At 37.4% G+C, this 57,671-nt stretch carries 54 protein-coding genes and 2 riboswitches (2 of these 56 cut by a window edge); of the genes, 45 read left to right on the top strand and 9 right to left on the bottom strand.

Features of this window, described 5'->3' with window-relative positions:
- On the top strand, positions 1-1,331 hold the 3' portion of the coding sequence (locus WBM60_RS06025; RefSeq protein ID WP_424260696.1) for a sodium-translocating pyrophosphatase. The gene continues 1,048 nt to the left of window position 1, outside the view; only the last 1,331 of its 2,379 coding nucleotides appear in the window; its start codon lies beyond the left edge, outside the window; its stop codon occupies positions 1,329-1,331.
- A 72-nt stretch (positions 1,332-1,403) separates the two neighbouring features.
- Here WBM60_RS06025 and WBM60_RS06020 read toward each other — a convergent pair whose 3' ends face one another.
- Complete coding sequence (locus tag WBM60_RS06020) at positions 1,404-2,018, bottom strand: deoxynucleoside kinase (RefSeq protein ID WP_299164154.1); 615 nt, start codon at positions 2,016-2,018, stop codon at positions 1,404-1,406.
- A 343-nt stretch (positions 2,019-2,361) separates the two neighbouring features.
- Between WBM60_RS06020 and metK the strand changes: the two genes are divergently transcribed.
- The 15 genes from metK to WBM60_RS05945 all read left to right on the top strand — a co-directional run bounded on the left by metK (position 2,362) and on the right by WBM60_RS05945 (position 22,530).
- A complete protein-coding gene (gene metK, locus WBM60_RS06015) occupies positions 2,362-3,618 on the top strand; it encodes a methionine adenosyltransferase (RefSeq protein ID WP_424282857.1) in 1,257 nt (418 codons plus the stop codon).
- 76 nt (positions 3,619-3,694) lie between these two features.
- Positions 3,695-3,806: riboswitch (SAM riboswitch) on the top strand.
- Positions 3,807-3,987: 181 nt separating this feature from the next.
- Positions 3,988-5,280 carry an O-acetylhomoserine aminocarboxypropyltransferase/cysteine synthase family protein gene (locus WBM60_RS06010; RefSeq protein ID WP_424260701.1) on the top strand — a complete coding sequence of 431 codons (1,293 nt, stop codon included), beginning with the start codon at positions 3,988-3,990 and terminating at the stop codon, positions 5,278-5,280.
- Positions 5,281-5,367: 87 nt separating this feature from the next.
- Positions 5,368-8,772 carry a bifunctional aspartate kinase/homoserine dehydrogenase I gene (thrA, locus tag WBM60_RS06005; protein ID WP_424276182.1) on the top strand — a complete coding sequence of 1,135 codons (3,405 nt, stop codon included), beginning with the start codon at positions 5,368-5,370 and terminating at the stop codon, positions 8,770-8,772.
- 33 nt (positions 8,773-8,805) lie between these two features.
- Positions 8,806-9,978: a trans-sulfuration enzyme family protein gene (locus WBM60_RS06000; RefSeq protein WP_424282856.1), complete on the top strand. Its 1,173-nt coding sequence runs from the start codon at positions 8,806-8,808 to the stop codon at positions 9,976-9,978.
- A gap of 37 nt (positions 9,979-10,015) precedes the next feature.
- Positions 10,016-10,429: an RrF2 family transcriptional regulator gene (locus WBM60_RS05995; protein WP_424261021.1), complete on the top strand. Its 414-nt coding sequence runs from the start codon at positions 10,016-10,018 to the stop codon at positions 10,427-10,429.
- A 176-nt stretch (positions 10,430-10,605) separates the two neighbouring features.
- Positions 10,606-10,869, top strand: a complete 264-nt coding sequence (locus WBM60_RS05990) for a DUF2061 domain-containing protein (protein ID WP_424276181.1) — start codon at positions 10,606-10,608, stop codon at positions 10,867-10,869.
- A 27-nt stretch (positions 10,870-10,896) separates the two neighbouring features.
- Complete coding sequence (locus tag WBM60_RS05985; protein ID WP_424276180.1) at positions 10,897-11,520, top strand: phosphoadenosine phosphosulfate reductase family protein; 624 nt, start codon at positions 10,897-10,899, stop codon at positions 11,518-11,520.
- Between the two features lie 111 nt (positions 11,521-11,631).
- Complete coding sequence (locus WBM60_RS05980; RefSeq protein WP_424279638.1) at positions 11,632-13,722, top strand: nitrite reductase; 2,091 nt, start codon at positions 11,632-11,634, stop codon at positions 13,720-13,722.
- Positions 13,715-14,479: a uroporphyrinogen-III C-methyltransferase gene (gene cobA / locus WBM60_RS05975; protein WP_424259066.1), complete on the top strand. Its 765-nt coding sequence runs from the start codon at positions 13,715-13,717 to the stop codon at positions 14,477-14,479. The genes WBM60_RS05980 and cobA overlap by 8 nt, the downstream gene beginning before the upstream one ends.
- A complete protein-coding gene (locus tag WBM60_RS05970) occupies positions 14,479-15,063 on the top strand; it encodes a precorrin-2 dehydrogenase/sirohydrochlorin ferrochelatase family protein (RefSeq protein WP_424259067.1) in 585 nt (194 codons plus the stop codon). Before cobA ends, WBM60_RS05970 begins: the two co-directional genes overlap by 1 nt.
- Positions 15,064-15,324: 261 nt before the next feature.
- A riboswitch (SAM riboswitch) is annotated at positions 15,325-15,446 on the top strand.
- Positions 15,447-15,611: 165 nt separating this feature from the next.
- On the top strand, positions 15,612-16,631 hold the full coding sequence (locus WBM60_RS05965; RefSeq protein ID WP_424259068.1) for a homocysteine S-methyltransferase family protein: 1,020 nt from the start codon (positions 15,612-15,614) through the stop codon (positions 16,629-16,631).
- A gap of 3 nt (positions 16,632-16,634) precedes the next feature.
- Entirely contained in the window at positions 16,635-19,403 is a 2,769-nt protein-coding gene (gene metH, locus WBM60_RS05960) for a methionine synthase (RefSeq protein ID WP_424276178.1), read from the top strand.
- Positions 19,404-19,507: 104 nt separating this feature from the next.
- On the top strand, positions 19,508-20,461 hold the full coding sequence (gene metF, locus WBM60_RS05955; protein WP_424263850.1) for a methylenetetrahydrofolate reductase [NAD(P)H]: 954 nt from the start codon (positions 19,508-19,510) through the stop codon (positions 20,459-20,461).
- A gap of 165 nt (positions 20,462-20,626) precedes the next feature.
- Positions 20,627-21,727 (top strand): acyloxyacyl hydrolase, encoded by a 1,101-nt coding sequence (locus WBM60_RS05950; protein ID WP_424276177.1) that lies wholly within the window; start codon positions 20,627-20,629, stop codon positions 21,725-21,727.
- A 29-nt stretch (positions 21,728-21,756) separates the two neighbouring features.
- Positions 21,757-22,530: a head GIN domain-containing protein gene (locus WBM60_RS05945; protein ID WP_424263854.1), complete on the top strand. Its 774-nt coding sequence runs from the start codon at positions 21,757-21,759 to the stop codon at positions 22,528-22,530.
- 5 nt (positions 22,531-22,535) lie between these two features.
- Here the strand turns inward: WBM60_RS05945 and gldA are convergent, their stop codons facing one another.
- Positions 22,536-23,432 carry a gliding motility-associated ABC transporter ATP-binding subunit GldA gene (gene gldA / locus WBM60_RS05940; RefSeq protein ID WP_424263856.1) on the bottom strand — a complete coding sequence of 299 codons (897 nt, stop codon included), beginning with the start codon at positions 23,430-23,432 and terminating at the stop codon, positions 22,536-22,538.
- Between the two features lie 399 nt (positions 23,433-23,831).
- Here gldA and WBM60_RS05935 point away from each other — a divergent pair, with 399 nt between their 5' ends.
- The 5 genes from WBM60_RS05935 to WBM60_RS05915 all read left to right on the top strand — a co-directional run bounded on the left by WBM60_RS05935 (position 23,832) and on the right by WBM60_RS05915 (position 28,634).
- Positions 23,832-24,659, top strand: coding sequence for a prephenate dehydratase (locus tag WBM60_RS05935; protein WP_424276355.1), 828 nt, complete (start codon positions 23,832-23,834; stop codon positions 24,657-24,659).
- On the top strand, positions 24,656-25,801 hold the full coding sequence (locus WBM60_RS05930; protein WP_424282855.1) for a pyridoxal phosphate-dependent aminotransferase: 1,146 nt from the start codon (positions 24,656-24,658) through the stop codon (positions 25,799-25,801). Before WBM60_RS05935 ends, WBM60_RS05930 begins: the two co-directional genes overlap by 4 nt.
- 90 nt (positions 25,802-25,891) lie before the next feature.
- Positions 25,892-26,758: a prephenate dehydrogenase gene (locus WBM60_RS05925; RefSeq protein WP_424263862.1), complete on the top strand. Its 867-nt coding sequence runs from the start codon at positions 25,892-25,894 to the stop codon at positions 26,756-26,758.
- A gap of 2 nt (positions 26,759-26,760) precedes the next feature.
- On the top strand, positions 26,761-27,858 hold the full coding sequence (locus WBM60_RS05920; RefSeq protein ID WP_424276357.1) for a chorismate mutase: 1,098 nt from the start codon (positions 26,761-26,763) through the stop codon (positions 27,856-27,858).
- 101 nt (positions 27,859-27,959) lie between these two features.
- Positions 27,960-28,634, top strand: coding sequence for a head GIN domain-containing protein (locus tag WBM60_RS05915; protein WP_424263866.1), 675 nt, complete (start codon positions 27,960-27,962; stop codon positions 28,632-28,634).
- A 289-nt stretch (positions 28,635-28,923) separates the two neighbouring features.
- Here the strand turns inward: WBM60_RS05915 and WBM60_RS05910 are convergent, their stop codons facing one another.
- Positions 28,924-29,106, bottom strand: coding sequence for a hypothetical protein (locus WBM60_RS05910; protein WP_424282854.1), 183 nt, complete (start codon positions 29,104-29,106; stop codon positions 28,924-28,926).
- A 123-nt stretch (positions 29,107-29,229) separates the two neighbouring features.
- Between WBM60_RS05910 and rsgA the strand changes: the two genes are divergently transcribed.
- The 10 genes from rsgA (at position 29,230) to WBM60_RS05860 (ending at position 38,181) form a co-directional block, all read left to right on the top strand.
- Complete coding sequence (rsgA, locus tag WBM60_RS05905; RefSeq protein WP_424263870.1) at positions 29,230-30,180, top strand: ribosome small subunit-dependent GTPase A; 951 nt, start codon at positions 29,230-29,232, stop codon at positions 30,178-30,180.
- On the top strand, positions 30,177-30,632 hold the full coding sequence (gene dtd, locus WBM60_RS05900; RefSeq protein WP_424282853.1) for a D-aminoacyl-tRNA deacylase: 456 nt from the start codon (positions 30,177-30,179) through the stop codon (positions 30,630-30,632). Before rsgA ends, dtd begins: the two co-directional genes overlap by 4 nt.
- Entirely contained in the window at positions 30,629-30,955 is a 327-nt protein-coding gene (locus WBM60_RS05895; RefSeq protein WP_299164118.1) for a nucleotide pyrophosphohydrolase, read from the top strand. The genes dtd and WBM60_RS05895 overlap by 4 nt, the downstream gene beginning before the upstream one ends.
- A gap of 36 nt (positions 30,956-30,991) precedes the next feature.
- Entirely contained in the window at positions 30,992-32,221 is a 1,230-nt protein-coding gene (locus WBM60_RS05890) for a 3-phosphoshikimate 1-carboxyvinyltransferase (RefSeq protein ID WP_424277696.1), read from the top strand.
- 86 nt (positions 32,222-32,307) lie between these two features.
- Positions 32,308-33,357, top strand: coding sequence for a tRNA preQ1(34) S-adenosylmethionine ribosyltransferase-isomerase QueA (gene queA, locus WBM60_RS05885; protein ID WP_424263877.1), 1,050 nt, complete (start codon positions 32,308-32,310; stop codon positions 33,355-33,357).
- Between the two features lie 78 nt (positions 33,358-33,435).
- Positions 33,436-34,479, top strand: coding sequence for a 23S rRNA (adenine(2503)-C(2))-methyltransferase RlmN (rlmN, locus tag WBM60_RS05880; RefSeq protein WP_424263879.1), 1,044 nt, complete (start codon positions 33,436-33,438; stop codon positions 34,477-34,479).
- 160 nt (positions 34,480-34,639) lie between these two features.
- The gene (locus tag WBM60_RS05875; protein WP_299164111.1) at positions 34,640-35,617 is read left to right on the top strand and encodes a polyprenyl synthetase family protein; all 978 of its coding nucleotides are present in this window, start codon (positions 34,640-34,642) and stop codon (positions 35,615-35,617) included.
- A gap of 115 nt (positions 35,618-35,732) precedes the next feature.
- Complete coding sequence (locus WBM60_RS05870) at positions 35,733-36,296, top strand: RNA polymerase sigma factor (RefSeq protein ID WP_424282867.1); 564 nt, start codon at positions 35,733-35,735, stop codon at positions 36,294-36,296.
- Entirely contained in the window at positions 36,283-37,026 is a 744-nt protein-coding gene (locus tag WBM60_RS05865) for a hypothetical protein (RefSeq protein WP_424263882.1), read from the top strand. Before WBM60_RS05870 ends, WBM60_RS05865 begins: the two co-directional genes overlap by 14 nt.
- 87 nt (positions 37,027-37,113) lie before the next feature.
- Positions 37,114-38,181, top strand: coding sequence for a hypothetical protein (locus tag WBM60_RS05860; RefSeq protein WP_424278072.1), 1,068 nt, complete (start codon positions 37,114-37,116; stop codon positions 38,179-38,181).
- Between the two features lie 89 nt (positions 38,182-38,270).
- On the opposite strand, the gene WBM60_RS05855 is transcribed toward WBM60_RS05860, so the two are convergent.
- Positions 38,271-38,465 carry a zinc-ribbon domain-containing protein gene (locus WBM60_RS05855; RefSeq protein WP_424276383.1) on the bottom strand — a complete coding sequence of 65 codons (195 nt, stop codon included), beginning with the start codon at positions 38,463-38,465 and terminating at the stop codon, positions 38,271-38,273.
- A 166-nt stretch (positions 38,466-38,631) separates the two neighbouring features.
- Here WBM60_RS05855 and dnaG point away from each other — a divergent pair, with 166 nt between their 5' ends.
- On the top strand, positions 38,632-40,611 hold the full coding sequence (dnaG, locus tag WBM60_RS05850; protein ID WP_424263888.1) for a DNA primase: 1,980 nt from the start codon (positions 38,632-38,634) through the stop codon (positions 40,609-40,611).
- Positions 40,612-40,704: 93 nt separating this feature from the next.
- On the opposite strand, the gene WBM60_RS05845 is transcribed toward dnaG, so the two are convergent.
- On the bottom strand, positions 40,705-41,334 hold the full coding sequence (locus WBM60_RS05845; protein WP_299164104.1) for a response regulator: 630 nt from the start codon (positions 41,332-41,334) through the stop codon (positions 40,705-40,707).
- Between the two features lie 166 nt (positions 41,335-41,500).
- Entirely contained in the window at positions 41,501-42,289 is a 789-nt protein-coding gene (gene nadE, locus WBM60_RS05840; protein WP_424263891.1) for an NAD(+) synthase, read from the bottom strand.
- A gap of 91 nt (positions 42,290-42,380) precedes the next feature.
- On the opposite strand from nadE, the gene gldB reads away from it, so the two are divergent.
- On the top strand, positions 42,381-43,343 hold the full coding sequence (gldB, locus tag WBM60_RS05835; protein WP_424276381.1) for a gliding motility lipoprotein GldB: 963 nt from the start codon (positions 42,381-42,383) through the stop codon (positions 43,341-43,343).
- 3 nt (positions 43,344-43,346) lie between these two features.
- The gene (gene gldC / locus WBM60_RS05830) at positions 43,347-43,685 is read left to right on the top strand and encodes a gliding motility protein GldC (protein ID WP_424263895.1); all 339 of its coding nucleotides are present in this window, start codon (positions 43,347-43,349) and stop codon (positions 43,683-43,685) included.
- Here gldC and WBM60_RS05825 read toward each other — a convergent pair.
- Entirely contained in the window at positions 43,682-45,298 is a 1,617-nt protein-coding gene (locus WBM60_RS05825) for a metallophosphoesterase family protein (protein ID WP_424282852.1), read from the bottom strand. The genes gldC and WBM60_RS05825 overlap by 4 nt on opposite strands.
- A 108-nt stretch (positions 45,299-45,406) precedes the next feature.
- Here WBM60_RS05825 and WBM60_RS05820 point away from each other — a divergent pair, with 108 nt between their 5' ends.
- Complete coding sequence (locus WBM60_RS05820) at positions 45,407-45,796, top strand: GTPase (RefSeq protein WP_424263899.1); 390 nt, start codon at positions 45,407-45,409, stop codon at positions 45,794-45,796.
- 11 nt (positions 45,797-45,807) lie between these two features.
- Here WBM60_RS05820 and yihA read toward each other — a convergent pair whose 3' ends face one another.
- Both yihA and WBM60_RS05810 read right to left on the bottom strand, forming a co-directional pair.
- Positions 45,808-46,419 carry a ribosome biogenesis GTP-binding protein YihA/YsxC gene (yihA, locus tag WBM60_RS05815; RefSeq protein ID WP_424263901.1) on the bottom strand — a complete coding sequence of 204 codons (612 nt, stop codon included), beginning with the start codon at positions 46,417-46,419 and terminating at the stop codon, positions 45,808-45,810.
- A gap of 13 nt (positions 46,420-46,432) precedes the next feature.
- Entirely contained in the window at positions 46,433-47,197 is a 765-nt protein-coding gene (locus tag WBM60_RS05810; RefSeq protein ID WP_424263903.1) for an alpha/beta fold hydrolase, read from the bottom strand.
- Positions 47,198-47,465: 268 nt separating this feature from the next.
- Between WBM60_RS05810 and mraZ the strand changes: the two genes are divergently transcribed.
- The 10 genes in view from mraZ to murC are tightly spaced (at most 36 nt apart) and all read left to right on the top strand, a layout consistent with a single transcriptional unit that may run on beyond the window.
- Positions 47,466-47,930 carry a division/cell wall cluster transcriptional repressor MraZ gene (gene mraZ, locus WBM60_RS05805; protein WP_424263905.1) on the top strand — a complete coding sequence of 155 codons (465 nt, stop codon included), beginning with the start codon at positions 47,466-47,468 and terminating at the stop codon, positions 47,928-47,930.
- Positions 47,908-48,813: a 16S rRNA (cytosine(1402)-N(4))-methyltransferase RsmH gene (gene rsmH, locus WBM60_RS05800; protein WP_424263907.1), complete on the top strand. Its 906-nt coding sequence runs from the start codon at positions 47,908-47,910 to the stop codon at positions 48,811-48,813. Before mraZ ends, rsmH begins: the two co-directional genes overlap by 23 nt.
- Before the next feature lie 36 nt (positions 48,814-48,849).
- The gene (locus tag WBM60_RS05795; protein WP_424263909.1) at positions 48,850-49,170 is read left to right on the top strand and encodes an FtsL-like putative cell division protein; all 321 of its coding nucleotides are present in this window, start codon (positions 48,850-48,852) and stop codon (positions 49,168-49,170) included.
- Positions 49,171-51,177, top strand: coding sequence for a penicillin-binding protein (locus tag WBM60_RS05790; RefSeq protein WP_424276378.1), 2,007 nt, complete (start codon positions 49,171-49,173; stop codon positions 51,175-51,177). It begins immediately after the preceding gene.
- The gene (locus WBM60_RS05785) at positions 51,174-52,637 is read left to right on the top strand and encodes a UDP-N-acetylmuramoyl-L-alanyl-D-glutamate--2,6-diaminopimelate ligase (RefSeq protein WP_424276377.1); all 1,464 of its coding nucleotides are present in this window, start codon (positions 51,174-51,176) and stop codon (positions 52,635-52,637) included. Before WBM60_RS05790 ends, WBM60_RS05785 begins: the two co-directional genes overlap by 4 nt.
- Before the next feature lie 20 nt (positions 52,638-52,657).
- On the top strand, positions 52,658-53,878 hold the full coding sequence (mraY, locus tag WBM60_RS05780; protein ID WP_299164081.1) for a phospho-N-acetylmuramoyl-pentapeptide-transferase: 1,221 nt from the start codon (positions 52,658-52,660) through the stop codon (positions 53,876-53,878).
- Positions 53,878-55,212, top strand: a complete 1,335-nt coding sequence (gene murD, locus WBM60_RS05775; protein ID WP_424259305.1) for a UDP-N-acetylmuramoyl-L-alanine--D-glutamate ligase — start codon at positions 53,878-53,880, stop codon at positions 55,210-55,212. The genes mraY and murD overlap by 1 nt, the downstream gene beginning before the upstream one ends.
- A gap of 2 nt (positions 55,213-55,214) precedes the next feature.
- Positions 55,215-56,414: an FtsW/RodA/SpoVE family cell cycle protein gene (locus WBM60_RS05770; protein WP_424259304.1), complete on the top strand. Its 1,200-nt coding sequence runs from the start codon at positions 55,215-55,217 to the stop codon at positions 56,412-56,414.
- A complete protein-coding gene (gene murG / locus WBM60_RS05765; protein WP_424259303.1) occupies positions 56,401-57,492 on the top strand; it encodes an undecaprenyldiphospho-muramoylpentapeptide beta-N-acetylglucosaminyltransferase in 1,092 nt (363 codons plus the stop codon). The genes WBM60_RS05770 and murG overlap by 14 nt, the downstream gene beginning before the upstream one ends.
- Before the next feature lies 1 nt (position 57,493).
- Positions 57,494-57,671, top strand: the 5' end (the start) of a protein-coding gene (murC, locus tag WBM60_RS05760) for a UDP-N-acetylmuramate--L-alanine ligase (RefSeq protein WP_424282851.1). 1,175 nt of this gene lie beyond the right edge of the window; 178 of the gene's 1,353 nt are visible here — the first part of the coding sequence; it begins with the start codon at positions 57,494-57,496; its stop codon lies beyond the right edge, outside the window.

Genomic DNA, 57,671 nt, shown 5'->3' with positions numbered 1-57,671 from the left:
GGGTTGGTAAAATTACAGAGTATTATACAGGTACCGGGACAAAACCGGTAAAATCAATAGTGCGGCAGTCCGATACGGGAGCCGCTACTAATATTATAGCGGGCCTGGGGGTCGGAATGATGTCTACAGCTATACCAATTTTATTGATAGCCGCAGCTATTTTAGTTTCGCATCATTTTGCAGGTTTATATGGAATTGCGATTGCCGCGGTCGGAATGTTAGCAAATACAGGAATTCAATTAGCAGTTGATGCTTATGGTCCTATTTCTGACAATGCCGGTGGTATCGCCGAGATGGCAGAATTGCCTCCGGAAGTTCGTGAACGTACTGATAAATTAGATGCTGTAGGGAATACTACAGCAGCTATTGGAAAAGGTTTTGCTATTGCTTCTGCGGCATTGACTGCTTTGGCATTGTTTGCAGCCTTTATGAAAGTGGCTAATGTTACTGCAATAGACGTTTCAAGACCTGAGATTATGGCTGGTTTATTGGTGGGAGGGATGCTTCCATTTGTATTCTCCGCTTTATCTATGAATGCTGTAGGTCGTGCAGCCATGGCAATGATAGAAGAAGTTCGAAGACAATTTAGAGACATTCCGGAATTACATGCTGCATTGGAAGTGATGCGCAAGTATGATTCAGATATGTCTAAGGCAAGTGTCGAGGATAGAAAAATATTTGATGCCGCCGATGGGTTAGCTGAATACGACAAATGTGTTGATATTTCAACAAAAGCTTCCATCAAGGAAATGGTATTGCCAGGATTATTGGCTATCGCAGTACCTGTGGCAGTTGGGTTTATTGGAGGGGCTGAAATGCTCGGAGGTCTTTTGGCAGGAGTAACTACTTGTGGTGTGCTTATGGCGATATTTCAATCTAATGCCGGTGGTGCATGGGATAATGCCAAAAAAATGATCGAAGCTGATGGCGGTAAAGGCACAGATGCTCATAAAGCGGCAGTAGTAGGAGATACCGTTGGAGATCCTTTTAAGGATACTTCAGGTCCTTCATTGAACATCCTTTTAAAACTTATGTCTGTAGTAGCTTTGGTGATAGCACCGAGTATTGCGATTTCTTCAGATACTTTAACCGCATATGCTGAGCAAAAAGTAATTACAGAGGTCCAAAAGGAAGTACATGTTGAAATGAATAAAAATGATGACGGTCTTGTAAAGGCAGTTGTTACAATAACTAGTATGGAAAACGGCGTGGATAATACCCGTGAGCTTATTTTTGAAGGAAGCGAGGAAGAAGTAAAAGCACAGATAGAGGCATTACCTGAAACCGATAAGAAAGCGAAAATCCGCATAGAAAAGGTGGAAAAGAAGTGACCGAGGAATAGGGAACTCTTTAAAGTAAAAAAAACCCCAAGCTCAGCTTGGGGTTTTTTTTATTTAATATCTCTAAAAAAGTCCGTGTATTTCAGCATCTATTTTATTAATAACCTCACCGAGATGTTCCGGATTATCAACAAAATCTAATTGATCTACATCAATTACCAATAAGTTGCCTTTTTCATAACCATGGGCCCATGCTTCATATCGTTCGTTCAACCGACTTAGATAATCAATAGATATGGAATTTTCGTAATCCCTGCCTCGTTTGTGAATCTGGTTCACCAAATTAGGGATAGAACTTCTAAGGTAGATTAATAGATCGGGTGGTTGTACCAGGCTTTCCATAAGTTCAAAAAGGCTGGAATAGTTGCTAAAATCCCTGTTGGTCATTAAGCCCATAGCATGTAAATTAGGCGCAAATATGTGGGCATCTTCGTAAATGGTCCTGTCCTGGATTATATTTTTACCCGTTTCCCGGATCTTAAGTATTTGTCTGTATCTGCTATTTAAAAAATAAATCTGCAGGTTAAAACTCCACCGTTCCATCTGATTGTAAAAATCATCCAAATACGGATTGTCAACTACGTCTTCAAAATGTGCCTCCCATCTGTAATGTTTTGCTAAAAGCCTGGTGAGGGTAGTTTTTCCGGCTCCTATATTTCCAGCAACGGCAATATGCATATAGTGTTTAAATTAATGGTTGGTGTCTTAAATTTAAGAGCAACACAATATACAAAGTATAAGCTTGATGAAAAAAAATAGTTGTTGAAATACCGGAGATAATTATATTTTATCATAATTTTTATTTCAACAGAAATTATGTACTTTTGTAACCATTAAATAAGAGGAGGGATTTGACTGATTGCAACCTCTTACACTGAACCCAATTTTAGTTTAGTTTTAAATTATTATTCAGGTTCTGCAAAAGAAAAAATGCTAAAGCAGTTTCTACAGATCAAGTTGTGTTGTAAACTTCTTTTCAAGCATCCGTCAAATCAGTTTTAATTTTTAAAAAGTAAAATTTATGGGCTATTTGTTTACTTCGGAATCTGTAAGTGAAGGACATCCGGATAAGATTGCAGATCAGATTAGTGATGCTTTATTAGATAACTTTTTGGCCTTTGACCCAGAAAGTAAGGTCGCTTGTGAAACCTTAGTAACTACAGGTCAGGTCATATTAGCTGGTGAAGTAAAGAGTCATACTTATGTAGACTTACAACAAATTGCTAGAGATGTTATTAATATAATTGGATATACCAATGGCGAATATCAGTTCAGTGGAGATTCATGTGGAGTCATCTCATTGATACACGAACAGTCTAAGGATATAAATCAGGGAGTAGATCGCGAAAAAAAGGAAGAACAGGGCGCCGGTGACCAGGGTATGATGTTTGGTTATGCGACTAACGAAAGTGAAAATTATATGCCAATGGCATTGGATATTTCACATCTAATACTTAAGGAACTATCCCTGTTAAGAAAAGAACATAAGGAGCTAACTTATTTAAGACCTGATGCAAAAGCGCAGGTTACTATTGAGTATTCGGATGATAATATCCCTGTTAGAATTGATACAATTGTAATATCAACCCAGCACGATGAGTTTGACAAGGATGATGAGATAATGTTATCAAAAATAAAAAAAGACCTTGTTACTGTTTTAATGCCAAGAGTTATAGCAAAGTTGCCGCAGCGCACCCAGAGCTTGTTTAACGATAAGATTACCTACCATATCAATCCTACCGGTAAATTTGTGATTGGTGGGCCTCATGGGGATACCGGTTTGACCGGAAGAAAAATTATTGTTGATACTTATGGAGGTAAAGGAGCTCACGGGGGAGGTGCTTTCAGTGGAAAGGATCCCAGTAAAGTAGACCGAAGCGCCGCTTATGCGGCGAGACATGCAGCAAAAAATTTGGTTGCAGCAGGTGTTGCCGATGAAATACTGGTACAGGTAAGTTATGCTATTGGATTGGCTGAGCCAACTTCCATTTTTGTAGATACTTACGGAACCTCAAAAGTGGCTTTGAGCGATGGTGAAATAGCCCAGAAAGTTTCAGAACTATTTAAAATGAGGCCTTTTGAAATAGAAGAACGACTTAAATTAAGAAATCCCATTTACCTGGAAACGGCCGCCTATGGACACTTTGGGAAGGAACCAAGAATGGTCTCAAAAGTATTTGAATCCCCGTATAACGGTAGGGTTGAAAAAACAGTGGAGTTATTCACATGGGAAAAATTAAATATGGTAGATAAGGTAAAATTGGCCTTCAATTTGTAATTTTTTGTACAAATAATAGGAATTTCAGTTTTTCCATACCTATATTTGCTTTTACTAAGTTCAATCACTTGTTGAAAAGTTATCAAGAAAGGTGGAGGGAATAGACCCTTTGAAGCCTTAGCAACCCTTTGTGTCCAAAGCGAAGAAGGTGCTAAATTCTATCACATAAAAATTGTGACAGATAACAAAAAAGAATTACCTGAGGTAATTTCTCTTTCTTAATAACATTTTAATATTTCCCATTTGCTCAGTGTAGCTCTTAGGCTTTGATTGTGCTGAATTTTATATTTAAGGACGATATAAAGATCGTTTTGTTAACAATTTGTATTAAGAACCAGTATTCATTTTGGATACATAGAAACAAACATCATGAGTGAACACAAATTTTCTACCAATGCATTGCATGCAGGACATGACACAACTTTAACTAGCGGTACTCGGGCAGTGCCAATTTATCAAAGTACTGCCTATGTTTTTAACGATTCTGAACACGCGGCTAATTTATTTTCTTTAGCGGAGTTTGGCAATATTTACAGCCGGATTAATAATCCTACGAATGATATTTTAGAACAACGGCTTGCTGCACTGGAAGGAGGCATTGCCTCGGTGGTTACTTCATCGGGAACAGGAGCTATTAATACGGCTCTTTTAGTTCTGTTGAAGTCAGGAGATCATATTGTGGCTTCCAATAGCCTATATGGGGGGACTTATAATTTGCTGAGTGTTACCCTTCCCCGGCTCGGGATTACCACAACATTTGTTGACCCTTCAGATCCCTCAAATTTTGGGAAAGCCGTAAAGGAGAATACGCGTGCAATTTTCGTAGAGTCACTGGGGAACCCAAAGCTGGATGTTCTCGACTTAAAAGCTATTTCAGCAGCAGCAAAGGCTGCCAAAATTCCTTTTATTGTTGATAACACAGTGGCAACACCTGCCTTGTTAAATCCGATTGAGCATGGAGCGAATATTGTAATTCATTCTCTTACCAAATATATTAATGGTAATGGTACAGCACTTGGTGGTGCGGTAATAGATGCCGGAACCTTTGATTGGGCAAACGGGAAATTTCCTGAATTTACAGAACCTTCGGCAGGATATCATGGTTTAGTATATCACGATGCTTTAGGGCCCGCTGCATTTATTGCCAAGGTGCGGATAGAAGGCTTAAGGGATCACGGTGCTTGCCTGAGTCCATTTAATGCCTTTCAAATAATCCAAGGGCTTGAAACCCTTGAGATACGTATGAAAAAACATAGTGAAAATGCCCTTGAATTGGCCGAATGGCTGGAAGGTAGGGATGAAGTAACATGGGTAAATTACCCAGGCCTAAAAAGCAGTAAATATTTTGCTGAGGCAGAGGCATATTTGCCAAAAGGAAAAAGTGGATTAATAACATTTGGTGTTAAAGGGGGATTTGATTCAGCAAAGAAAATAGCCGACGGAACCCAAATCTTTTCCCTTTTGGCCAATATAGGAGATACTAAATCTTTAATAATTCACCCGGCTAGTACTACCCATCAACAATTAGATGATGCTGCACAGGAAGCAACGGGAGTCACTAAGGATTTAATACGTTTATCTGTAGGATTGGAAAATCTGGATGATCTTAAAGCCGATCTGAAACAGGCTTTTGCAACAATTGATAAATCTGTTCTGGCATAGTTATCAAAACAATACTGATATAAGCTGAGTCGATAATTTAGCTCTAATTAGAAGCACATCTGCTCAGCTTTAATTGACATCACTTGCATGAAAGACCTGAATACAACACTTAAAAAAATAGAAATCCCTCAGTATAAAACGTATAGCGGCGTTGTGCAAGATATGGAGTTATCCTATCAATTGTTTGGCAAAAAGTTGCACTCTGCACCCATTGTAGTAGTAAATCATGCCCTTACGGGAAATTCAAATGTTGCCGGGCAAGAAGGGTGGTGGGCTTCATTAATTGGAGATGGTAAATGTATTGACACAAACAAATATACCGTGCTGGCTTTCAACATCCCCGGTAACGGTTATGATGGATTTGTGGTTGACAATTATAAAGATTTTGTGGCTGGTGATATTGCCAGAATATTTCTTCAAGGATTGAAGGAGCTCAATATAGATCGTATTTATGCGCTTATTGGTGGTTCATTAGGAGGCGGAATTGCCTGGGAAATGGCAGCGCTAAATCCATTGCTAACGGAACATTTGATCCCTGTGGCTGCTGATTGGAAGTCAACGGATTGGCTCATTGCGAATTGTCAGATTCAGGAACAATTTCTTGTAAATTCCAGGCAGCCTGTCCACGATGCCAGAATGCATGCTATGTTGTGTTACAGAACTCCCCAGTCTTTTAAAGCAAGGTTTCAAAGAAGCACGAATGAAGAACTACAGGTTTTTAATGTGGAAAGCTGGCTAACGCATCATGGAAAAAAATTGAATGAAAGGTTTCAACTTTCAGCTTACAAATTAGCCAACCAATTATTAAAAACGATTGATATCACAAGAGAAGGAGAAGATGCATTTATCAATCTTCAAAACAGTAAAACCAATATTCATATTATAGGGGTAGATTCTGACCTTTTTTTTACAGCAAATGAGAATAAGGATACCTTTAAACAGCTGGCTCAGGCTAAAAGTAATGTAACTTATGGTGAAATTCAATCGTTGCATGGTCATGATGCATTTTTGATTGAATTTGAACAAATGCAGCAATTGCTCAAAGGAGTTTTTGATGCTAATGGAAAATCTGCGAAAATAAAAATTTTGAAGTTTGGCGGGAAGTCACTATCCAATGGAGAAGGCTTGGGAAGGGTATTGGAAATTATAACCAATAAAGTCAAAAATGGAGAAAATATTGCAGTGGTTTTATCAGCTCGTGAAAAGGCCACAGATCAATTGGAAGCTATATTAAATAAAGCCGCAAAGGGATTAGATTATCGGGAAGATTTTGAAAATTTTGAAAGATATCAGAAACATACTTTTAAAAATATAAATCTTTCGGAGGAATTTCAGGAATTGGTGAAATTATTTGAAGGAGTTACTTTGCTTGGAGATTATAGTGCTAAAATAAAAGACCAGGTTTTGGCTTATGGAGAGCTAATATCGGGTAAGTTGATCACAAAATTGCTTATTGGAGAAGGAATCAATGCAAAATTACTTGATAGTCGCCGACTCATAAAAACAGATGATTCTTATGGAGATGCCAAATTGCTGGAAGATGTATCCAGGGAAAATGTAATTCATGAATTTTCGAATTTAAAACCAGATGAGGTACCACTGATCACGGGTTTTATAGCTTCTACTGAGACAGATGAAACAACAACTCTAGGGCGTAATGGCAGTAATTATACGGCTTCTCTTATTGCAAACTTTTTGGACGCGGAAGAATTGGAAAATTATACTCATGTAGATGGTATTTTCACAGCAAACCCGGAATTTGTTTCTGAAGCACAAAGAATAGAGCAATTGTCATATAGTGAGGCGAATGAACTTGCAAATTTTGGAGCAACCATTTTACACGCAAAGACTATTATTCCCCTAATCGAAAAGAATATCCCACTTAGGGTACTCAATACTTTTAATAATGAAAATGAAGGGACACTTATCAGTGCTAAATCTAGCAAAGAAGGAATAAAATCATTATCTGTTATTGAAAATGAAGCTTTAATTAACCTCGAGGGGAGAGGCTTGTTAGGAAAAGTGGGAATTGATGCGCGTATTTTCAGGACCCTTAGCCAAAATAATATAAGCGTAAGTATCATCTCCCAGGGTTCTTCTGAGAGAGGAATTGGATTGGTAGTTAATTCGGAAAAGGCACATTTGGCAAAAAGGGCATTGGAAATGGAGTTTGAGAGCGATTTTCAATCACGTGATATTAATACTATAACCATAGTTAGCGAAGTTTCAGTCATCTCTATAGTGGGGCAGGATCTTAGCACTTTTCACAAACCTTATAATGCTCTGATCAAGAATCAAATAGTTCCTTTATTGTTTAATAACACTATTTCCGGAAAGAATGTAAGCTTGGTGGTTAAGAAATCAGACCTTCACAAAGCGCTAAACGTAATGCATGGGCAAATTTTTGGAATTAGCAAAAAAGTGAATCTGGCTATTTTTGGACATGGGAATGTAGGGGGCACTTTAGTAGATCAGATTTTAGCATCGAAGAAGGGAATTGAGGAAAGAAAAGGCATTAATCTCAATGTATTTGCCTTGGCCAATTCGAAAAAATTACTCTTAAACAAAGACGGTATTTCTAAAAAATGGGAAGAGGAAATTAATGAAAAGGGGATTCCTTATACTGTTGAACATATTTTTGATTATGCCAAAATACATCATCTTGAAAATTTAATTGCCATAGATAATACTGCAAGTCAGGATTTTGTGGCCAATTATTTTGATTTTATTGAAAATGGCTTTGATCTGGTATCCTCAAATAAAATAGCTAATACTCTGGGATTTGACTACTACAGATTGATAAGGGATGAGTTGGCAAAAAAACAAAAACAATACCTATATGAAACTAATGTAGGTGCAGGCTTACCATTAATAGATACTATAAAGCTTTTACATTTATCCGGCGAAAATATTACACGGATTAAAGGTGTTTTTTCAGGGTCTTTGAGTTATATTTTTAATACTTTTTCTGAAAAAGACACTTCTTTTTCCAAGATTTTAAAAAGCGCCATTTCAAATGGATATACAGAGCCCGATCCAAGAGAGGATTTATCTGGTAACGATGTGGGTAGAAAATTGCTCATATTAGCTCGAGAATTGGAACTTGAAAATGAATTTGATGATATTTCAATCCAAAATCTTATACCAGTATCTCTCCGAAATGGAAGTGTTAAGGAATTCTTGAATGAACTTGAAGTCCTTGATGATTATTTTAGTAAAATCAAGGACAACCAGGAGCCGAATCATGTACTCCGTTATGTTGGCGATTTGTATGGCGATTTACAGAAAGAGAAAGGAAAACTGGAAGTAAAACTGGTTTCAGTACCTAAGGAGAGTGCCTTGGGACAGGTTAAAGGCTCGGACTCCATTATTGAGATTTATACCGAGTCATATGGTGAACATCCATTGGTAATTCAGGGTGCAGGAGCTGGCGCAGCCGTAACTGCTCGAGGAGTTTTTGGGGATATTTTACGTATTGCAGAAAAAATTTGATAATGTTTTGAATAATCCTGCTTATAGAAATAGATGAAGAAAAAAAAGTTTGAAACTGAAGCGATACGGACCCAAATAGAACGTTCAAAATTTTTGGAACATTCAAATCCAATATACCTTACATCCAGTTTTGTTTTTGAGGATAGTGAGGATATGAGGGCTTCCTTTGCTGAAGAAAAAGAGCGAAATATCTATTCGAGATATTCTAACCCTAATTCATCAGAGTTTATAGAAAAAGTATGTAAGATGGAAGGCGCAGAGGATGGATTTGCATTCTCCTCTGGGATGTCGGCTGTTTTTTCAACCTTTGCCGCTTTGTTGGACAGTGGCGATCATATTATTTCGGCACGAAGTATTTTTGGTTCAACTCATAGCCTTTTCACTCAGGTTTTTCCAAAATGGAATATTGGCCACAGCTATTTTAAAATTGGGGAATTAGAAAATTTGGAAAAACTAATTACACCAAAAACCAAAATACTCTTTGCGGAATCCCCAACAAATCCAGGTGTTGATATTCTCGACCTTGAAGCACTTGGCAGGTTTGCAAAAAAGCATAAACTTATCATGATTGTTGATAATTGCTTTGCCTCTCCATATTTACAACAGCCCATAAAATTTGGGGCAGATCTGGTAATTCATTCGGGCACAAAACTCATGGATGGACAGGGTAGGGTATTGGCTGGTATTACGATTGGTAAAAGAGATCTAATAGATCAGATTTACCGGTATTCAAGAATAACAGGCCCCGCATTATCTCCCTTTAATGCATGGGTTCTGTCTAAAAGTCTTGAAACTTTGGGGGTGAGAGTAGACAGGCATTGTGAAAATGCACTAAAGGTTGCCGAATTTTTGGAAGGCAATAAAAGTGTTAATTGGGTTAAATATCCGTTTTTAAAATCCCACCCTCAATTCAAGCTTGCCAAAAAACAGATGAAGGCTGGAGGATGTGTGGTCGCATTCGAGTTAAAAGGAGGAATTGATGCAGGAAAGAAATTTTTTGATTCTATTGGCCTATTATCTCTATCAGCCAATTTGGGAGATACTCGAAGCATAGTTACGCATCCCGCATCTACCACACACAGTAAGTTATCTGCGGAAGAAAGATTGGAATGTGGAATAACTGATGGTATGGTGCGAGTCTCTGTTGGCCTGGAACACGTTGATGATATAATTAGCGATATAGAACAAGCGCTGGATAAGATATGAGAAATAGGAATATTCCTATTTTAACTATCTTCGCATCATGCTTTCTAAAAAGACAAAATACGGATTAAAGGCCCTTACTTATTTGGCATTACAAAGTAAAAGAGAGCCAGTTCAGATTTCCGAAATTGCGGAACATGAGAACATTTCTCAAAAATTTTTAGAAAGTATTTTGCTGACTCTGCGTAACACAGGCTTTTTAGGATCAAAAAAAGGAAAAGGAGGCGGTTATTATTTGCTAAAGGACCCCATTGAAATTCATATGACGACCGTTATTCGTGTGTTGGAAGGACCAATTGCTATGGTCCCTTGTGTAAGCCTTAACTTTTATGAAAAGTGCGACGACTGCCCGGATGAAAATAAATGCGCTGTCCACAAATTAATGCTTCAGGTACGTGACAGTGTTCTGGAAGTATATAGAAATAATACCCTCGCTGATCTTATATCGGAATAAAAATTTTTTAAAATCTTTGGTATACCAATGAATCATTCGCAATAATTGGCTGGTTTTATAATAAATCTACTAAAACTATAGACTTAAAGTAATATTTGAAGATAATTAACATATAACTTAGAATTATTATTCTATTTTTGATTACTCTATTAAATCGATAGGATAAAAATAATTAAATGATTGCAGACCAATTTTTGATTAAAAATGAAGCGGCCAGCAGCAGTTATAAAACAGATAGCGCTTCGGAACAACCAAAACGAAGCATTGCCAAGTCTATGAGCTGGAGGGCTATCGGAACATTAGATACCTTAATAATATCATGGATTATTACGGGCACACTTTCTTTAGTATTTTCTATTGGATTAGTAGAATTGGTAACAAAGCAAGATGGTCTTGTATTTTTTTACATGAACGCTTGTGGAACACTATTAAATGGGTGAAGTAATTTTAACTTTAAAATATAAGATATGAGTTTGTCTACGCAGGATATAGAGCATTTAAATAATCACTTTAGAGGAATACCTCCTGAAGAGATAATTTCTTGGGCGATTCTTTATGGTTCCAAATCTGTGGTTACTACCAACTTCAGACCATATGAAGTAGCCATATTAAATGCGGTTACTGAGGTTAAGTCGGATATTCCTGTTATATGGTGCGATACTGGCTATAATACACCCAACACATATAAACATGCAGAAGAATTGATCTCTGGTTTGAATTTAAATATTAAATTGTTTGTTCCCAGGCAGACCACTGCCCATAGAGATGCGGTAATGGGGATACCGGATATTGATGACCCGAGGCATAAAGAATTTACAGAACAGGTAAAACTGGAGCCTTTCCGAAGAGCAATGGCTGAACACAAACCAGATGTGTGGTTTACGAACCTTAGAAAAGGCCAGACAGCTTTAAGAGATACATTAAATATTTTAAGCTTAAGTAAGGGAGGAGTCCTTAAGGTAAGTCCGTTTTACCATTGGAATGACACACGCCTGGACGCCTATTTAAATGAACGAGGGCTGCCAAACGAACACAACTACTTTGATCCGACAAAAGTTTTAGAAAACAGGGAGTGCGGTTTACACACCTAGGATACTAAAAAAAAGCTTACTACCGGTCTACAGAGTAATTGGAACATATTATTAAGACCATTTGTTTTAATATAACCTATATAATATATAGGATTAATTGGTAATAATATTATGCAAAGTTTTAGAACCGAAATAGAAAATCCCATTGTAGAGAAGGACATCATTGAACTCGAGAAAAAAATAAGGGAGTTCAAAGGAGGTTCTATTGATGAGGAAAAATTCCGAAGTTTGCGCCTGGCCCGTGGTGTATATGGACAAAGACAAGCGGGAGTTCAGATGATACGTATCAAATTACCTTATGGCAAGGTAAGCTCCAGGCAATTACGCAGGATTTCAGATGTTGCAGATGAGTATTCTACGGGAAGACTGCACATTACAACCCGGCAGGACATTCAAATTCATTATGTAGACCTGGATCGCACCCCGGAACTTTGGGCACAACTGGAGAAGGATTCCGTAACACTTAGAGAAGCATGTGGTAATACTGTCCGGAATGTTACGGCTAGTGAAACAGCCGGAATTGACAGGGATGAACCATTTGACGTTTCACCCTATGCTCAGGCCGTTTTCGAATATTTTTTAAGAAATCCAATAGGTCAGGAAATGGGCCGTAAATTTAAAGTTTCCTTTTCTTCCAGTGATGCAGATACGGGACTTTCGTACATGCACGACCTTGGTTTTATTGCTAAAATACGTGATGGTGTTAAGGGTTTTAAAGTAATGATAGGAGGTGGCCTGGGTTCGCAACCTCGTCATGCTGATGAGTTGTTTAGCTTTCTTCCTGCCAATGAAATAATTCCCATAATGGAAACTGTAGTTCGAGTTTTTGACAGATATGGTGAAAGAAAGAGCAGAGCTAAAGCAAGATTAAAGTTTCTTTTAAAAGATTTGGGCCTTGAAGCCTTTAAAGAATTATTAATTGCAGAAAAGAAGGCAGTCCCTTTTAAAAAGTACCCTATTAATAGCAGTACTTATCCCAAAGTGGTTATTTCAAATGAGCGGGCTCAGGATGTAATTATTGAAGATATTGAAGCTTTTGAACAATGGAAAACAACCAATCTGGTTTTACAAAAACAATCCGGATATGTAGCTGTTGGGATAAAGGTAATGTTAGGAGATTTTTATACAGAAAAAGCCAGATTGCTGGCCGATTTGGTTGAGAAGTATGCGGCAGGAGAAATTCGCTTAACATTAAGACAGAATATATTAATCCCTCATGTAAGGGAATCCCTGATTCCATTTTTCTATACCCAGCTTAAGAAAATGGGATTTGCAGATGCCGGCTATAATAAGGCATTAGACATTACAGCTTGTCCGGGTACCGATACCTGTAACCTTGGTATTGCAAGCAGTACGGGAATAGCTTCGGAATTAGAACGCGTTATCAAGGAAGAATACCCCCAATATGTAAATAATGCAGATGTTGTGATAAAAATTAGTGGCTGTATGAATGCATGTGGTCAGCATTCAATGGCCAATATCGGTTTTCAGGGGATGTCTATACGCACTAAGGAGAAGCTGGTGGCACCGGCTTTGCAGGTGTTACTTGGGGGAGGTAATTTAGGAAATGGCCGGGGTTTATTTGCGGACAAGGTTATTAAGATTCCCAGTAAACGAGGGCCCGAAGCACTCAGGCAAATACTCAATGATTTTGAGGTCAATGGCAAAGGAGCCTCCTATGAATCTTATTATGCGGAAAAAGGGGAATATTATTTTTATGAACTTCTTAAGCCACTTGCAGATATAGAGAATTTATCTCCAGAGGACTATCTGGACTGGGGAAGCAATAAACGGTATCAAAAAGCAATAGGAATTGGAGAGTGTGCAGGAGTGGTTATAGATTTGATCGCCACATTATTGTTCGAAAGCGATGAAAAGATAAAAAATTCGAAAGAAGCAATTAGCGAACAGAAATGGGCCGCAAGTATTTATTATTCTTATTCTTCTATGGTAAATACGGCCAAAGCACTTTTAACCGCTGAAAAAACCAAGACAAATACCCATAACAGTATAATAAAGGATTTTAACATACATTTTATCGAAAATGATAGAATAGCACTGAATTCCTCATTCGAAGATTTGGTATTGCAACTAAATAAAAATGAACCAAGTGAGGCCTTCGCTAAAAGTTATCTGACCGATGCTAAGGATTTTTTGAATAAAGTAGAATCCTACAGAAAACTTGAACTGACACATGTATAAAAGAGCCAGGTTAACAGTCGTAGGTGCAGGTCCGGGAGATTTGGAACTCATAACTTTAAAGGCAATTAAAGCATTGCAGGACGCTGACGTGGTTCTATATGATGCACTTGTAGATAGCTCCTTATTAGAATATGCCTTCAAAGCAGAGCGCATTTTTGTAGGTAAGCGAAAAGGTTGTTATGCCTTTCAGCAAGATCAGATTAATGAATTAATAGTGCAAAGAGCACAAAGCCGGGGACATGTTGTCCGGTTAAAAGGCGGTGATCCTTTTGTTTTTGGACGTGGGGCAGAGGAAATAACTTATGCAGCTAAATATGGTCTGGAAGTAGCTATAGTACCCGGGATATCTTCGTGCATTGCAGTTCCCGCAATTCAGAATATCCCTGTTACAAAGCGTGGCTCTGCAGAGAGTTTCTGGGTGATTACAGGAACTACCAAAGAGCATAAACTCTCGGCAGATATTTACCTCGCTGCTAAATCAAATGCAACAGTGGTCATATTAATGGGCATGGCAAAACTCTCAGCTATTGTAGAATTATTTATTAAAGAGAACAAATCAGATACTCCCGTGGCAATTATTCAAAATGGAACAAAAGAAGAAGAGCAGATTGGCATTGGAACAATTAGCACTATAGTAAGCATAGTCCAAAAACAGAAATTAACCAACCCGGCGATTATAGTCATAGGCGAAGTAGTAAAACAAAGAACCCAAATAATTCAGATAAGCCGCCAACATCAACTTCAAATCACAAAATAATGGAAAGGAATAATTTATATCCCATTTTTTTGAAGACAGGATCTCTCCATATTTTGATAGTAGGAGGAGGTAATGTGGCGGAAGAAAAACTGTCCTTTTTAACTAAGTCCAGTCCGGATGCTAAAATCACTATGGTATCCCCTATGTTTCGAGAAAACACTTTAAAGTTAGCTGCAAATTATAATGTGGAACTTATCAGAACCACTTACAATACTGAATTTCTTAATGGGAAGCATTTGGTTATTGCTACCACAGATAAACCTGATATTAACATACAGGTTTATAATGATTGCAGAAGTATGGATAAACTGGTAAACGTTGCGGACAATCCTCCTTACTGTGATTTTTATATGGGTGGGATTGTTACCAAGGGGAATGTTAAGATAGCTATATCTACTAACGGTAAATCTCCCACAACCGCAAAGAGGTTGAGACAATTTTTTGAAGAGGTTATACCGGAAGATATTAGCAGGATGGTTCAGAATCTAAATATATATCGAAAAACAATTAAAGGAAATTTTGAACAGAAGGTTAATAAAATGAATGAAGTAACAGAGACTTTGGTTTCAAATATTGAAGAATAACTCTGTTTCCATTTTGATTTGCGGGCAGTCTTTGTCAGGCCTAATAAGAGGTGCTGATGTACAGCAAATAGTAACAAATAAGTATTTAATAGTAGTCTGATGGTGAAGTTCAGTAATGACCATATTTATTCCTTGAAAAAGAAAAAGAAAGATCTAAATAGACTTATGGATAAATATGAATTCAAGCGAAAAAAAGTACATTTTCCTTGTTTTTAAATGACACGTGGCGTTTCTTTGTACCAGTTCATTACAACATTGACATTGTTATCAAGAAAGGTGGAGGGACTAGACCCGTTGAAACCTTAGCAACCCTTTAACTATAAAGAAGGTGCTACATTCTACCACTATGTTCCTTGTTTACGGAAACTAAGGCTAGATAACACAAAGTAAAGGCTATATGTCTTTACTTTTTTCTTGATAATTTTAATAGAATGGTCCGATAATCATATTTATGATGTAGATGTTGATTATACCTTTTCTAAATGTTAATGGTTAGGAGTGGGAAACATGCTAATTGAAGCGATGCAATTCCTAAAAAAGGGATACATATGATGAAGATACAGGATATACTAAAGGAACGGATTTTGATACTTGATGGTGCCATGGGTACCATGCTTCAGCGGTATAAATTTACAGAGGAAGACTTTAGGGGAGACCGTTTTAAAGACTGGCCTTTTCCTCTGCAGGGCAATAACGACCTATTGACGCTAACCCAGCCAGAAGCTATCGCCGAAGTTCATAGAAAATATTTTGAAGCAGGTGCAGATATTGTAGAAACTAATACATTCTCTGGCACTTCTATTGCCATGGCTGATTATCATATGGAAGATTTGGTTTATGAACTTAATTATGAGTCCGCCAAAATAGCCAAGGAGGTCGCCGTAGCCTTTTCCAAAAAGGAGCCAGATAAACCGAGGTTTGTAGCTGGAAGTATGGGTCCAACCAATAAAACAGCAAGTATGTCTCCTGATGTAAATGATCCTGGTTTTAGGGCAGTTTCATTTGAGACATTGCGATTAGCATACAAAGAGCAGGTAGAGGCCCTGCTTGATGGAGGAGTAGATATCCTGATGGTAGAAACAATTTTTGATACACTTAATGCAAAAGCCGCACTTTTTGCCATTGAAGAGGTAAAACAGGCACGTAATATTCAAACGCCGGTCATGGTTAGCGGCACAATTACAGATGCCTCGGGGCGAACTTTATCCGGGCAGACCGCAGAAGCATTTTTAATATCTATAGATCATATCCCCTTATTGTCTGTTGGATTTAATTGCGCTCTGGGAGCAAAGCAATTAGTACCCCATTTAGACGCTATTGCGTTTCGCACAGAAGCTGCTATTTCAGCACATCCTAACGCAGGTTTACCTAATGCTTTTGGAACTTATGATCAAACGCCTGATCAGATGGCTGAAGAAATCAAGGAATACCTTGATAAAGGCCTGGTGAATATAATTGGAGGATGCTGTGGATCTACCCCCGCACATATTACAGCAATTGCTGAATTGGCTAAGGATTATAAACCCAGAAAATTTATTTTTTCTGATACAGAAGGCGTTCAATTTTAAAAAATGAGTAAGACAACTGACATAAAATTGAATTTAGACAATGAACTGGAGGCCGGGATCGGTTCCAGTTCAAAACCAAGATTTCTTAAGTTAGCCGGTCTGGAACCACTGGTTATTACTTCGGAAAGCAATTTTATAAATATAGGGGAAAGAACAAATGTTGCCGGTTCAAGAAGGTTTCTACGATTAATTAAAGAAGAAAAATATGAGGAAGCCCTGGACATAGCCAGACACCAGGTGGAAGGTGGAGCCCAGATTATTGATATAAATATGGACGATGGCCTGATAGATGGAAAACAGGCCATGGTCAAATTTTTGAATTTGGTAATGGCCGAGCCAGATATTGCGCGTGTTCCTATAATGATAGATAGCTCCAAATGGGAGATTATTGAGGCCGGTTTACAACTTGTTCAGGGAAAATGTATTGTCAACTCTATTAGTTTAAAGGAAGGAGAAGAAGAATTTATACGTCAGGCAAAATTAATACGTCTTTATGGGGCCGCAGTAATTATCATGGCGTTTGACGAAAAAGGGCAGGCGGATAATTTTGAGAGACGGATTGAAATAGCCAAACGATCATATGATATATTGGTAAATAGGGTAAATTTCCCACCGGAAGATATCATTTTTGATCTTAATATTTTTCCTGTTGCAACCGGAATGGAGGAGCACAAACAGAATTCTGTAGATTTTATTGAAGCTACTGCCTGGGTTCGGGAAAACCTCCCATATTGCAATGTTAGCGGTGGGGTTAGTAATGTCTCTTTCTCATTTAGAGGCAATACACCAGTTCGTGAGGCTATGCATTCGGTTTTCTTGTACCATGCTATTCAGGCCGGTATGAATATGGGAATTGTTAACCCTGCCATACTTGAAGTCTATGACGATATTCCAAAAGATTTACTGGATAGAGTAGAAGATGTCATTTTAAACAGAAGGGATGACGCCACGGAACGCCTGCTCGATTTTGCAGAAACTGTGGTTGGTAAAGCAAAAGATAGCAAAGCGGATGATTCATGGCGAAAAGATCCGCTTCAGGAAAGAATTACCCGGGCTTTGGTCAAAGGAATAGACCAATATATTGTAGCAGATATAGAAGAGGCAAGATTGGCCGTCGCTAAACCTATTGAGGTAATTGAAGGTCATTTAATGAAAGGGATGAATGTGGTTGGGGATCTCTTTGGAAGTGGAAAAATGTTCCTGCCACAGGTAGTTAAGTCTGCAAGGGTAATGAAAAAAGCAGTTGCCTATTTATTGCCTTATATTGAAGAGGATAAAGACAATGTATCACAGTCTGCAGGTAAAATCTTAATGGCTACGGTTAAGGGTGATGTACATGATATAGGTAAGAATATTGTAAGTGTGGTACTGGCTTGTAATAATTATGAAATTATTGATTTGGGCGTAATGGTTCCACCTGAAAAAATAATTCAAAAAGCTAAAGAAGAACAGGTAGATGTAATAGGGTTAAGTGGCCTTATTACCCCTTCTCTGGATGAAATGGTTCATCTGGCTCGCGAAATGGAACGCCAGGAGTTTAACATACCCTTATTAATAGGTGGGGCAACAACCAGTAAGGCACATACTGCAGTAAAGATTGACCCACATTACAGTGCCTCTGTAGTTCACGTAAATGATGCCTCTAGGGCCGTAACAGTGCTTGGCAACCTCTTACAAAAAGATTCTGCAGATGAGTATAAGGCATTGGTTAAAACTGACTATTCTTCCTTTAGGGAGAAATTTCTAAGTCGCGGGAAACAAAAGGAATACCTAAGTCTGGAAGAAGCAAGAAGGAATAAGTTTCATATAGACTGGGATTCCTCTGATATTATAAAACCCAATAATTTAGGGATAGAGGTAATTAAGGATATAGACCTTCAACTTTTAGAAGAATTTATAGATTGGACCCCATTTTTCCGAACTTGGGACTTGCATGGAAAATACCCCGCAATATTAAGCGATAAAATTGTAGGTGACCAGGCTACTGAATTATATGAAGATGCCCGGTCAATGCTGAAAAAGATCTTCGAGGAAAAATTATTGACCGCAAAAGCGGTTTTCGGACTTTTTTGCGCTAATACCATTAATGATGATGATATTGAAGTAATTGCTCATCCTTTAAATACCCAAACTGCTGGCAAAAAAGAGGAAAACAGGCTTTTTGTTTTTAGGACTCTGCGCCAGCAATCCAAAAAAAGACAAGGTATCCCGAATATAGCCCTGGCAGATTTCATTGCGCCCAAGGAATCAGGATTACAGGATTATATGGGCTGTTTTTGCGTTTCAGCTGGTTTTGGCACCAAGGAACTTGCTGAAGAATATGAGAAAAATCTTGATGATTACAATGCTATTATGATCAAAGCATTGGCCGACAGACTGGCCGAGGCCTTTGCTGAGTATTTACATAAAGAAGTAAGAACAAAATATTGGGGATATTCAGCCAAAGAACAACTCTCCAATGAAAATTTAATAAAAGAGGAGTACAAGGGAATAAGGCCGGCACCCGGCTACCCGGCCTGTCCCGATCATACCGAAAAATTGACCATCTGGGAAATACTGGATGTGGATAAGGAGATTGGAGTTATATTGACAGATAACCTGGCGATGTTCCCTGCGGCCAGTGTAAGTGGATATTATTTTGCACACCAGGATGCTCGATATTTTGGATTGGGTAAGATAACAGAAGACCAGCTTGTAGATTATGCAGGGAGGAAAGAAATTAAGTTGGATAAAGCCAGGAAATGGCTTGCACCAAATATAGCAGATGAATAAGTGAAATATCCTGTTGGATGTAAGCTAAATCAACAGGTTTCCGGAATTACAAAATATATATTCAAAAATAATTGAATTAAAATATTGAAAAGTTGTAAGCATAAATGAAAGTTACCGAACATATAGAAAGAGCTAAGGGTAATACGCTATTCTCTTTTGAAATTATTCCTCCGGTTAAGGGTAGAAACATACAGGAGCTATACGATAATATAGATCCTTTAATGGACTTCAACCCACCCTTTATAGATGTAACTACTTCCAGGGAAGAGTATATTTATATAGATAAAAATGGCCTTTTAGATAAAAAACTTACGCGGATGAGGCCGGGTACAGTGGGGATTTGTGCTTCAATAAAGCACAAATATGATGTAGATACCATTCCACATGTACTCTGTGGTGGATTTACAAAAGAAGAAACGGAATATTTATTGGTAGACTGTCACTATTTGGGGATAGATAACATCATGGCTCTTAGGGGAGATGCGATGAAAGAAGAAAAGTATTTTGAACCTTCAAAGGGGGGGCACGTATATGCATCAGAACTCGTAGAACAAATACATAACCTAAACTGTGGACAGTATTTACATGAGGTTGTGGAAACCGATTATTGTGCAGATTTTTGTATTGGTATAGCCGGTTATCCCGAAAAACACATGGAAGCTCCTTCTTTACTAACAGATTTAAAATGGCTAAAGAAAAAAGTGGAACTTGGAGCCCATTACGTCGTAACTCAAATGTTTTTTGATAATAAAAAGTTTTTTGATTTTGTCAAAGCCGCTAGAGATATCGGTATTACCGTACCGATAATTCCCGGAATAAAGCCTATTGCAGTCAAAAGGCATTTGCAATTGTTACCTCAGGTATTTAGAATTGATCTCCCACAGGATTTGATTGATGCAGTAGAAACTTGTAAGAATAATAAGGAAGTAAGACAAATTGGGATTGAATGGGCAATTGAGCAATCTAAAGAATTAAAAGCGGCAGGAGTTCCGGTGTTACATTATTATTCCATGGGTAAGTCGGATAATATTAAAGCCATTGCCCAAGCAGTGTTTTAATTGAATATTGACTCAATATAGTTTACTTTAAAAGCAACGTAACTGTACCGAGATAACGCAAGAATAGATATTAATATTTGTAATAGGCGCCTTTCTTCAATTCCCTAAAGATAACCCTTTAACTTCAGAATTAATTACTCGTTTTATTTGCTATTTTTACACCCAATGGACAGCAGATTTTTTTACGCATGCCTACTTTCCTGTGTGTGGTGTTTTTCCCAAAAAGAAGAAACACCTAAAAGGTTTACAATAGATGTCAATCCCTTTTATGGTTCTGTCCTCCTGCACAACCCGGATATTTCTCATTTAATAAATGCACATCCTGCAGGAGTTATTCTTGGGTTTAATAAGAAAAATTTTGGATCTAAGGAATGGCATCAGGAATATAACTATCCTGATACCGGAATTTCCTTTATTTATCAGGATATGAGGGATGAAACCTTAGGTAAAAATTATAGTTTGTACGCACATTATAATTTTTATTTCTTTAAGCGAAACATGCAATTCAGAATTGGTCAGGGCTTAGCTTATAACACTAATCCATACGATAAGAATGAAAATTTCAGGGGTAATGCTTATGGTTCACATATCATGAGTGCTACATATATAATGCTTAATTATCATAAGGAACAAATATTTAAAGGATTGGGCTTTAAAGCAGGAATATCTCTTATTCATTATTCCAATGCAAATGTAAAAGCGCCTAATACTTCTACGAATACGTTTGCTTTTAATGCAGGACTTATATATGATTTAGATGGAAATGAGGAAATAGTTTATATAAAAAACCTCGAAAAAACGAAGGTCACACAACCCATTATGGCTAATCTGGTTTTTAGATCAGGAATCAATGAGAGTGATGTACTTAACTCAGGCCAGTTTCCATTTTATATTTTCTCGGCTTATGCGGATAAACGCTTATCCCGGAAAAGTGGAATACAGCTGGGAGCGGATGTGTTTTTTTCAAATTTTTTAAAAGAATTGATTCGTTACCAATCCATTGCTTTTCCTGAGTTGGATGTTGACCCTGATACAGATTATAAGCGAGTGGGGATGTTCCTGGGATATGAACTCTATATTTCTAAATTAAGTGCAATCGCTCAGCTGGGTTATTATGTTTATTATCCTTTTGATTTTGAAGGTAAAGTGTATAACAGAATTGGTTTAAAATATTATTTTGGAAAAAAATTATTTGGAGCAGTTACTTTAAAATCCCATGGTGCTGCAGCCGAAGCGGTAGAATTTGGACTTGGAATACGTTTATAGAAGTTACAGGCAATAAATTTGTATAAGGCATGAAGTATTTAAAAAGTATATATATGAAAGTGATGATGGCCATTGGATTAATTTTTTTGATGAGTTGCAATGGAGATAGTGTGCCAGACTGCTTCCAAAACGCAGGGGACATAATACGTGATGCAATTCCGGTAGAAAACTTTACAAAAATAACCGTTAATGAAAATACCAAATTGGTCCTTAAAGAGGGAAGCACCATATCAGTAGAAGTTGAAACCGGGGAATTTTTGCGTAACCAGGTAAATGCTGAAGTTAAGGACGGGAGGCTTTTACTTACCGACACTAATAATTGTAATTTTTTCAGGCCATACGGCCTTACTACTTTTTATGTAACAGCGCCAAATATTACAGAAATCAGAAGTAATACAGGCTTTTCTACAGTTAGTGATGGGGTGTTGGCTTATCCTCAGATTACTCTTATTTCTGAGAGCTTTAATGACCCTGAAAACCTGACGACAGATGGTGCGTTTAACCTGGAATTGGCATCACAGAGAGTAAATGTGGTGGTTAACGGTATCGCATATTTTAAATTACGCGGTAGTTCTGAAAATTTTAGTGTGGTTATAGCAGCAGGGGATTCCAGAGTTGAAGCGACATCACTGCTAGTTCCAAATGTTACCATTAATCATAGGGGAAGCAATGATATACTAATTAATCCACAGGAGTCATTAAGAGGCACAATTCGGGGAACCGGGGATGTTCGGAGTTATAATCGTCCGGATATTGTAGAAGTGCAGGAACTCTATAAAGGGAGGTTAATTTTTGATGACTAACTGATTCAGTTGCCGGTTAATTCGGTAAACAAACCTTCCAGATTTTTATTCTTTCGACTGAGTTGTAGCGTTTTTAGTTTATTGTCATGGGCAAAATCAAAAACTACCGACCGCATATCTTTAGAAGTGTCAAAGGTAATTTCGTATATAAATCCGCCGGTATTAACCACGCTGGTAACGTACGGTAGTCTTTTCAGGAATGCCTCTTCCACACGATAATCAAATTCAACTTCGATTATCTGTTCATTCTCCTCCCTTAGATCGGCAAGTTTTTTATCTGCCACTAAAATTCCTTCGTTAATAATAAGTACCCTGTCACAAACAGCTTCTACTTCCTTCATAATATGAGTTGATAGCAGGATGGTCTTTTCTTTGCTTATCTGCTTAATAAGTTTTCTAATTTCAATAAGTTGATTAGGATCTAAGCCTGTCGTGGGTTCATCCAAAATAAGTACTTCCGGATCATGAAGAAGAGCAGAGGCAAGGCCTACTCGCTGTTGATATCCTTTGGATAATGCGCCAATTTTTTTGTGGGCTTCCGGGCTCAAACCGGTTTGTTCTATTACTGTGTTTATTCTTTTTTTGGATATTTTATAAACCTCGGCATTAAAAGCAAGATATTCCTTTACATACATATCCTTATAGAGCGGGTTATGTTCGGGTAAATAACCTATACATTTTTGTACCTCTCTCGGCTTCAGGAGAACGTCATATTGATTTACAAAAGCTTCGCCTTTGTCGGCTTTACTGTAAGTGGTCAGAATCTTCATCATGGTAGATTTCCCTGCTCCGTTTGGACCTAAGAATCCTACAATCTCCCCTTTTTTTATCTCAAAAGACACATTATTTAGTGCTTTTTGTGAACCAAAACTCTTGGAGATATTTATGACCTTTAAAGACATGTGCTAAATTTTTGGTAAAAATAAACATTGCAGGTTTAAGCTGGAATTTCGTTTACATAATTTTGATTAATCAATTAAAAAATTCTAGAATGCGGAGCATGCCTTTACTTAAAGTAATGATAAATTCTCAAAAAAAAATTACATTCAAATAATTATCCGCAAGGAAATCCAAGATACTGTGAATATTCAAAAAAATATATTTATAAACATCTATTTTTAAATTTAATATTTACCTTAGCCAAAGATTTATAGAAAAATGACTCGTAATTATTTTTGGAATGGTTTCTATTTTTATTTCTTTTTTAAAAGAAGTACGGGACTGTTTTAGAATATTGTGAACAATATATCAGATAAGGTCCCGTGAAATACGGGATTTTTTTTTGAAAGAAACTTAACTATATGGGTTTAAAAATAGCCATACAGGGAATTAAAGGTTCTAATCACCATCAGGTGGCTTTGAATTATTTTGGGGATGATATAGATTTAGTGGAATGCTTGTCATTTCATACGTTAGTAGACCAATTGCTTAATAAGCAAGCGGATAAGGGTGTAATGGCTATTGAAAATTCAATTGCAGGATCAATAATACCTAATTATGCCCTTGTATATCATAATAATTTGCACATTATTGGGGAATATTACCTGAATATCCATCACAATCTGATGGCTTTAGATGGGCAGCAATTGTCAGACATTAAGGAAGTTCGATCGCATCCAATGGCCCTATTACAATGTAGAGAGTATTTAAAGTCTCAACCCCATATAAAAATGGTTGAAGATGTTGATACTGCCGAAACAGCAAAACGAATTCAAGAAAACCAATTGAAAGGGATAGCTGCCATTGCTCCGGCAGTGGCTGCAGATCTGTATGATTTAAAAATTATTGAGCCCGAAATACAGACGATAAAGAATAATTCCACAAGATTTATCATCGTAAAGACGCAGAATAAGGAAATGCCAAAAGAAGAGATCAACAAAGCCTCCATACGTTTTCTTACGGATCATAAGCGAGGAAGTTTAGCTGCGGTTCTAAATGTTATGAGTGATTGCAATTTGAATTTGACCAAAATACAATCGTTACCAATTATTGAAACACCATGGAAATATGCATTTTTTGTGGATATAACTTTTGATGGCTACAATCATTTTGCCAAAGCGAAATCATTATTGGATATCATGTCCGAAGATTTCAAGGTTTTAGGTGAATATAAAAATGCTCGTTTATGATACAAACCGCTGATCGTTTACAAACCATAGAGGAGTATTATTTCTCAAAAAAATTACGTGAAGTCAGAGGAATGGCAGCTGCCGGAAAACCAATAATAAATATTGGTATAGGTAGTCCTGATCTTCCACCATCTGAGGCCGTCCTTACTTGTTTTCAGGAATCTGTAAGACATACGGGCGCCCATCAATACCAGAGTTATCAGGGGCTCCCTGAACTAAGAGAAACAATAGCGCAGTTTTATAAGGAAAAATTTAATGTAGATGCAGATCCGTCTAATGAAATATTGCCCCTTATGGGTTCCAAAGAAGGGATAATGCATATTAGTATGGCTTTTTTAAATCAGGGTGATGAGGTATTAATTCCCAATCCGGGTTACCCTACCTATACATCAGTCACAAAATTGGTCGGAGCAGTTCCAAGGCAATATGACCTTGTTTCTGATAACGGATGGTTCCCAGATTTAGAAAGATTAATGCAGGAAGATTTGTCTGGTGTAAAGTTAATGTGGGTAAGTTATCCGCATATGCCTACGGGGGCTAAGGCAAATTCTTCTCAATTGGAAAAACTAGTTGCCTTTGCGAAAGAGCATAACATCTTATTGGTAAATGACAATCCTTACAGTTTTGTTTTAAGTAAGAGTCCATTGAGCATTTTAAGTGTAAAGGGAGCCAAGGATACAGCTTTAGAACTCAATTCTCTGAGCAAAACTTTCAATATGGCAGGTTGGAGAGTTGGAATGGTTTTGGGAAATAAAGAGAATGTAAATGCGATTTTAAAAGTTAAAAGTAATATGGATTCTGGAATGTTCTATGGTATTCAGAAAGGTGCTATTGAGGCATTAAAAAGTGGAAAGGAATGGTTTGATCAACTAGATCAAACATATGAGGCTCGGAGAAAGTTGATGTTTCAGTTGGCAGATAAATTGCAATGCACCTACGACCCTAATGCCGTTGGCATGTTTGTCTGGGCAAAGTTACCAGCCACATCTCAGAATTCTGAAGATTTTATAGATAGAATATTACATGAGAAAAACATTTTCATCGCACCTGGAACTATTTTTGGAAGCAATGGGGAGGGCTATATCAGATTTTCACTATGTGTCGCAGAATCAAAGATAAAAGAGGCTATCGACAGGTTTTAGGCCAGTATACAGAATGAAAATAAGAACTATAATTAAGTAAAGGATTATCCTTAGAATTGTAAATAGTGTAAAAGCTTTTAAGTTGGAAAGATGAATGTAATAATAGTAGGTATCGGATTAATTGGGGGTTCAATGGCCCGCGACCTGAGACGCAAGTATCCGGAGGTATCAATCTATGGAAAGGATGCAAGTGCATCCCATCTTGAAGAAGCTATTAGGCTTCAACTTATAGACGGCATTGCTGGCTCAAAAGAATTTTCAGAGGCTGATATTATTATAGTTAGTATCCCGGTGGATGCTATTGTAAAGGAACTTCCAAAATTATTGGACCTCATTGGTGACGATTCTTTGGTGATAGATGCAGGGTCAACAAAGTCAGAAATTTGCAGTATAGTTGCAGATCATCCAAAAAGACGAAATTTTCTGGCTTGCCATCCTATAGCAGGGACAGAATTTTCAGGGCCCTCCGCTGCCATTTCAGGTTTGTTTGAAGGTAAAACAAACATAATTTGTGAAGTAGAGAAAACAGCATTTAAACTTCAGGAAAGAGCATTAAATATTTTTAGTGGATTGGGAATGCGCATAAGGTATATGAACCCTGAAGCTCATGACCGGCATATTGCCTATGTTTCCCACTTATCGCATATAAGTTCATTTATGCTGGGTAAAACGGTAATTGAAAAGGAGAAAAATGAACGTGACATATTTGACATGGCGGGCAGTGGTTTTGAAAGTACGGTTAGATTAGCAAAAAGCTCCCCGGCAATGTGGACTCCTATTTTCAAACAAAATAAAGAGAATGTCGTAGAGACTTTGGATGAATATATTCAAAATCTGGAAGCCTTTAAACAAAAATTAATAGGCAATGATTTTGACGGAATTTACAAAGAAATGGACAATACCAATAAGATAAAAGCAATATTAAAAGGAATACCACAAAATAATAAAGACAGATAATAATGGAGAATTCAAAAAATTTAAGATCATGGTTAGATGATATGAATTTATCACATCCCCTGGTAATTGCAGGGCCATGCAGCGCGGAAACTGAAGATCAGGTATTAGGAATAGCTCATGAGCTTAAAGATACAGATGTAAACTACTATCGTGCTGGTATATGGAAGCCGAGAACCAGACCAGGAAACTTTGAAGGAGTTGGAGCTATAGGTCTTAAATGGTTACAAAAAGTAAAAGAAGAAACCGGTCTTAAGACAGCTACAGAAGTAGCCAACAGGGCTCATGTTGATCTTGCATTGGAACATGATGTGGATTTGCTTTGGATAGGCGCACGTTCTACAGTTAGCCCGTTTATAGTTCAGGAAATTGCAGACGCTTTGGAAGGTACAGATAAAATTGTTCTTGTTAAAAATCCGGTAAACCCGGACCTTTCCTTATGGCTGGGTGCCGTAGAGCGATTATCAAAGGCCAATATTAAAAAGTTAGGGGTAATACATCGGGGTTTTTCTACCTATGAGAAAACCAAATATCGGAATATCCCGGAATGGCAAATGGCTATTGAATTGCAAACTAAATTTCCAGACCTGCCTTTGATTAATGATCCTTCACATATTAGTGGCAATAGGGAATTGATCTTTGATATTTCACAAACTGCTCTAGATCTGAATTTTGATGGATTAATGATTGAAACACATCATGATCCTGATAATGCCTGGAGCGATGCTGCGCAGCAGGTAACTCCTAAAAGATTGGTGCAAATCATGGAAGACCTAAAAATTAGAAAGGAAACTGATGAGGAAGCAGAATACAACCAAAAAATTAATAATCTCCGCACCCAGATAGATATTATTGATAATCAGCTAATTGACATTCTTAGCAAAAGAATGAAAGTTTCTGATGGGATTGGTGAATTGAAAAAGCAGCGCAATGTGGCCGTTCTTCAAACGAACCGTTGGAATGCAATATTAGGTAAAATGATCCTGGAGGGGGAATCTAAAGGATTGAGTGAAGAATTTGTTCTTCGCATGTTTAAAGCTATACACCAGGAATCAATAAATCATCAGGAGAAAATAATTAATGCCGAGGTCTTAAAGAAATAGAGGCTATTTTTTTTACCAAACTTTATTTATAAAACTGGTATGTAAAGTGTAACAAAAAAAGAATAATGTTGTCTTTAAAAAAACGTGTAACACAAATATATATGAAAACAATAATATCGCTTTGCATCGTGCTTATTTCCCTTAATTCCTTTTCACAAAGCATGCTGGAGAAGGAGGTTGGTGACTTTCAGGAAATAAAGGTATATGACTTAATTGAAGTGAACCTGATTAAGTCTGATGCTAATCGGATAATTATAAAAGGTCATAACGTTTATGATATCAAATTCGTAAATAAAAATGGTGTCTTAAAATTACGCATGGAGCTAGATAAAAAGTTCCAGGGAGAAGAAACTTTTGTAGAAGTTTATTATACAGATCTTCGGATTATTGACGGCAATGAAGGAGCTAAAATTGTTTGTAATGAACTTATTGAGAAGGAGAAGATTGAGATAAGGGCCCAGGAAGGATCGCATATCAAAATTGGAATGGATGTAAAAGATGTGGAAATGAAGGCGGTGACGGGAGGTATAATTGAGGCATCGGGATTAGCAAAAAATCAAATAATTGTTTTGAATACCGGAGGAGTATTTGAAGGCAGGGAGTTGTTAACAGAAGTAGCAAGTGTAAAAATCTCCGCAGGTGGAGAGGCAGAGCTTTATGTTTCAGAAAAATTAGATATCAATGTGAAGGCAGGGGGTGATGTTTATGTTTATGGGAATCCAAAAGATGTAAATAAAACAACTTTAGCCGGTGGCAGAATAGTTTTTAAAAACTAATAAGTTAACCCAATAAATAAAGAACCCGGTATTTTACCGGGTTCTTTATTGCTATAAATTATTTTTTGAAAATATGGTGTGTTATAAAGAATCCATTGTTGTCACCTTTGCCATCACTTTCAACAGCACTGGTCACAAATGCTAATTCCAAGTTATCTATTATCGTAGTTTTAATAATGGAGGTAATCATGCTGTCGGTACAGCAATATTCTGTAACCGGACACCCCTAATATTATAAAAGTTAAGCAGTTTTGATTCCTGGTAATTTCTTACTCGAATTTCATCACGCTTAAAATATATTTCTGGGGTTGTCCTCAGCTGTTTGAACTAAGATATATGCTTTATAGTCTTTTTCTTCCATAGTATTCACAATACGAGATCTGCCTATACCATTAGGCACAATAGATTCTACACTGGTAATTGCCTCAAATTGTTGAGCGTTTACTTCCATGGCCTCAGTTAAAATTTGCAAGGCAATAAGTGTGATTTTTTCATAAAATGTAGTTTAGATAACTATTTTTTGGGTCTTTCCTAACCAATTATACTCTTCGAAATTAAAGTATTATCGTTTCTTTGTATTGAAATGCAAACATTTATGCTTGGAATTGTTTATAAGTCTACCGGTAGTTGGTACACCGTAAAAACTAAGGAGGGAGATATTTATGAATGTCGTATAAAGGGAAAGTTCCGAATTAAGGGAATTAAAAGTACAAATCCAATTGCCGTGGGCGACGTGGTGGTATTTGAAATTGAAAAAATTGGGGATGAGACTTTAGGTGTTATCTCTAAAATAGAAGATCGTAAGAATTATATAATTCGAAAATCGGTTAAACTTTCGAAACAAACGCATATTATAGCGGCTAACATTGATCAGGTTTTTTTATTGGTCACGCTTAAGAATCCAAGAACGTATACTATTTTTATTGATCGATTTCTGGCAAGCTCTGAAGCCTATGATATAAAAACAGTACTCCTTTTCAATAAAGTAGATATGTATAATGAGGATGAGTTGGCAGAAGTAAAGTATTTGGCCGCTTTGTATCGGGAAATTGGCTATACATGTATAGGGATTTCTGCAAAAACCGGAAAGAATGTTGATAAGGTAAAAGACATGATGAAGGAACATACGAGTATGTTTGCGGGGCATTCAGGAGTGGGAAAATCCACTCTCATTAATTCCATAGCACCTGAGTTAAATATAAAGACAACCGAAATTTCTGATCAGCACTTTCAGGGACAACATACTACGACTTTTGCAGAAATGTATGACTTGAATTTGGGAGCCAGGATTATAGATACTCCAGGGATTAAAGGCTTTGGTATGGTGGATATGGACAAGTATGAGATAGGAGATTATTTTCCCGAATTTTTTAGACTTAAAATCAATTGTAAGTTTAATAACTGCCTTCACTTAGACGAACCCAAATGTGCAGTTAAAGCCGCATTGGATAAAGATGAAGTGTCATGGAGCAGGTATCGGAGTTATGTTCAGATTGTAACCGGGGAGGAAGATACCTATAGAATGGACAATTACGAAGAAGTATGAGGGCGGTAATACAAAGAGTATCCTCTGCAAGCGTTGTTGTAAATAACGAAACAATTTCTCAAATTGGATGGGGTTTTTTGGTATTGTTAGGAATTGAGGATTCTGATACCTCGGATGATATTGTATGGTTATCAAAGAAAATTTTAAACCTTAGAATTTTTAATGACGCACATGGTGTGATGAACCAATCATTATTGGAAACCGGGGGAGACGCTATTGTGGTGAGTCAGTTTACCTTACATGCAGTAACCAAAAAAGGGAACAGACCATCCTACATCAGGGCTGCAAAACCCGATATCGCTATTCCTCTTTATGAATCTTTCGTGAATCAGATGGAAACAGAATTAGGAAAACAGATAGGCACAGGTGTTTTTGGTGCCGACATGAAAGTCTCCTTGGTAAATGATGGTCCGGTTACTATAATAATTGACACAAAAAATAAAGACTTATGAAAATTGAAAATGCACAATTAGCTGTTGACAATTGGATAAAAGATCATGGCGTTCGCTATTTTAATGAATTGACAAACATGGCCCAGCTCACAGAAGAGGTTGGGGAAGTTGCTCGTATTATTGCCAGGCGGTATGGAGAACAAAGTGAGAAAGAATCGGATAAAGAAAAGGATTTGGGAGAAGAATTGGCCGATGTTCTTTTTGTTGTTCTATGTTTGGCAAACCAGACCGGAATTGATCTGCAGCAAGCTTTTGATCGCAAACTGGATATGAAAGCAAAACGCGATCACGACAGGCACCAAAACAATAAAAAATTGAAATAGTAGTATCTTTGCATTCGGTTTTAAAACAGCACCAATTTGAAATTACACCTCTTAGGCCCGTCCAGTAATCTCCTGAACTCTAAAATAAAGGTCACAGGTTCCAAGAGTGAATCTAACAGACTTTTGTTGCTAAATGCTCTTTATCCCGGAATTACAATTAAAAATCTATCCAATTCCGATGATGCTGCTGTAATGCAAAAAGGCATTCAGGTAAAAGAAGGAAAGGTGGATATTCATCATGCGGGTACGGCCATGCGTTTTTTAACAGCCTTTTTCGCTTCTCAGGAAGGAGCGAATGTTACCCTTACTGGATCACAGAGAATGCAGGAACGACCTATAAAAATATTGGTTGATGCCTTGAAAAATTTGGGCGCTGATATCGATTATTTGAAAAATGAGGATTATCCCCCATTGAGGATAAAAGGAAAATCCCTCAATGCATCTAAGGTGAGCCTTCCCGCAGATATTAGTAGTCAGTACATTTCTGCTTTATTGCTTATTGCTCCAAGTTTAGAGCATGGGCTGGAATTGCAACTGGTAGGTGCTATCACATCTGTTCCCTATATTAAAATGACGCTGGGCTTGTTAGACCAAATAGGGATAGCCAGCTCATTTGAAGGGAATACGGTAAGTGTCCTTCCAAAAAAACAAATAGGTGAAATAACCATAACAGTAGAATCTGATTGGAGTTCGGCTTCCTATTTTTACAGTATTACAGCGCTCTGTGAAGTAGGCACCAAAATTGGTTTGGCGTCCTATAGAAAAGATAGTTTGCAGGGAGATAGCATCCTTAAGGAAATATATAAAGATTTTGGGGTTAAGACCGAATTTAAAAAAGATAATGTTATTCTGTCTAAAACTAAAATCCACCAAAAATCAGAAGTTTACTACGATCTGGCAAATGCACCTGATTTGGCACAGACCGTCGCTGTTACTTGTTTTGGATTAGGAATTGGTTGTCACCTTACCGGTTTACACACATTAAAAATAAAGGAGACAGATAGGTTGGTTGCGTTAAAAAATGAACTCAAAAAACTCGGAGCTAAGGTTTTAGTAAGCAATAACTCACTTACCCTGGAATCTTCCAATAAAATAAATTCCGGGGTGGCAATTGATACTTATAACGATCACAGAATGGCTATGGCATTTGCTCCACTGGCTTTAAAAACAGCAATAGTGATCAACGATGCAAAGGTTATTTCCAAATCATACCCGGATTTTTGGAAAGACTTGGAACAGCTAGGATTTAATATTAAAGACCTATAAAGGTATTTAATACCACTTTTACTTGACAAGGCCTACTTCAGGATTGTATATTTGCAGCCGTCAAAAAGGCGAACTAAAATTCATATATGAAATTATCACACTTTAGTTTTGAATTGCCAAAAGAATTGATGGCAGAATATCCGGCAGAGCACAGAGACGAATCCAAATTAATGGTCGTTCATAAAGATACCGGTAAAATTGAACATAAAATGTTCAAGGATCTTATTGATTATTTTGATGAAGGAGATGTAATGGTTCTTAATAATACCAAAGTATTTCCAGCCAGGTTATATGGTAATAAAGAAAAAACTGGTGCCAGAATAGAAGTTTTTTTACTTCGTGAGTTGAATGAAGAACAAAGGTTATGGGATGTTTTGGTCGATCCTGCCAGAAAGATCAGAATTGGCAATAAACTTTACTTTGGAGATGATGAGAATTTAGTGGCCGAAGTTATTGATAATACTACTTCAAGGGGAAGAACACTTCGCTTTCTTTATGATGGGTCATATACCGACTTTAGAAGGAAATTAAGGGAACTCGGTGAGACACCTCTTCCAAAATATATTAAAAGAGAAGTGGAACCTGAAGATGAGTCCCGATATCAAACGATATATGCAAAGCACGAAGGTGCAGTAGCGGCACCTACAGCCGGCCTGCATTTTTCCAGGCATTTGTTAAAACGATTGGAAATTAAAGGTATTAAATTTGCCGAACTCACACTTCATGTAGGTCTGGGTACTTTTAATCCCGTAGAAGTAGAAGACCTTTCCAAGCATAAAATGGATAGTGAAGAATTGGTGATTGATGAAAAAGCCACAGAGATTGTAAATTCAGCTCAAATTAAAAAGAAAAGAATTTGTGCTGTTGGAACAACGGCTATGAGAGGCCTGGAAAGTGCCGTTTCATCTGAACATACTCTGAATACGTATGATGGCTGGACCAATAAATTTGTATTTCCACCCTATGACTTTAGTATTGCTAATGCAATGGTAACTAATTTTCATCTGCCAAAATCTACCCTTTTAATGATGGTTTCGGCATTTATGGGTCATGATCTTATGAAAAGGGCCTACAAAGAAGCAATAATTGAAGGATATAAATTTTACTCATACGGTGACGCCATGCTCATCATATAAATAATGTATTGTTTAAATAAAGAATCCTGCCTTTACCTGTTTTCTGATAGGTGCGGCAGGATTTTTTTTACTTAAGAAATGGTTTCAAAGAAGAAGGATATTCGGGCGCTTACTAAGGAGCAACTTCGTGAGTTTTTTAAAAATCAAGGGGAGCAGCCATTCCGAGGAAATCAGGTGTATGAATGGTTGTGGCATAAATCTGCACATTCATTTGACGCAATGACTAATCTATCCAAAGAAACCCGTCAAAAACTGGAAGGTTGTTTTGTAATTAATCACATTAAAGTAGATCAATTACAGAAAAGTTCTGATGGTACAATAAAGAATGCCGTTCGATTGCACGATGGATTAGTAGTAGAATCAGTTCTAATCCCTACAAAAGAAAGAACCACAGCCTGTGTCTCCAGTCAAGTGGGCTGCAGTTTGGATTGTAAATTTTGCGCCACAGCAAGATTAAAAAAGATGCGCAATCTTAATCCGGACGAGATTTACGATCAGGTGGTTGTAATCAATAATGAAAGCGAGCTATATTTTAATAGGCCTTTGAGTAATATTGTCTTTATGGGAATGGGTGAACCCCTGATGAATTATAATAATGTTTTGAAGGCTATAGAGAAGATAACTTCCCCTGAAGGCCTGGGGATGTCTCCAAAAAGAATTACAGTTTCCACCTCCGGGGTCCCAAAAATGATCAGAAAACTAGCCGATGAGGAAGTCAAATTTAAACTAGCCGTTTCTCTTCATTCAGCAATCGAGGAAGTACGTACTTCTATTATGCCCTTCAATGCCACCTTTAATCTTAAGGAGCTGCGAGATTCTTTGATCTATTGGTATTCCAAAACAAAAAGCAGGATTACTTACGAGTATGTCGTTTGGGAAGATATTAATGATAAGGATAAGGATATTAAGGCTTTAATAGCGTTTTGCAGATTTGCACCTTCAAAGGTAAATCTGATAGAGTATAATCCGATAGATGATTCCTACTTTAAGCAGGCATCTAATGAAGCTATTAATAAATATGTGGAGGCTCTGGAACAAAATGGAATAACCGTCACAGTTCGCCGGTCAAGAGGCAAAGATATTGATGCGGCTTGCGGACAATTGGCTAACAAATCTATATAATTAGGGGCGCAATTTAGAATTGCACTTTGCCGTCAGTTCAGATAAAATAAAACTAAGTCGGACCAGGGATCAGAATGAATTTCTTATTTCTTTATTCTCACTTCATTCCCCTTGTTATTTTCCCTAAATTTATCGTTCATCATTGATAAAATCAATACTATTGAAAATTGTCGCGCAAATAACGGAACCGATCAATGAAGAAATGGAGCTCTTTGAAAAAAAGTTCCGTGATTCCATGTCCACCAAGGTGGCACTTCTTAATAGAATCACTTATTATATCGTAAACCGAAAAGGAAAGCAAATGCGGCCAATGTTTGTATTCCTAACGGCCAAGCTCGTTAATAATGGGGAAGTCAATGAAAGGACATATCGTGGGGCATCGGTGATAGAATTAATACACACAGCTTCTTTGGTGCACGATGATGTAGTTGATGATAGTTACAAACGCAGGGGTTTCTTCTCCATAAATGCACTGTGGAAAAATAAAATCGCTGTCTTGGTTGGAGACTATCTGCTTTCGAAAGGAATGCTGCTTTCTGTAGAGTATGAAGATTTTGATTTGCTTAAAATTATTTCCGTTGCTATCCGTGAAATTAGCGAGGGAGAATTACTTCAGATAGAAAAAGCCAGAAGATTAGATATTACCGAGGAGGTATATTACGAAATAATCAGACAAAAAACGGCAACCCTTATTGCTGCCTGTTGCAGCCTTGGAGCATGTTCCGTAAAGCCCGATAGCACAGATGTTGAAACCTTTCGAAAGTTTGGGGAGCTTTGTGGGATGGCATTTCAGATTAAGGATGACCTTTTTGATTATGGAGAGGAAAAAATTGGTAAACCCACAGGAATAGATATTAAGGAGCAAAAAATGACCTTGCCTTTAATTTATGCGCTCAATAACAGTACCCCCAAAGAGAAAAAATGGCTTATTAACTCAGTAAAAAATTATAACAAGGATAAGTCGCGCGTTAAAGAAGTAATCGCCCTTGTAAAAGAAAAGGGAGGTCTTTCTTACGCAGAAACTAAAATGAACGAGTTTAAAAATAAGGCCTTGGAACTTTTAAATACCTACCCGGATTCTGAGTATAAAGATGCTCTTAAGCTTATGGTAAGTTATGTGGTTGATAGAAAAAAGTAACTCCTAACCATAACATTTACAAGGAGTTATTAATTAATTCTAAAATATTTCAGATTTCGGGCAACGTTTTTGATTTCCAGAACGTCTTTATCTATAGAAGGCTAAAATGAAACGCTTGAAAATTATTTCTTTTTACAATAATGAAAAAGTGCTGATCAGGAAAGCAATTGCAGGTCATCCTAATGCACAACGGGCTATTTATGAGAAATTTGCCCCTAAGATGCTGGGAGTATGCAGACAGTACATTAAAGACCTGCATTATGCCGAAGATGTAATGATCAATGGTTTTGTGAAAGTATTTAAAAGTTTGAATTCATTTAGGCATGAAGGAAGCTTTGAAGGTTGGATCAGGCAAATCATGGTTAGAGAAGCTATTTCTTATCTCAGAAAAAAACAATTTGTGGTCTTTGATGATGAGGTTTATGAGTATAATATTCCAAACCAAATTACCTTCTCTTCTTCAATGGATATTGAATATATTCAGCGGATGATTGACAATTTGCCTGAAGGTTATAAAGTAGTTTTTGTCCTTTACGCGATAGAAGGGTATAGGCATTCGGAAATAGCTGAAATGTTGGATATTTCAGAAGGCACATCCAAATCCCAGTTGTTTAAGGCCAGGAGATTATTGCAGGAAAAATTAAAAGAACAAAGTATACTCGGTTATGGAACCCACTAAATTTGAAAATCATATTAAGGAAACCTTAAAGGGAAGTGAAATTAAACCTTCAGAGGCTGCCTGGCATAAAATTAAAGGACAGATCAATATTGAATACAAGCCAAAGGGAACGGGATATTTCTGGTATGGGATTGCGGCGGGTTTTGTTGGAATATTGATACTATCTGTGTTCTACTTTACAACTGATGATGCGACTTTAAATCAAGAGATGCAGGTTGCTACTAAACCATCAACGCCTTTTGTTGACATAGAAAAAGAAGAACTTTTGAAAGCGCCCGTTCTGGAGGAAGAAAGCTTAATGACTGCGGTAGAGGATTCCAATGAAGCGGACAAAGAAAAGTCAACGACAGTGCCAAAAAAGGAATCTAAAGGAGAATTGGTTATATCAGAAGATGCTAAACTGGCAGATACTGAAGAACTCCAAAATAAAACACCGGAAGATTCAAATGAGCTATTTGATACTAAAATAGCGGAGGTATTGGCCAGAGTAAATGCATTGGAAGAAAACAACAAAGAGCTGACAGATTTGGAAGTAGATTCCCTCCTAAGACAGGCGCAAAAAGAAATTATGACACAAAACCTTTTAAATTCTGACAACACAGTTAATCCATCGACATTGCTTTCACAAGTGGAAGATGAGTTGGATCAGTCATTCCGGGATCAGATTTTCGATAAACTTAAGTCTGGCTATAACAAAGTGAGAATCGCGGTTGCGGATCGCAATAATTAATCAAACGCATTCTTTTATATAATTTCTTCAATTGAGTTTGAGGAAACAGTAAGGAGTTTATTCATCAATAATTAATCAAAAATCAAAATGAAAACAATCAGCACCTATTTAGTAGTTCTTTTAATTTCTTTTATAGCCAATACGATGGTGGCACAAGACAATTATAAAGACAAGATTGAAGTACTTAAAGAACAGAAAGAAAAGATTACACTTGAGGAAAAAGAAGCCTTAAAAAATGAAGTGGAAGCTATTAATAAACGTTCGGATAAGGGCGAAATTAGCGCTGATGAAGCAAATAAGCTTAAAGAAGACGCTGCCAGGAAACGAGCCTTAAATATTGAGAACAGACTGGCAATAATAGATAACGAAATTGCTTTATTGGAGCGCAATAAAGGCGAGGTGTTGAATGATCAGAAAGATGATAAATCCCGGGATGACGAAGATGGTCTTGTTATAAGAATAGACGGGGATGAATGGGAAATAACAGATAATAAGTATGGTTGGCCAAAATATGGTCGTCGAACATATTCAGACCTAATTATTGCCTTTGGTTTAAACAATGCAATTATAGAAGGACAGTCACTCAATGACACACCCTATAAGGTATGGGGAAGCAGATTTTTTGAAATGGGTTGGGCGTGGAGAACAAGGGTATTTAAGAATACGAATGCAGTGAGGTTTCATTATGGATTTTCTTTTCAATTCAATGGGTTAAAATCGAAGGATAATCTCTATTACGTTGTTAATGACCAGGGAGAAACAGTACAGGAAGAGTTTCCGTTTAATCTCAGTAAGTCTAAATTAAAATTGGACAACCTGGTATTCCCTATTCATTTTGAATTTGGTCCTTCCAGAACAAGGACTTCCGGAAATTACGTAAAATACTCCTTAAGACATCAATTTAGAATTGGTTTGGGGGGATATGGAGGTTTTAATTTGGGGACTCGCCAGAAGCTTAAATACAATGAAAACGGATCGAACCAAAAGTTAAAAATAAAAGGCGGTTTAAACAGTAATCCGTTCATCTATGGACTAAGTGCTTACATGGGAGTGGATTGTTTTCTGCTCTATGTTAAGTACGACCTAAATCCTATTTTCAAGAGCCCGTCAGTTGAGCAAAGGAATATTTCAATGGGACTACGGTTCGATATTTAAAATTAGAAAAGCCGGAATTCTGTCTCATGTATATTTTCTCTATGTTTGATTATGCCTGAGACAGCTATTCTTTTTATTAGAATTATGCATTAATTTTCAAAAGCAGCTTGCATTTCTTTTGTAAAATCCTCCTTGTAATACCCTTTTTTACAATGATTGCAACGTATTATCTGCGTTGTTGACACCCGAAATAGGGGAATCCAGAATAAATGAAAAAAATTGGGTGTACTTTCACCTGAAAGCGTATCGTTCTGATTACAGTGAGTACATTTTATATGTCTCATGTTTATGGTTGTTGTGTTTCCAGGCCGTATTCCAAAAAATAAGATCATCGCTGTTTAATTACGGTTCATGGTTAAAATAATCGTTCACAATCTGTTTGTATCTTAAAAATACGTTATTTTAAAGCATTCAATTTGCTTATTTTTACAGCTCACATAATTTGCTACATTGATTTCAAAATTCACCATTGATCAAGTTTATGAAACCGCCCGCCTGGAGGAGGTAATTGGGGATTTTGTACAATTAAAAAAATCTGGTTCCAATTTTAAAGGTTTGAGTCCCTTTACAGATGAACGCACTCCAAGTTTTATGGTTTCACCCGTAAAACAAATCTGGAAGGACTTTAGTAGTGGTAAGGGCGGAAACGTTGTGGCATTCCTAATGGAACACGAACATTTTACCTATCCCGAGGCCATTAAATATCTCGCAAGGAAATACAATATTGAAATTGAAGAAACAGAGCGTACCGATGAGCAAAAGGAACAGGCCGATGAACGTGAAAGTATGTATCTGGTTTCTGAATATGCCCAGCAATATTTTGAGAAGACACTTTGGGAGAAGGAAATGGGGAAGGCTATTGGACTTAGCTATTTCAGGGAAAGAGGTTTTACCGATGATATCATTAAAAAGTTTGGACTGGGATATAGCCTGGACCAGTGGGACGCTTTTACCAATTCCGCTCTTGAAGAAGGATATCAGCAGGAATTTTTACAAAAAACCGGACTGACAATTGTAAAAGAAGATGCTAACAACCCTGGAGTCTCAAAAAAATTTGACAGATTTAAGGGCAGAGTAATGTTTCCAATCCATTCCATGAGTGGCCGTGTTCTTGGATTTGGGGGCCGGATACTTTCAAATGAAAAAAAAGCAGCCAAATATCTGAATTCCCCGGAAAGCGAAATTTACCATAAGAGTAAAGTGCTATACGGTATATATTTTGCTAAGCAAGCGATCGCTAAGGAGGATAACTGCTATTTGGTTGAAGGCTATACAGATGTTATCCAACTGTATCAAAAAAGAATACATAATGTGGTAGCCTCCAGTGGTACAGCACTTACACCAGAGCAAATACGATTAATAAACAGGCTTACTAAAAATATTACAGTTTTATTTGACGGTGATGCCGCGGGTTTACGGGCATCCTTGAGAGGGATTGACCTTATTCTTGAGCAAGGAATGAATGTAAAAGTCTGCACTTTTCCCGAAGGAGAAGACCCCGATAGTTTTGCCAAGAACAATGAAGTAGACGAGATTATACTTTATCTGAAGGAGAACTCTAAGGATTTTATACAGTTTAAAACTTCCTTGCTGGCCAAAGATGCGGCAAATGATCCAATAAAAAAGGCTGATACTATTCGCGAAATCGTAAACAGCATCTCTAAAATCCCGGATAGGATAAAACGTGAGATCTATATTCAGGAGTGTGCACATATAATGAATATTTCAGAAGATGTTTTATTTAATACACTTGCGCAGATTGGAAGGAAAGAACGGACGGATGCGGCAACAACAGCCAGACAGGAGCATATAGCATTCGAGGTTGTTAAGCATAGCCAAAAAGAGGAAAAGCTGGATGTGCAATATGAGTTGGAAAAAAAGATTATTGAAATGCTTCTGCTTTACGGGAATGAACTTCAGGAATTTGAGGACCTTATTCTGAAAGAAAATGAGGAGGGCGATCTTGTTCTGGAACCTGAAAATATGGAAGCAAAAGTATATGAAAAGGTATACCTGGACCTTCAGGAAGATGAAATAGAACTCACCCATGATAAATTCAGAAATATCTATTACAAATTAATAGAAGGGCTAAATGAGAAAGAAGACTTTTCCATCTCCACGTTTATGACTGAACTAGATCAGGAAATGGTAGCTCAAATTTCTTCGATATTAATGGAAGAGGAAAAGTATGAGCTGCATCACTGGGAGCGAAAAGATATCTATCCAAAAGACAAAGAAAAAAGTATTTCCCAATTAGTAAGTGAAACAATTTTAACTTTAAGATGCTTTCTAATTCAAAAGAGGATTACATCGCTGCAGGAAAACACAGAAGATTTGAATGGTGATCATAAGGAAACCCTGGAAGAGATAATGAACTACCTTCAATTAAACAAACTCTTAAATAAGAAGTTAAATAGGGTGCTCTCATAATACATTTGCCCGGGTAGCTCTTTAAGTTGTGCCTCAGGGATATAAAAAACCCCGACACTTTGGCCAGGGTTACAATTATTTACAAATCTGAACTTAGTACAATTCCAAGGCCTTTGCTTGTTGAAGCAAATCCACAAGATTATCAACATTTAATTTTTTCATTAAACGAGCTTTGTACGTGCTAACAGTTTTTTCATTTAGATTCAAGCCTAGGGCAACGTCTTTGTTTCGCTTTCCGCTGGCCAGAAGCTTAAGAACCTCAACTTCTCGGGTAGACAACTTTCTGAAAAACCTACGGGGCTTTTGAGTTCCTTCATCGAAGGCCAGTCGTTGAGCCAATTCATTAGTGATAAACATATTACCCTCACTTACTTTTCTAACCGCGGTAATTATGTAATCCAAATCTGCAGTTTTTGAAAGATAACCAAATGCACCTGCCCTTATAGTACTAAGTGCATAAACGTCTTCAGATTGACCACTATAGATCAATACCTTTATGTCCGGGTATTCCTGTTTAAGCTTTCTCAGGCTAGCTATTCCATTAATTTCCGGTATGTCCATTTCAAGTATAACAACATCCGGATTCAACGTCTCTAATTTTGTAAAAAGTTCAGTAGTAGTGGCAGCATCATCAATAACTTCAAAACCGGAAGATGAATTTAGTACATTCTTAATTCCCATTCTGACTATTGGATGATTATCTGCGATTAAAACTTTGATCATTTTGATTGGTTTTCTAGATTTTAACGCTAACAAACGTCTAAAAATACTGACATGCAATGTAAGGTTAAATTATCTAATTTCTTAAACAAAAGTGTACTTTTTTTCTCGATTATAGAGAATAATGGAGTCATTATTCGTCTTAATTAACTGATTCTTAGTCAAGATGTTATTTTAGGCTTACGGGAATTTCGCAAACCGGTATAGGAAGCATCTTATGTTGATTCATCGTGTTGTATCTTTTAAAGATGAGAAATACTTCTTTTTCTCTTCCATTGAATTCATCGGCCTTCTTCCCCGCGTTATTCATTTCCATGGCCCATTCTAATTCCGGATAAGAAGCCCCTATCTGATCTTCATCCGTTCGTGAGTCACCCCACAAGCCATCCGTTGGGGGAGCAATAATAATTTCTTCATTAATACCCAAATACTTGGCAATTTCGTAAACCTCAGTTTTGAGAAGATCGGCAATTGGACTAAGATCAACGCCTCCATCCCCATACTTAGTGTAGAAACCAATTCCAAAATCCTCCACCTTATTTCCTGTTCCTGCAACCAGATAATTCTTTAAAGCGGCAAAATAGTAGAGCGTTGTCATGCGAAGTCTCGCTCGGGTGTTCGCTAAAGACATAAACCTGTCTTCTTCATTGTCAACTGATGGCAATGATGCTACGAGATTGTCAAATACCGAAGTGAGATTCACAGCTTGTCTGGATACATTGTCAAAGTTCTGCTGTAACCATGCAATATGATTGGATGCCCTGGTCACCTGTTTTTCACCTTGATGGATTGGCATCTCTATGCATAATAAGTCTAAACCTGTTTTTGCACATAAAGCTGAAGTAACCGCGGAGTCTATCCCACCCGATACACCTATAACAAATCCTTTGATTTTTGCCTCTGTGGCATATGCCTTTAACCAGTTTACAATATGTGCTATTACCTTTTCTGTTTGCATAGGGTACATTATTATATGGAAATACTAACTTTGCTGCGATAAAAATAAAGCCTATACCTTTAATAATAAAACTGAAGAGTAATTACTTTATATGAAAACAAGATTTATTGCGGTTTTAGTTATTCTTATTAGTCTCCATTCTTGTAAAGATGAAACAAGGGTTTCCGAAGATATTTCAAAGATTCAATTAAATCTGACTGTGCTGCGTTTTGATCGGGAATTTGCGGAGGCAACACCCGGAGACATACCCAAACTAAAACAAAAATTCCCTTACCTGTTTCCAAAACAGTATTCAGATAGTGTTTGGATTGCAAAATTGAAAGATACCTTGCAGAATGAAATATTTAGCGAAGTAAATAGGACTTTTCCCAATTTTGATAAGGAAACAGCAGACCTCGAACTTTTCTTTAAACATGTTGTATACCACTTTCCTAATTACCGGACACCAGAGGTTATTACCGTTATTTCTGATGTAGACTATACGAATCGTGTAATTTTGGCAGACACACTTTTACTTATCGGTTTGGATAATTATCTTGGGAAAGACCATAAGTTTTATGGAGGAATAGAACGGTATATTGCAGCCGGACTTGACAAAACTTATTTAATAAGCGATGTTGCAAGTGCTTTTGGCAAAACCAAGCTCCGCTACCCTTCTGACCGTACTTTTTTAGCACAGATGATATACTATGGGAAAGAGTTATATCTTAAAGACAGGTTAATGCCTCTTGCTACTGATGCCCAAAAAATAGTATATACGCCTGAGGAAATAGAATGGGCTCAGGCCAATGAGGAACAGATTTGGCGTTATTTTATTGAACGGGAAATACTTTACAGTACAGACAATATGTTGGCTCCCCGGTTTTTAGATCCGGCTCCTTTTTCAAAATTCAGATTAGAGCTGGATAATGAATCTCCGGGAAGGCTGGGCCGCTATATGGGATGGCAAATAGTAAGGGCATTTATGAATAACAATGATATTAAACTTAATCAATTACTGGACCTGTCCGCCGATGAAATTTTTAAAAAATCAAATTATAAACCCAAAAAATAAATCATGGGAAAATTACATACTTCTCAAATAACGCTAAAAGTGGGCCTGGATGAAAATCGTGTTCCAGAAGAGCTAACCTGGTCCGCAGAAGATGGCGGTATTGTAAACGAGGATGCAAAAGCCATGTTATTGTCAGTGTGGGACAGTAAGAACCAGGAATCCTTAAAAATAGATCTATGGACTAAAGATATGCCTGTAGATGAAATGAAAATTTTCTTTCATCAAACCCTGTTGGCTATGTCCGATACTTTTATGAAGGCTACGCAGGACGAAAAAATGACGACAACCATGAAGGATTTTTGCGCCTATTTTGCAGAGAAGCTTGAATTAAAAAAGGATTAGTCTAAGGTTATGGTAATTGGCCACCCCTCAAATTGAGATGCTTTACCTGTTGTAACATCAGAATTCCTGGGCCAGCATTCAAAAGTTACATTCTTCTGGTTTTTGTTAAATCTGATTAGGCCATAACCTCCTCCCTTGGAAGGACTTTCAGGATTTACATAGGCCATCATACTTATTTTATTACCAAAACCATCCAAATAATCGCCAGTCCATGATAGTGATGTACTTTTGTTAGGATTAACCCCTGCTTGTTCATCTTCAGGCCACCACCAGCGGCTGTAATAGTCATTTACAATTGCAGGTACGATAAAAGCCCATGGTCCGTCCCTAAAGTCATTGATACCATGCTGAATAACGGTAGCCAGATGTTGGTCTCCTGCTATATGAACTGCATTTGCGCTTTTAATTAAGCGCAATGCTTTGTTTCTGCCACTTTGTGGCCAGCCATTAGAATCCAAATCTGCATGCAATCTGTTGTCCAATGACCCATGGATATGGGCACCTCCACAAAATCCTGTTTGAGACAACACCACTTTAATGGACTCTAAATTTTTACTGCCCCAGTCCTTTAAAAAGATTAGTTGTCTTTCACCTAATAAACTCAAACCTTCCAAATCAATGGAATTAGGATCGTACTCGGGATTCCTTATATGGTCAGGACGCGGACCTTGCTGTGGAATCTTGCCTTCAGGTCCGGATTTAAATTTTCTGTCTTCTACTATGGCAAAATCAATACCTCCCAAGGTAAGATTCGTGTAGTATACACCAATGCCTTGTTCAATAGGTGTTGGATCATAGGGGTTCGGAAGATGAGCAGTTTGGCACCTCTCCACCATTTTTACATATTCCGGATGATAGGTATACCCGCCATCACTGCCTCCTTTTGCGGTAGATAATTTACCATTTTCTCCCCAAAGGTTACCTTGCCCAATATCGTGATCATCAGGAATAGTAATACAGGGTCTGTTCCTGAAAGTTTCCCTGAATTGAAGCCCGAATTTAAGCCATGCAGCTGTATGCTCCGTATGATCATAAGACTGATCACCTGCAAAAAAGATGAGATCTGGGTCCTGGTAATTAATATTCCTTACATAATTTTCCCTCAAACCCCTATCTCTGTTTGAATTACAGGAAAGTGCCGCCATTACAATTTCATTTTTATAATCCGGATTTTTTCGAATTGTTCCTTCAAAATAAGCTCGTTCCCCATGAGTAATTCTGTATTTTGTATCTTTTGAATGGTCCCAATTTTCTATCCTGAAAAGTGCAGACCAGCCTAATTCGTTTGCATTTTGTCTTTGGACTACTTTCCATTTTCCATCCTGGTAAAGCGCTAATTTAATTGTCCTTGATTCGTTGGGATAAAGCGGATAAAGCTGCGCAGATAATTTAAGGACATTGGCATGTACAGTATAAAGACCGAAAGCGACAACACTATCTCTGTTTACTTTGAGATTGATAATTTCATTAGGAGCTCTGTTCCACCAGTCGTTGGTAGCAAGAGTATCTATATTTTTAAAAGGGGAGGGTAATAGCGTAAATTGCGGCTGAGCAAAGCTTGTCTGCCATTGCATAGCACACAGCAGCAGGCAACATTTTATAAGTTTAAACATAAAAGAACTGATTAAAGATAGAAGGTGTAAGAATTGAGTATTTTTGTTGACTAGAAACTATGCTGTAAAGTACATTTTCAGTACTTAATTAAATGTATAAATTTATTTATGGAAAACCACGACGAAGCCCGGTTAATTTTTATTTATAATGCCAATTCAGGATTGCGAAATGCCCTTTTAGATGGGGCTCATAAAGCATTAAGTCCGAATACATATCAGTGTAATCTATGTGATTTAACCTTTGGTGTATTTAATGAAAAAAAAGCCTGGAAGAAATTCCGGGAAGAAGTGGACTGGATCATGGAGTTTTTACATAAGGATGAATTTAAAAAACAATACGCATCTAAATTCGGGCATAAATTTGAGTTCCCGATTGTTCTGATAGCCTTAAATGATGAATTACAGGTATTTATTTCTGCGAAAGAACTCAATGAATTGGAAAAAATGGAAGCCTTAATTGATTTAATCAAAAAAAGAGGCAAGGAAATTACGGCGTAGGGCAGTGAGTTTTATTTTTCCTTAAAGAACCCCGTATTTATTGCTTCAATATAGTTTAAAACCTCTTCCTTGCCCATGCCATTTGAAGAAGAAGTGACAAAATGATTTGGAACTTCTTCCCATGCTCCTAAAAGTAGTTGATCTAAGTAATTCTTTACATTTCTTTCAATCGCTTTGGGTTTAAGCTTGTCTGCTTTGGTAAATATTATGGAAAAGGGAATGCCGTTCTCACCCATCCATTGCATAAACTCAAGATCTATTTTCTGGGCTTCGTGTCGTATATCAATTAATAGAAAGGCACTTACTAATTGCACTCTTTTAAGGAAATAATCAGTAATATATTTCTGAAAAGTTTTTTTGTCCTTTTTAGATACGCGAGCGTATCCATATCCTGGAAGATCAACCAGGAACCATTGATTATTTATTTTAAAATGATTGATAAGTTGTGTTTTTCCAGGTCTCCCTGATGTTTTTGCCAAACTCTTGCGAGAAGTAAGCATATTTATCAATGAAGATTTTCCAACATTTGATCTTCCTATGAAGGCATATTCGGGTAAAGGCTGGTTGGGGCACTTCTCTACACTGGAGTTGCTCATCAAAAAGTCGGCAGACTTTATCTTCATGACAGTATGTAAGTTAGAATTTACGCTTCTGTAACCATTCGTCCAGAATGACATTGAATTCATTAGGATGTTCCATCATAGGCGCATGACCACACTCCTTTATCCAGAATAGTTCTGAATCCGGCAGTAATTCATGAAATTCCCGAGCAACATTTGGTGGGGTTACGGAATCATTTTCTCCCCAAATTATACAGGTTGGAGTCTTCATATTCGGTAAATCCTTAGACATATTGTGTCTTATGGCACTTTTGGCAATGGCCAGTGTCTTCACCAATTTCCTTCTGTCATTTACAGTGGCAAATACTTCATCCACAATTTCTTTAGTAGCTACTGCAGGGTCGTAAAAAACATCCTGCGCCTTCTTTTTAATAAATTCATAATCCCCTCTTTTGGGATAGCCATCTCCCATGGCACTTTCGTAAAGACCGGAACTTCCTGTAATTACAAGAGCTTTCACCATTTTAGGATAAAGTTTGGTATGTAATAAACCTACATGACCTCCAAGGGAATTGCCTAATAAAATCACATCTTTAAGTCCTTTGAATTCAATAAATTTTTCAAGGAACCTGGCAAAGTTTTTTACATTGGTTTTTAACAATGGCAAAGAGTAGATTGGCAATTCAGGTATTAAAACTTTATAGCCTTTGTTTGGAAAATAATTGGTTACCCCGTGAAAATTACTGAGTCCTCCCATAAGACCGTGAAGAATAATCATAGGAGTTCCTTCTCCTACCTCAATAAACTTATATTTTCCTTCTTTTTTAATGTGTTCTTCCATTAAATACTGCTTCTGGCTTCAGTGGGCAAATATAGACATTTCCTAATAATACAAATACTTATGCAAAAAAGAAGGTACCTTTACAATACCATATTTTTTTTCAAAAATAAAGACATCCCGCTATTAGCAGCAGCTTCTAAAATGGCCGGACTTGGCACTATATTTCTCTACGCGCACGGATTTTTTTTCAACAAAGTGGTAAATTGTGGTAAATTGTGGTAATAATTTCTATATATTTGAGTTTATATTAGAAAACCAGCCGATTTAAGTGATAAGTTTTATAGGGACATATGATTGCAAAGCTGATGTTAAAGGGCGGATAATGATACCCGTCACCCTCAAAAACCAGATGGCCCCTGTTCTAAACAAGGGCTTTGTCATAAAACGCTCCGTGTTTCAGCCTTGCCTGGAACTGTATCCAATGGATGAATGGAATTTGTTGATGGAAAAAATGAATAAGAAGAACAGATTCAAGAAGAAGAACAATGATTTCATCAGGCGGTTTTCAGCCGGTGTGAAACCCATAGAAATAGATGGGACAGGCAGATTGCTTATACCTAAAAACCTGGTTTCCATTGCTGGGATTAGCAAGGAAGTTGTTTTGAGTTCGGCTATAAATATTATTGAGATTTGGGATAAGGATAGCTATGAAAAAGTAATTGATGAAACTGCTGAAAATTTTGCAGAATTAGCGGAAGAGGTAATGGGTGATGATGGAGACGAACTATCATAACCCGGTTTTATTAAAGGAGTCTGTTGACGGTCTCAACATATTGGAAAATGGAATTTATGTAGATGTGACTTTTGGCGGGGGTGGACATTCCAAAGAGATTTTAAGAAGATTGGGCAGTGGGGGTGTATTGTTTGCTTTTGATCAGGATGAAGAAGCTTTGAAAAATGTAATTGCAGATGATAGGTTTACTCTGATCAACGAAAATTTTAGGTATATAAAGCAGTTTTTAAAGTTCTATGGCATTCGGAAAGTAGACGGAATCTTAGCAGATTTTGGAGTTTCTTCCCATCAGTTTGATAAGGCTGAGCGGGGTTTTTCTACCCGTTTTGACGCCGATTTGGATATGAGGATGAGTTCTAGAAATAAGAAGAGTGCTTATGAAGTGATTAATTCTTATGCCTATGATGATCTTAGAAATATATTGTTTCGTTATGGCGATTTGCGACGCGCAGATGCAATGGCGAAAACTATTATAGAACATCGGATAAAAGAGCCTGTTAAAACAACCGCAGACCTAAAAATGGTATTGAAGGAATATCTGCCAAAGTTTAGAGAAAACAAGATTTTAGCACAGGTATATCAGGCAATACGCATTGAAGTAAATCAGGAATTAGTGGCAATAGAAGAATTTTTATTGCAAACTCCTGAGATCATGGATAAAGGTGGCCGGCTGAGTTTAATTAGTTACCACTCATTGGAAGATAGATTGGTTAAAAGATTCATTAGAGCAGGTAGTTTTTCGAGTGAACCGGAAAAGGACTTTTACGGAAATATTAATGTTCCGTTTAAAAAGGTAGGCGGATTAATTGTTCCCTCTGCCGCTGAAATTTCGAAGAATAGCAGAGCACGCAGTGCAAGGCTGCGAATAGCAGAACGAATATAATTTGTGGATTTGGATATTTAAAACAATATAAAACTCATGAGAAAAGGGATCATCGATATTTTAAAAGGCAAGTTCTTGGTGAGTGGAGATGCACCAAAAAATTGGCTCTTTATAATTTTTGCCTCCGTTTTGGCAACCATAATGATTGCAAGTTCTCACAGTGCGGATAAAAAAGTACACCAGGTTGCTGCACTGAATGAACAGGTCAAAGAATTAAAAAACGAATTCGTAGATATGCGCTCAGACTTACAACGATTAAAATTAGAATCAACCATCACGACGAATGTAATGGTTGAAGGTCTTTTTCCATCTGAAGTACCACCGAGAAAAATAAAAGTAAAAACCAATAAAAAATAAGTGGCTATCACTGATAAAAAAATATTGACCAGACTTTATATAGTATCAGCATGTCTGTTCCTGTTTGCGATTGCAGTGGTCGTAAAACTTGTTAGTATTCAGATGGTTCATGGCAATAAGTACAAAGAGATGGCGCTTCAACGTACGGAAAGGCTTTTTACCATTGCCCCAAACAGGGGAAATCTCTATTCAGATGACGGAAGTCTGTTAGCTACATCGGTCTCAAGGTATACGATTCGCTTTGATGCGGTCACGGTGAAAAGCTCAGATTTTGAAGAAGAAGTACAGCCTTTGTGTGATGCTCTTTCAAAACTATTTGAAAAGCCATCCGCCTATTATGAACAAATTTTAAGAAAAGCAAAAGCAAATAAAAACAGATACGCCTTGGTAGCCAGGAATCTTGATTATTCTGACTATATAGAAGTTAAAAGCTTTCCGCTTTTTAACAAAGGACCAAATAGGGGAGGTTTTATAGTAGAGCAAAAAACTGTAAGGGAGCATCCTTTAGGGAAAATAGCAGAAAGAAGCGTGGGGTATGAACGATTTGATGAAAATGGCTATGCAACCAGGGTAGGACTTGAAGGCGCCTTTGGTAATTATTTAAGAGGAGTAGAAGGAAAAAGACTGAAACAGAAAATTGCTAAAGGTCAGTGGAAACCTATTGGCTTAGACAATATTGTTGAACCAAAAGACGGGTATGATGTAGTGTCGACCATCGATATCAATATTCAGGATATTGCGCATCATGGGCTCTTAACACAATTAGAAAAGTATAAAGCCGATCATGGATGTGTAATTGTAATGGAAACCAAAACTGGCGAAATAAAGGCAATTTCTAATCTTGGAAGGACTGAGGATGGCAAGTATTATGAAAGATTAAATTATGCGATAGGCGAATCTCATGAACCCGGATCTACCTTTAAATTAATGTCGCTGGTTGCTGCCCTGGAAGATCATAAAATTGACACAAGCACAGTTATTGATACTGAAAAGGGACATTGGAGAATATACGATAGAATAGTAAGGGATTCTAAACATGGAGGTTATGGCAAAATTTCAATGGCAAAGGCTTTTGAAGTTTCTTCGAATACAGCTTTCGCCAAAATGATTCATAACAGTTATAAAGAAGAACCATCAGTTTTTGTAGATCGGCTTATGTCTATGGGGCTCCATGAGGAACTGGGAATGCCAATAAAGGGCGAAGGTAAGCCTGTAATTAGATACCCCGGAGATAAGGGATGGTCCGGTATTTCCCTGGCATGGATGTCTCATGGCTATGAAGTATCCTTAACCCCTTTACAGACGCTTGCTTTTTACAACGCTATCGCTAATGATGGTCAGCTATTGCGGCCCAGACTTATAAAAGAAGTTAAGGAATGGAACAAAACCATTTATACGTTCGATAAAGAAATTATTAATGAGGCTATTTGCTCTAAGGAAACCGCTAAACAGGTGCGTGACTTGTTAAAAAATGTAGTTGAAAAAGAGCACGGAACTGGTCATCGACTTTATTCTCCAAACTTTTCAATGGCCGGTAAAACGGGAACAGCACAAAAAAACTATGTAACCCGTGACCCCGACAAACTGAGGTACATATCAACTTTTGCCGGGTATTTCCCTGCAGATAACCCAAAGTACTCCTGTATAGTGGTGATCCATGAACCAGATAAAAGTGTTGGCTACTATGGTGCCGACGTGTCAGGGCCGGTATTTAAATCCATAGCCAGGAAGATTTATGCCAACAACCCATTAATAGACGAAATAGAAACCTTAGAACCTTTGAATGAAGATTTAGATGCAAGTTTTCAAAGCTACTATGCAGAGTCACAAAAGAATCATAATCAGATGCCAGATGTAAAGGGAATGAGTGGAATGGATGCAATTTCTATCCTCGAAAACATGGGTTTGGAGGTAGAGGTCAAAGGAAATGGCAAAGTAAAAAAGCAATCAATTTCTAAGGGAACAGATTTAGAAAAAGTAAAGAAAATAATTTTAGAACTTTCATGAAGCCCCTAAAGGATATACTATTTGGAGTAAGCCTTACTGCCGTGAGCGGATCTACCGGGGTTATGGTGAATACCATATGTTTTGATTCCAGAAAAGTAGCTGAGGGTAGTGTTTTTGTCGCTATCAAAGGTACTTTAACGGATGGGCATAAATATATTGATAAAGCAATAGCCGCAGGTGCTAATTCGATAGTGTGTGAAAATCTTCCGGGAGATTTGATTAACGATATAACCTATGTGGAAGTTCTTGATGCCAACCAGGCCTTGGCTATAATGGCGTCAAATTTCTATGATAATCCATCTAAAAATTTAAAGCTTGTAGGTGTCACTGGTACTAACGGTAAGACTACGGTTAGCAGTTTGTTATATCAATTATTTAAAAAAGCGGGGTATAAAGTTGGCCTGCTATCTACTATTAGAATAATGGTGGATAACGAAGAATTTCCTACGAGCCATACGACCCCGGATGCCATGACCATTAATCAATATCTCTCTCTAATGAATGAGGCAGGTGTTGAATTTTGTTTTATGGAAGTAAGTTCCCACGGCATTCACCAAAAAAGAACAGAAGGGTTGGTCTTTGAGGGCGCAATATTCACAAATTTATCACATGACCACCTGGATTATCACAAAACGTTTGCTGAATACAGGGATACAAAAAAGAAATTATTTGATGATTTACCCAAAAGAGCATTTGCCTTAACAAATATTGACGATAAAAACGGTCTTGTGATGTTGCAAAATACGGCAGCTAAAAAATATACCTATGCTCTAAAAAGTTATGCCGACTACAGGGCCCAAGTTTTGGAAAATCAATTTAACGGACAGTTATTAAAAATTGATGATAATGACCTTTGGACCCGGTTAATTGGTCATTTTAATGCTTACAACATATTGGCTATATATGCTACAGCTGACCTATTGGGATTAGAAAAACTTGAGACCCTGAGATTATTGAGCGAATTGGAAAATGTAGACGGAAGGTTTCAATATTATATATCTAAAGAAAGAATAACGGCTATTGTTGATTATGCCCATACGCCGGACGCCTTAAAAAATGTACTTGAGACAATCAATACATTGAGGACTGGAAATGAAAACGTCATCACCGTAGTGGGGTGTGGTGGTGATCGTGACAGGTCTAAGCGTCCGGTAATGGGTCATATCGCTTCAGCGATGAGTAGTAAAGCTATTTTTACATCAGACAATCCACGATCCGAACCACCTCTTATAATCATTGAAGAGATGGAAGCCGGCGTAGAACCACAGAATCTCAGGAAAGTTTTATCAATTGAAAATCGAAACCAGGCAATAAAGACAGCCTGTCAGTTAGCAGTACCTAATGATATAATCCTGGTTGCGGGTAAAGGTCATGAGACCTATCAGGAAACCAATGGTGAGCGCGTGGATTTTGATGATTTTAAAATTATAAAGGAAGTGCTGACAAGTTTAAATAAGTAATAAGAAATAGATAACATAATATGCTGTATTATCTGTTCGAGTATTTAGAAAAGCAATATCAACTGCCGGGAGCAAGTCTGTTTCAGTTTCAGACATTCAGGGCAGCTATGGCGGTGCTGCTTTCTTTATTATTGGCAACAGTTTATGGAAAGCGCATTATTCTTTTTCTGAAGCACAAACAAATAGGGGAGACTATCAGGGATTTGGGGCTTGAAGGGCAAAAGCAAAAGACAGGTACTCCAACAATGGGCGGCTTGATAATAATAATGTCCACTTTGATTCCGGTTTTATTGTTTGCCGATATAATGAATATTTATGTCATTTTATTGATAGTTACCACAATATGGATGGGTATCATCGGATTTGTAGATGACTACATTAAAATATTCAGGAATAATAAAAAAGGGCTCAAAGGCAGGTTTAAAGTGATAGGTCAGGTTGTACTTGGACTTATCGTGGGTGCAACATTATACTTCCATCCGGAAGTCACCATGCGGGAAAGGACCAATACTATAATTACGGAGCAATATAAGGTTGAAAACGTTAAAGGGGAAGATATTAAATCTACAATGACTACTGTTCCGTTTTTTAAAAACAACGAACTGGATTACAGTAATCTGATCTCCTGGGCCGGTGAGAAGGCAGTTTCGTATGCATGGTTAATTTTTATTCCAATTGTCATCTTAATAGTCACTGCGGTTTCCAATGGAGCAAATCTTACAGATGGTATTGATGGTTTAGCGGCTGGTTCATCTGCGATAATTGTTCTTACTCTGGGGATTTTTGCATGGGTCTCCGGTAATATAATTTTTTCCGAGTACCTCGATATCATGTACATTCCCAAGGCTGGTGAACTTTTGGTCTTCATTGCCGCTTTTGTAGGGGCATTGGTAGGTTTTTTATGGTATAACGCATTTCCTGCCCAGGTATTTATGGGTGACACCGGAAGTCTTACGATAGGGGGCGTTATAGCAGTAATTGCATTAATTGTAAGAAAAGAATTGTTGATTCCCATACTGTGTGGAATATTCTTCGCGGAGTCCATTTCAGTGATGTTGCAGGTGGGTTATTTCAAATACACGAAAAACAGATCAGGTGAAGGGAAGCGAATTTTTTTAATGGCCCCCTTACATCACCATTATCAAAAAAAGGGATATCACGAAAGTAAAATAGTTACAAGATTTTGGATTATAGGAATACTATTAGCCATAATTACAATTGTGACACTCAAAGTGAGATAATGAAATTAATGGTTGTACTCGGCGCTGGTGAAAGTGGAGTTGGAACGGCCATTCTGGCAAAAAAAATGGATTATCTGGTTTTTGTCTCAGATAAGGGTAAGATTAAAGAAAAATATAAAAACGTTCTTGAACATTTTGAGATTGATTGGGAGGAAGAACAGCATTCGGAAGACAAAATTCTCAATGCTGATCTAGTAATGAAAAGCCCTGGTATTCCGGATACGGTACCTCTGGTAAAAAAACTTGTCAAAAAAGGTATTCCGGTTATTTCGGAGATTGAGTTTGCAGCTAAACACACAAATGCCAGAATAATAGGAATTACGGGAAGTAACGGTAAAACCACTACTACGATGCTTACCTATCACATTTTAAAAAATGGAGGTTTAAACGTGGGAATGGCAGGAAATATTGGCGACAGTTTTGCCAAAATGGTAGCGGAACGCGATTATGACTTCTATGTACTTGAAATAAGCAGTTTTCAGTTAGATGGAATTGTAGATTTTAAACCAAATATAGCGGTAATAACAAATATTACCCCGGACCATTTAGATAGGTATGATAATTCTTTTGAAAACTATGTGTCTTCAAAATTCAGAATTGTACAAAACCAGGACACCGAAGATAGTTTGATTTATGATTGTGATGATGATGTAATTGTAAGTTGGCTGGAGAGGAACCCAATTAGATCAAAATTATTGCCTTTTACAATTAATGATAAACTCAAAGAAGGGGCATGGTTGGAGAATGACAAAATATTAATTAGGACAGAAAATAAAACAATTGAAATGGAAGCAGATTCTTTGGCACTAGAAGGTTTACACAACCTTAAAAATACAATGGCGGCATCAACGGTTGCAAAATTGGTTGGTATTCGCAAGGATACTATCCGTGAAAGTATTCAGAATTTTCAAGGAGCTGCACATCGTTTGGAAAAGGTTTTAAAAATCCATCATGTACAATATATAAATGATTCAAAGGCCACCAATGTAAATGCCACCTATTATGCTTTGGAAAGTATAAAAACACCTATTGTCTGGATTGTTGGTGGCGTGGATAAAGGGAATGACTATAAAGTTCTGATGCCCTTAGTAAGGGAAAAAGTAAAAGCTATCATTTGCCTGGGTATGGATAATTCAAAAATTAAATATGCTTTTGGTAATGTGGTCGATTTAATCGTTGAGACTTACGCTATGACCGAAGCTGTAAAAGTTGCCTATAAAATTGCTGAAAGAGGAGATACTGTTTTGCTATCTCCGGCATGCGCTAGTTTTGATCTTTTTAAAAATTATGAAGACAGGGGAAATCAATTTAAAGAAGCAATAAAAAACTTGTAAAAATGTCTGGGTTTGTAGGAAATATAAAAGGGGATAAAGCCATTTGGGGCGTAGTTGCTCTGCTGGCTCTTTTTTCCTTTTTACCTGTTTACAGTGCCAGCAGTAATCTGGTTTATGTAGTTGGAAATGGCACAACAATTGGTCATTTGGTTAAACACGGGATGTTGCTGCTTTTGGGATTTGGAATAATCTATGGTGTTCATAAAATTCCGACCCATTTTTTTAAGGGGTTATCTATTATTGCTCTGCCCATAGTGTTGGTTCTGTTGGCATATACTCTGGCTCAGGGCACTACAATAGACGGTGCAAATGCCAGTAGATGGATACGCCTCCCTTTGGTAGGAATAACTTTTCAAACTTCAAATCTGGCAGCGGTGGTTCTAATGATCTATGTGGCGAGATACCTGACCAGAATTAAAGATAAAACAATCACTTTTAATGAAAGCCTGGTACCCTTGTGGCTGCCTGTTTTTCTAGTCACCATTTTAATTTTACCGGCTAATTTCTCTACTGCGGCCATACTTTTTTTTATGGTACTGATGCTATGCTTTTTAGGGGGTTATCCACTAAAATATCTTTCAGGGATAGTAGGTACGGGATTGTTAATACTTACCATTTTTATTCTTACGGCAAAAGCTTATCCTGATCTTTTTCCAAACAGGGTGGACACCTGGATAAATAGAGTAGAAAGTTTTTGGGATCCGGCAGATACAGAGTCGGACTATCAGATAGAAAAAGCAAAAATAGCCATTGCAAGTGGTGGAATAGTTGGGAATGGAGCAGGTAAAAGTGTAATGAAAAATTTTCTACCTCAGAGTTCATCAGATTTTATTTATGCCATTATAATCGAAGAGTACGGATTGGTGGGAGGGTTTGTACTAATGTTCTTTTATATGCTTTTGTTATTCCGAATTGTAGTAGTAGCAAATTCAAATGAGACTGTATTTGGCAAATTATTAGTAGTTGGTGTTGGGTTGCCTATTGTTTTTCAGGCGCTTATAAATATGGCGGTGGCAGTAGAGTTATTTCCTGTGACAGGGCAAACTTTGCCACTAATTAGTAGTGGAGGAACATCTATTTGGATGACTTGTCTGGCTATTGGAATTGTGTTAAGTGCAAGCAGAAAATTTAAATCGATTGATGTTAAAAAATCTGATGTTAATGATACTAACCCCTTAGAAGTGCTAAGTGGACAATTATAGGTTTATATTATCTGGTGGTGGAACAGGAGGACATATTTATCCGGCAATAGCCATAGCCGATGAATTAAAATTAAGACATCCGAATGCAGCGTTTTTATTTGTTGGTGCAAAAGACAGGATGGAGATGGAAAAAGTGCCGGGGGCGGGGTACAAGATAAAAGGTTTGTGGATTAGTGGAATACAAAGAAAGTTGTCATTAAAAAATTTAATATTCCCATTTAAACTAATTAGTAGTTTGATTAGCGCAGGAAAAATAGTGAAGAAGTTTAAACCCCATGTAGTTATAGGTACAGGGGGGTTTGCCAGTGGGCCTGTATTAAAAATGGCTTCCAGAAAAGGAATCCCTTGTGTGTTACAGGAGCAGAATTCATATGCAGGGATCACGAATAAATTACTGGCTAAGCACGTAGCAAAAATATGTGTTGCCTATGATGATATGGAAAGGTTTTTCCCAGTAGATAAAATTGTAAAAACGGGGAATCCTGTCAGAGCAGATTTGATAGCTCCTTTGAAGCATAATGATAAAGCTTATGAATTCTTTGGTTTGAACCCGGAAAAAATAACGTTGCTGGTCCTGGGAGGAAGTCTGGGTGCACGGAGAATAAATCAACTTATAGAAAAGGAATTGGATTTCTTTTCAAAATTAGGGATTCAACTTATTTGGCAATGTGGCCGTGGATACTATGAAGAATATAAAAAATTTCATGCTACAGATGTGAAAATATACGATTTTTTGAATAAAATGAATTTCGCTTATTCCGCTGCGGACATAATCATTTCAAGGGCTGGAGCCAGCTCAGTTTCTGAATTATGCATAGTTGGTAAACCGGTGATATTTATTCCCTCGCCAAATGTAGCAGAAGACCATCAATCCAAAAATGCGAGAAGTCTTGTTTTAAAACAAGCGGCATTGATGGTGGAGGAAAAAGATCTGGCTGACAAATTTGAAAGCGTTTTTTCAGATTTGAATAACTCTGGGGATAGTAAGAAATTGTTGGGAGAAAATATAAAAGCACTGGCACAGCCTGATGCTACTAAAAACATTGTAGATGAAATAGAACATCTGCTGAAAATTTAACATGAGGCTAAAAGACATACATAACATTTATTTTATTGGTATTGGAGGAATTGGTATGTCTGCTCTTGCGCGATACTTTAAGCTATTAAAAAAGAATGTAGCCGGTTATGACAAAACGGAGACGCCCTTGACTCGTGAGATTTCTGATTTAGGAATTGAGATACATTATACAGATGATA

It is taken from the genome of Eudoraea sp. (genome assembly GCF_049669105.1).
Taxonomy (GTDB): Bacteria; Bacteroidota; Bacteroidia; order Flavobacteriales; family Flavobacteriaceae; genus Eudoraea.
Note: the sequence above shows the minus strand (reverse complement) of the source record. Positions and strands in the feature narration are given on the sequence as shown.

Coding starts and splice junctions, on each gene's coding strand:
- WBM60_RS06020 (WP_299164154.1), bottom strand. CDS start 2,018: ATGCATATTGCCGTTGCTGGAAATATAGGAGCCGGAAAAACTACCCTC.
- metK (WP_424282857.1), top strand. CDS start 2,362: ATGGGCTATTTGTTTACTTCGGAATCTGTAAGTGAAGGACATCCGGAT.
- WBM60_RS06010 (WP_424260701.1), top strand. CDS start 3,988: ATGAGTGAACACAAATTTTCTACCAATGCATTGCATGCAGGACATGAC.
- thrA (WP_424276182.1), top strand. CDS start 5,368: ATGAAAGACCTGAATACAACACTTAAAAAAATAGAAATCCCTCAGTAT.
- WBM60_RS06000 (WP_424282856.1), top strand. CDS start 8,806: ATGAAGAAAAAAAAGTTTGAAACTGAAGCGATACGGACCCAAATAGAA.
- WBM60_RS05995 (WP_424261021.1), top strand. CDS start 10,016: ATGCTTTCTAAAAAGACAAAATACGGATTAAAGGCCCTTACTTATTTG.
- WBM60_RS05990 (WP_424276181.1), top strand. CDS start 10,606: ATGATTGCAGACCAATTTTTGATTAAAAATGAAGCGGCCAGCAGCAGT.
- WBM60_RS05985 (WP_424276180.1), top strand. CDS start 10,897: ATGAGTTTGTCTACGCAGGATATAGAGCATTTAAATAATCACTTTAGA.
- WBM60_RS05980 (WP_424279638.1), top strand. CDS start 11,632: ATGCAAAGTTTTAGAACCGAAATAGAAAATCCCATTGTAGAGAAGGAC.
- cobA (WP_424259066.1), top strand. CDS start 13,715: ATGTATAAAAGAGCCAGGTTAACAGTCGTAGGTGCAGGTCCGGGAGAT.
- WBM60_RS05970 (WP_424259067.1), top strand. CDS start 14,479: ATGGAAAGGAATAATTTATATCCCATTTTTTTGAAGACAGGATCTCTC.
- WBM60_RS05965 (WP_424259068.1), top strand. CDS start 15,612: ATGATGAAGATACAGGATATACTAAAGGAACGGATTTTGATACTTGAT.
- metH (WP_424276178.1), top strand. CDS start 16,635: ATGAGTAAGACAACTGACATAAAATTGAATTTAGACAATGAACTGGAG.
- metF (WP_424263850.1), top strand. CDS start 19,508: ATGAAAGTTACCGAACATATAGAAAGAGCTAAGGGTAATACGCTATTC.
- WBM60_RS05950 (WP_424276177.1), top strand. CDS start 20,627: ATGGACAGCAGATTTTTTTACGCATGCCTACTTTCCTGTGTGTGGTGT.
- WBM60_RS05945 (WP_424263854.1), top strand. CDS start 21,757: ATGAAGTATTTAAAAAGTATATATATGAAAGTGATGATGGCCATTGGA.
- gldA (WP_424263856.1), bottom strand. CDS start 23,432: ATGTCTTTAAAGGTCATAAATATCTCCAAGAGTTTTGGTTCACAAAAA.
- WBM60_RS05935 (WP_424276355.1), top strand. CDS start 23,832: ATGGGTTTAAAAATAGCCATACAGGGAATTAAAGGTTCTAATCACCAT.
- WBM60_RS05930 (WP_424282855.1), top strand. CDS start 24,656: ATGATACAAACCGCTGATCGTTTACAAACCATAGAGGAGTATTATTTC.
- WBM60_RS05925 (WP_424263862.1), top strand. CDS start 25,892: ATGAATGTAATAATAGTAGGTATCGGATTAATTGGGGGTTCAATGGCC.
- WBM60_RS05920 (WP_424276357.1), top strand. CDS start 26,761: ATGGAGAATTCAAAAAATTTAAGATCATGGTTAGATGATATGAATTTA.
- WBM60_RS05915 (WP_424263866.1), top strand. CDS start 27,960: ATGAAAACAATAATATCGCTTTGCATCGTGCTTATTTCCCTTAATTCC.
- rsgA (WP_424263870.1), top strand. CDS start 29,230: ATGCTTGGAATTGTTTATAAGTCTACCGGTAGTTGGTACACCGTAAAA.
- dtd (WP_424282853.1), top strand. CDS start 30,177: ATGAGGGCGGTAATACAAAGAGTATCCTCTGCAAGCGTTGTTGTAAAT.
- WBM60_RS05895 (WP_299164118.1), top strand. CDS start 30,629: ATGAAAATTGAAAATGCACAATTAGCTGTTGACAATTGGATAAAAGAT.
- queA (WP_424263877.1), top strand. CDS start 32,308: ATGAAATTATCACACTTTAGTTTTGAATTGCCAAAAGAATTGATGGCA.
- rlmN (WP_424263879.1), top strand. CDS start 33,436: ATGGTTTCAAAGAAGAAGGATATTCGGGCGCTTACTAAGGAGCAACTT.
- WBM60_RS05865 (WP_424263882.1), top strand. CDS start 36,283: ATGGAACCCACTAAATTTGAAAATCATATTAAGGAAACCTTAAAGGGA.
- WBM60_RS05860 (WP_424278072.1), top strand. CDS start 37,114: ATGAAAACAATCAGCACCTATTTAGTAGTTCTTTTAATTTCTTTTATA.
- WBM60_RS05855 (WP_424276383.1), bottom strand. CDS start 38,465: ATGAGACATATAAAATGTACTCACTGTAATCAGAACGATACGCTTTCA.
- WBM60_RS05845 (WP_299164104.1), bottom strand. CDS start 41,334: ATGATCAAAGTTTTAATCGCAGATAATCATCCAATAGTCAGAATGGGA.
- nadE (WP_424263891.1), bottom strand. CDS start 42,289: ATGCAAACAGAAAAGGTAATAGCACATATTGTAAACTGGTTAAAGGCA.
- gldB (WP_424276381.1), top strand. CDS start 42,381: ATGAAAACAAGATTTATTGCGGTTTTAGTTATTCTTATTAGTCTCCAT.
- gldC (WP_424263895.1), top strand. CDS start 43,347: ATGGGAAAATTACATACTTCTCAAATAACGCTAAAAGTGGGCCTGGAT.
- WBM60_RS05825 (WP_424282852.1), bottom strand. CDS start 45,298: ATGTTTAAACTTATAAAATGTTGCCTGCTGCTGTGTGCTATGCAATGG.
- WBM60_RS05820 (WP_424263899.1), top strand. CDS start 45,407: ATGGAAAACCACGACGAAGCCCGGTTAATTTTTATTTATAATGCCAAT.
- yihA (WP_424263901.1), bottom strand. CDS start 46,419: ATGAAGATAAAGTCTGCCGACTTTTTGATGAGCAACTCCAGTGTAGAG.
- WBM60_RS05810 (WP_424263903.1), bottom strand. CDS start 47,197: ATGGAAGAACACATTAAAAAAGAAGGAAAATATAAGTTTATTGAGGTA.
- rsmH (WP_424263907.1), top strand. CDS start 47,908: ATGATGGAGACGAACTATCATAACCCGGTTTTATTAAAGGAGTCTGTT.
- WBM60_RS05795 (WP_424263909.1), top strand. CDS start 48,850: ATGAGAAAAGGGATCATCGATATTTTAAAAGGCAAGTTCTTGGTGAGT.
- WBM60_RS05785 (WP_424276377.1), top strand. CDS start 51,174: ATGAAGCCCCTAAAGGATATACTATTTGGAGTAAGCCTTACTGCCGTG.
- mraY (WP_299164081.1), top strand. CDS start 52,658: ATGCTGTATTATCTGTTCGAGTATTTAGAAAAGCAATATCAACTGCCG.
- murD (WP_424259305.1), top strand. CDS start 53,878: ATGAAATTAATGGTTGTACTCGGCGCTGGTGAAAGTGGAGTTGGAACG.
- WBM60_RS05770 (WP_424259304.1), top strand. CDS start 55,215: ATGTCTGGGTTTGTAGGAAATATAAAAGGGGATAAAGCCATTTGGGGC.